The 57,313-nt window shown below is 63.8% G+C and carries 48 protein-coding genes, 1 tRNA gene and 1 pseudogene (1 of these 50 cut by a window edge); 21 read left to right on the top strand and 29 right to left on the bottom strand.

Annotated features, from left to right (window positions below):
* Window positions 1–169, top strand: the final stretch of a protein-coding gene (locus JW897_RS13460) for a MarR family winged helix-turn-helix transcriptional regulator (RefSeq protein WP_048412820.1). 254 nt of this gene lie to the left of the window's left edge; 169 of the gene's 423 nt are visible here — the last part of the coding sequence; its start codon lies off the left edge, out of view; the stop codon is at window positions 167–169.
* 25 nt (window positions 170–194) lie between these two features.
* Here the strand turns inward: JW897_RS13460 and JW897_RS13455 are convergent, their stop codons facing one another.
* Window positions 195–962, bottom strand: coding sequence for a substrate-binding periplasmic protein (locus JW897_RS13455; protein ID WP_048412819.1), 768 nt, complete (start codon window positions 960–962; stop codon window positions 195–197).
* Window positions 963–1,079: 117 nt separating this feature from the next.
* Between JW897_RS13455 and metH the strand changes: the two genes are divergently transcribed.
* On the top strand, window positions 1,080–4,793 hold the full coding sequence (gene metH / locus JW897_RS13450) for a methionine synthase (RefSeq protein ID WP_205466513.1): 3,714 nt from the start codon (window positions 1,080–1,082) through the stop codon (window positions 4,791–4,793).
* Window positions 4,783–5,301, top strand: coding sequence for a DUF2878 domain-containing protein (locus JW897_RS13445; protein ID WP_205466511.1), 519 nt, complete (start codon window positions 4,783–4,785; stop codon window positions 5,299–5,301). The genes metH and JW897_RS13445 overlap by 11 nt, the downstream gene beginning before the upstream one ends.
* Window positions 5,302–5,411: 110 nt before the next feature.
* On the opposite strand, the gene JW897_RS13440 is transcribed toward JW897_RS13445, so the two are convergent.
* Complete coding sequence (locus JW897_RS13440) at window positions 5,412–5,786, bottom strand: hypothetical protein (protein WP_205466510.1); 375 nt, start codon at window positions 5,784–5,786, stop codon at window positions 5,412–5,414.
* Between the two features lie 241 nt (window positions 5,787–6,027).
* Between JW897_RS13440 and JW897_RS13435 the strand changes: the two genes are divergently transcribed.
* The 7 genes and pseudogenes from JW897_RS13435 to JW897_RS13410 all read left to right on the top strand — a co-directional run bounded on the left by JW897_RS13435 (window position 6,028) and on the right by JW897_RS13410 (window position 13,747).
* Window positions 6,028–7,209, top strand: a complete 1,182-nt coding sequence (locus tag JW897_RS13435) for an Lcl C-terminal domain-containing protein (RefSeq protein WP_205466508.1) — start codon at window positions 6,028–6,030, stop codon at window positions 7,207–7,209.
* Between the two features lie 202 nt (window positions 7,210–7,411).
* Window positions 7,412–10,069, top strand: a complete 2,658-nt coding sequence (locus tag JW897_RS13430) for a cytochrome c peroxidase (protein WP_205466507.1) — start codon at window positions 7,412–7,414, stop codon at window positions 10,067–10,069.
* A gap of 160 nt (window positions 10,070–10,229) precedes the next feature.
* The gene (locus tag JW897_RS13425; RefSeq protein WP_205466505.1) at window positions 10,230–10,853 is read left to right on the top strand and encodes a hypothetical protein; all 624 of its coding nucleotides are present in this window, start codon (window positions 10,230–10,232) and stop codon (window positions 10,851–10,853) included.
* A 117-nt stretch (window positions 10,854–10,970) separates the two neighbouring features.
* Window positions 10,971–11,258: pseudogene (locus tag JW897_RS24670) on the top strand (type III secretion system effector BopA family protein); the annotation flags it as partial.
* Between the two features lie 132 nt (window positions 11,259–11,390).
* A complete protein-coding gene (locus JW897_RS13420; RefSeq protein WP_240352199.1) occupies window positions 11,391–12,521 on the top strand; it encodes a hypothetical protein in 1,131 nt (376 codons plus the stop codon).
* Window positions 12,522–12,561: 40 nt separating this feature from the next.
* The gene (gene sicP / locus JW897_RS13415) at window positions 12,562–12,981 is read left to right on the top strand and encodes a chaperone SicP (RefSeq protein ID WP_205466502.1); all 420 of its coding nucleotides are present in this window, start codon (window positions 12,562–12,564) and stop codon (window positions 12,979–12,981) included.
* A gap of 337 nt (window positions 12,982–13,318) precedes the next feature.
* The gene (locus JW897_RS13410) at window positions 13,319–13,747 is read left to right on the top strand and encodes a hypothetical protein (RefSeq protein WP_205466500.1); all 429 of its coding nucleotides are present in this window, start codon (window positions 13,319–13,321) and stop codon (window positions 13,745–13,747) included.
* Window positions 13,748–13,830: 83 nt separating this feature from the next.
* Here JW897_RS13410 and JW897_RS13405 read toward each other — a convergent pair whose 3' ends face one another.
* The 3 genes from JW897_RS13405 to JW897_RS13395 are packed head-to-tail and all read right to left on the bottom strand — an operon-like array spanning window position 13,831 to window position 16,183.
* Window positions 13,831–14,004: a hypothetical protein gene (locus JW897_RS13405; RefSeq protein WP_205466499.1), complete on the bottom strand. Its 174-nt coding sequence runs from the start codon at window positions 14,002–14,004 to the stop codon at window positions 13,831–13,833.
* Window positions 13,997–15,532 (bottom strand): anti-phage dCTP deaminase, encoded by a 1,536-nt coding sequence (locus JW897_RS13400; RefSeq protein ID WP_240352198.1) that lies wholly within the window; start codon window positions 15,530–15,532, stop codon window positions 13,997–13,999. Before JW897_RS13400 ends, JW897_RS13405 begins: the two co-directional genes overlap by 8 nt.
* A 24-nt stretch (window positions 15,533–15,556) precedes the next feature.
* Window positions 15,557–16,183 (bottom strand): glutathione S-transferase family protein, encoded by a 627-nt coding sequence (locus JW897_RS13395; RefSeq protein ID WP_205466497.1) that lies wholly within the window; start codon window positions 16,181–16,183, stop codon window positions 15,557–15,559.
* Between the two features lie 168 nt (window positions 16,184–16,351).
* On the opposite strand from JW897_RS13395, the gene JW897_RS13390 reads away from it, so the two are divergent.
* Window positions 16,352–16,427, top strand: a tRNA-Ala gene (locus JW897_RS13390).
* A 428-nt stretch (window positions 16,428–16,855) separates the two neighbouring features.
* Here the strand turns inward: JW897_RS13390 and JW897_RS13385 are convergent.
* Window positions 16,856–18,562: an amidase gene (locus tag JW897_RS13385; RefSeq protein WP_205466495.1), complete on the bottom strand. Its 1,707-nt coding sequence runs from the start codon at window positions 18,560–18,562 to the stop codon at window positions 16,856–16,858.
* Window positions 18,563–18,734: 172 nt separating this feature from the next.
* Entirely contained in the window at window positions 18,735–19,754 is a 1,020-nt protein-coding gene (locus tag JW897_RS13380) for a LysR family transcriptional regulator (protein WP_205466493.1), read from the bottom strand.
* 165 nt (window positions 19,755–19,919) lie between these two features.
* Between JW897_RS13380 and aguA the strand changes: the two genes are divergently transcribed.
* Window positions 19,920–21,059, top strand: a complete 1,140-nt coding sequence (gene aguA, locus JW897_RS13375) for an agmatine deiminase (RefSeq protein WP_240352197.1) — start codon at window positions 19,920–19,922, stop codon at window positions 21,057–21,059.
* A gap of 135 nt (window positions 21,060–21,194) precedes the next feature.
* Here the strand turns inward: aguA and JW897_RS13370 are convergent, their stop codons facing one another.
* Entirely contained in the window at window positions 21,195–22,019 is an 825-nt protein-coding gene (locus tag JW897_RS13370) for an AraC family transcriptional regulator (protein ID WP_205466492.1), read from the bottom strand.
* A gap of 136 nt (window positions 22,020–22,155) precedes the next feature.
* On the opposite strand from JW897_RS13370, the gene JW897_RS13365 reads away from it, so the two are divergent.
* Window positions 22,156–23,358, top strand: coding sequence for an FAD-dependent oxidoreductase (locus JW897_RS13365; RefSeq protein ID WP_205466742.1), 1,203 nt, complete (start codon window positions 22,156–22,158; stop codon window positions 23,356–23,358).
* A 51-nt stretch (window positions 23,359–23,409) separates the two neighbouring features.
* Here the strand turns inward: JW897_RS13365 and JW897_RS13360 are convergent, their stop codons facing one another.
* From JW897_RS13360 to JW897_RS13345, 4 genes are all read right to left on the bottom strand, one after another.
* Window positions 23,410–25,017, bottom strand: a complete 1,608-nt coding sequence (locus JW897_RS13360; RefSeq protein ID WP_205466490.1) for a GMC oxidoreductase — start codon at window positions 25,015–25,017, stop codon at window positions 23,410–23,412.
* A gap of 409 nt (window positions 25,018–25,426) precedes the next feature.
* On the bottom strand, window positions 25,427–25,933 hold the full coding sequence (locus tag JW897_RS13355) for a GNAT family N-acetyltransferase (RefSeq protein ID WP_048415386.1): 507 nt from the start codon (window positions 25,931–25,933) through the stop codon (window positions 25,427–25,429).
* A gap of 68 nt (window positions 25,934–26,001) precedes the next feature.
* A complete protein-coding gene (locus JW897_RS13350) occupies window positions 26,002–26,259 on the bottom strand; it encodes a YjhX family toxin (RefSeq protein WP_205466488.1) in 258 nt (85 codons plus the stop codon).
* 205 nt (window positions 26,260–26,464) lie between these two features.
* On the bottom strand, window positions 26,465–27,034 hold the full coding sequence (locus JW897_RS13345) for a GNAT family N-acetyltransferase (RefSeq protein ID WP_205466486.1): 570 nt from the start codon (window positions 27,032–27,034) through the stop codon (window positions 26,465–26,467).
* Between the two features lie 456 nt (window positions 27,035–27,490).
* Here JW897_RS13345 and JW897_RS13340 point away from each other — a divergent pair, with 456 nt between their 5' ends.
* Window positions 27,491–29,152, top strand: coding sequence for a YadA family autotransporter adhesin (locus JW897_RS13340; RefSeq protein ID WP_156187945.1), 1,662 nt, complete (start codon window positions 27,491–27,493; stop codon window positions 29,150–29,152).
* 41 nt (window positions 29,153–29,193) lie between these two features.
* Window positions 29,194–29,631, top strand: coding sequence for an outer membrane protein assembly factor BamE (locus tag JW897_RS13335; protein WP_082159122.1), 438 nt, complete (start codon window positions 29,194–29,196; stop codon window positions 29,629–29,631).
* 130 nt (window positions 29,632–29,761) lie between these two features.
* Here the strand turns inward: JW897_RS13335 and katG are convergent, their stop codons facing one another.
* The 5 genes from katG to JW897_RS13310 all read right to left on the bottom strand — a co-directional run bounded on the left by katG (window position 29,762) and on the right by JW897_RS13310 (window position 34,642).
* Entirely contained in the window at window positions 29,762–31,972 is a 2,211-nt protein-coding gene (gene katG / locus JW897_RS13330; RefSeq protein WP_205466484.1) for a catalase/peroxidase HPI, read from the bottom strand.
* Between the two features lie 222 nt (window positions 31,973–32,194).
* The gene (locus JW897_RS13325) at window positions 32,195–32,776 is read right to left on the bottom strand and encodes a methylated-DNA--[protein]-cysteine S-methyltransferase (RefSeq protein ID WP_205466482.1); all 582 of its coding nucleotides are present in this window, start codon (window positions 32,774–32,776) and stop codon (window positions 32,195–32,197) included.
* A gap of 12 nt (window positions 32,777–32,788) precedes the next feature.
* Window positions 32,789–33,022, bottom strand: coding sequence for a helix-turn-helix domain-containing protein (locus JW897_RS13320; protein WP_205466481.1), 234 nt, complete (start codon window positions 33,020–33,022; stop codon window positions 32,789–32,791).
* A gap of 9 nt (window positions 33,023–33,031) precedes the next feature.
* Entirely contained in the window at window positions 33,032–33,592 is a 561-nt protein-coding gene (locus tag JW897_RS13315) for a DUF2975 domain-containing protein (protein ID WP_205466479.1), read from the bottom strand.
* Window positions 33,593–34,216: 624 nt separating this feature from the next.
* Window positions 34,217–34,642 (bottom strand): Lrp/AsnC family transcriptional regulator, encoded by a 426-nt coding sequence (locus JW897_RS13310; protein WP_205466477.1) that lies wholly within the window; start codon window positions 34,640–34,642, stop codon window positions 34,217–34,219.
* A 149-nt stretch (window positions 34,643–34,791) separates the two neighbouring features.
* On the opposite strand from JW897_RS13310, the gene JW897_RS13305 reads away from it, so the two are divergent.
* Entirely contained in the window at window positions 34,792–36,393 is a 1,602-nt protein-coding gene (locus JW897_RS13305) for a phytoene desaturase family protein (RefSeq protein ID WP_205466475.1), read from the top strand.
* Window positions 36,394–36,489: 96 nt separating this feature from the next.
* Here the strand turns inward: JW897_RS13305 and JW897_RS13300 are convergent, their stop codons facing one another.
* Complete coding sequence (locus JW897_RS13300; RefSeq protein WP_205466473.1) at window positions 36,490–38,532, bottom strand: TonB-dependent receptor; 2,043 nt, start codon at window positions 38,530–38,532, stop codon at window positions 36,490–36,492.
* Window positions 38,533–38,772: 240 nt separating this feature from the next.
* Here JW897_RS13300 and fes point away from each other — a divergent pair, with 240 nt between their 5' ends.
* Window positions 38,773–40,110, top strand: coding sequence for an enterochelin esterase (gene fes, locus JW897_RS13295; protein WP_240352196.1), 1,338 nt, complete (start codon window positions 38,773–38,775; stop codon window positions 40,108–40,110).
* Window positions 40,111–40,493: 383 nt separating this feature from the next.
* Here fes and JW897_RS13290 read toward each other — a convergent pair whose 3' ends face one another.
* The 3 genes from JW897_RS13290 to fepD are packed head-to-tail and all read right to left on the bottom strand — an operon-like array spanning window position 40,494 to window position 43,398.
* Window positions 40,494–41,324 carry an ABC transporter ATP-binding protein gene (locus JW897_RS13290; protein ID WP_338030570.1) on the bottom strand — a complete coding sequence of 277 codons (831 nt, stop codon included), beginning with the start codon at window positions 41,322–41,324 and terminating at the stop codon, window positions 40,494–40,496.
* Window positions 41,321–42,364: an iron-enterobactin ABC transporter permease gene (gene fepG, locus JW897_RS13285; RefSeq protein ID WP_205466471.1), complete on the bottom strand. Its 1,044-nt coding sequence runs from the start codon at window positions 42,362–42,364 to the stop codon at window positions 41,321–41,323. Before fepG ends, JW897_RS13290 begins: the two co-directional genes overlap by 4 nt.
* Complete coding sequence (gene fepD, locus JW897_RS13280) at window positions 42,361–43,398, bottom strand: Fe(3+)-siderophore ABC transporter permease (protein ID WP_048415400.1); 1,038 nt, start codon at window positions 43,396–43,398, stop codon at window positions 42,361–42,363. Before fepD ends, fepG begins: the two co-directional genes overlap by 4 nt.
* Window positions 43,399–43,562: 164 nt before the next feature.
* Here fepD and entS point away from each other — a divergent pair, with 164 nt between their 5' ends.
* Both entS and JW897_RS13270 read left to right on the top strand, forming a co-directional pair.
* The gene (gene entS / locus JW897_RS13275; protein ID WP_205466469.1) at window positions 43,563–44,843 is read left to right on the top strand and encodes an enterobactin transporter EntS; all 1,281 of its coding nucleotides are present in this window, start codon (window positions 43,563–43,565) and stop codon (window positions 44,841–44,843) included.
* An 873-nt stretch (window positions 44,844–45,716) separates the two neighbouring features.
* Window positions 45,717–46,166 (top strand): hypothetical protein, encoded by a 450-nt coding sequence (locus JW897_RS13270; RefSeq protein WP_205466468.1) that lies wholly within the window; start codon window positions 45,717–45,719, stop codon window positions 46,164–46,166.
* 737 nt (window positions 46,167–46,903) lie between these two features.
* Here the strand turns inward: JW897_RS13270 and JW897_RS13265 are convergent.
* The 7 genes from JW897_RS13265 to JW897_RS13235 form a co-directional block, all read right to left on the bottom strand.
* Window positions 46,904–48,340 (bottom strand): methyl-accepting chemotaxis protein, encoded by a 1,437-nt coding sequence (locus JW897_RS13265; protein ID WP_205466466.1) that lies wholly within the window; start codon window positions 48,338–48,340, stop codon window positions 46,904–46,906.
* On the bottom strand, window positions 48,337–48,894 hold the full coding sequence (locus JW897_RS13260; protein ID WP_019102317.1) for a PAS domain-containing protein: 558 nt from the start codon (window positions 48,892–48,894) through the stop codon (window positions 48,337–48,339). Before JW897_RS13260 ends, JW897_RS13265 begins: the two co-directional genes overlap by 4 nt.
* A 219-nt stretch (window positions 48,895–49,113) precedes the next feature.
* Window positions 49,114–50,955, bottom strand: a complete 1,842-nt coding sequence (locus JW897_RS13255; protein WP_205466464.1) for a DUF3857 domain-containing transglutaminase family protein — start codon at window positions 50,953–50,955, stop codon at window positions 49,114–49,116.
* Between the two features lie 264 nt (window positions 50,956–51,219).
* The gene (locus JW897_RS13250) at window positions 51,220–51,630 is read right to left on the bottom strand and encodes an ExbD/TolR family protein (protein WP_205466462.1); all 411 of its coding nucleotides are present in this window, start codon (window positions 51,628–51,630) and stop codon (window positions 51,220–51,222) included.
* Entirely contained in the window at window positions 51,617–52,294 is a 678-nt protein-coding gene (locus tag JW897_RS13245; protein ID WP_048415368.1) for a MotA/TolQ/ExbB proton channel family protein, read from the bottom strand. Before JW897_RS13245 ends, JW897_RS13250 begins: the two co-directional genes overlap by 14 nt.
* On the bottom strand, window positions 52,291–52,731 hold the full coding sequence (locus tag JW897_RS13240) for an energy transducer TonB (protein ID WP_205466460.1): 441 nt from the start codon (window positions 52,729–52,731) through the stop codon (window positions 52,291–52,293). Before JW897_RS13240 ends, JW897_RS13245 begins: the two co-directional genes overlap by 4 nt.
* On the bottom strand, window positions 52,728–53,435 hold the full coding sequence (locus JW897_RS13235; protein WP_205466459.1) for an energy transducer TonB: 708 nt from the start codon (window positions 53,433–53,435) through the stop codon (window positions 52,728–52,730). The genes JW897_RS13240 and JW897_RS13235 overlap by 4 nt, the downstream gene beginning before the upstream one ends.
* A 225-nt stretch (window positions 53,436–53,660) precedes the next feature.
* On the opposite strand from JW897_RS13235, the gene hslV reads away from it, so the two are divergent.
* Complete coding sequence (gene hslV / locus JW897_RS13230) at window positions 53,661–54,221, top strand: ATP-dependent protease subunit HslV (RefSeq protein ID WP_205466458.1); 561 nt, start codon at window positions 53,661–53,663, stop codon at window positions 54,219–54,221.
* Between the two features lie 56 nt (window positions 54,222–54,277).
* A complete protein-coding gene (gene hslU / locus JW897_RS13225; RefSeq protein WP_048415365.1) occupies window positions 54,278–55,621 on the top strand; it encodes an ATP-dependent protease ATPase subunit HslU in 1,344 nt (447 codons plus the stop codon).
* 61 nt (window positions 55,622–55,682) lie between these two features.
* Here hslU and JW897_RS13220 read toward each other — a convergent pair whose 3' ends face one another.
* Complete coding sequence (locus JW897_RS13220; RefSeq protein ID WP_205466456.1) at window positions 55,683–57,002, bottom strand: MFS transporter; 1,320 nt, start codon at window positions 57,000–57,002, stop codon at window positions 55,683–55,685.
* Between the last annotated feature and the right edge of the window lie 311 nt (window positions 57,003–57,313).

The raw sequence follows: 57,313 nt of genomic DNA, 5'->3' as shown, positions 1-57,313 counted from the left end.
CCAGACCCTGGTGACGCTGGCGCCGGCCGGACAGACGCTGATAGACGCGGTGCAGCCCAAGCGCGAGGCTTTTTTCCAGCGCGCGCTGGCGGACATTCCCGCCAGCCAGGTGGAAACCACGCTGGCGGTGCTGCATAAGCTGGAGCAGCGCTTCCGCGGTCAGGATTAGCCGCGGTTCCGCCGGCCGCCTGCCGTCATTCCTGCGGCTGCCACTGATAGGTCTTCAGCACCGCCTTGATGCGGCCGCTCTTCTGCAGGCGGTCTATCGCCTGGTTCAGCTGCGCCACCTTGATGTCGGAATGCGGCGCCACCGCGCACATGGTGGGCATGAAGGTGACCACCAGCGGGTGCAATTTGAACTGGGCCGCTTCCTGCGGCCAGTTGCGCGCCCAGGCGGCGAACTCCAGTTCCGAGACGATGGCGACGTCGCTCAGCCGCTTCTGCACCGATTTGATCAGCAGTTCCATCCGCGCCTCCTCGTTGTGGGAGGCCGGGTTGCCGCGCCAGAAGCGCTCCAGCGTCGGATAGTTGTAGCCGCGGATGGTGACGATGCGCTTGCCGGCGAGATCGCCCACCTGGCGCAGCTCCGCCGGCTGCTTCAGCGTCAGCGGCCGCTCCAATTGCGGGTAGATTTCATGGGTCCAGCCCAGCCGCGCGGCGTTGCCGAACCAGTCCGGATTGGCGTTGCAGACGATGTCCACCCGGCCGGACTCGATGGAGGCCTCCACCCGCTTGCGGGCGATCAGAATGAATTCCGGACGCAGGCTCAGCTCGGCGGCCAGCATCTCGCCGATATCCTTGGACAGGCCGCCGCGCAGGTGCTCGCCGTCCGGCGACAGCATCACCACCGGCGCCGCGTCGGTATCCGCCACGCCTATCCGTAAACCGCCCGCCGCCCACGCCTCCCCGCACCATGCCGCCGCCAGCCCCGCGAGCAGCCACAGCTTATTCGTAATGGCCATATGGATGTTCTCTCTTTATTCTTAAGCAAGCGCCCGGACAGTTGATTGCGAGTGTTAAGATGAGCTTTTGAGTCCGTTGCGCTTGTTATCGTTGTAGACAAAAAAAGTTCAGCCGCCATGACAAAAACATCCTCGCATCCCCTCCGGCAACACCTGTCCCGACGCATCCTGATCCTGGACGGCGGCATGGGCACCATGATCCAGCGCCATCAGTTGGAGGAGGCCGATTACCGGGGCGAGCGCTTTGCCGACTGGCCCAGCGACGTCAAGGGCAACAACGATTTGCTGGCGCTGACGCGGCCGGACGTGATCGGCGGCATTCACCAGGCCTATCTGGACGCCGGCGCGGACATCATCGAAACCAACACCTTCAACGCCACCTCCATCGCCATGGCGGATTACGCGATGGAAAGCCTGGTGTGGGAAATCAATCATGCCGCCGCCAGGCTGGTCAAGGAACTGTGCGAAAAGGCCAGCGCCGCCAATCCGGCCAAGCCGCGCTATTGCGCCGGCGTGCTCGGTCCCACCAACCGCACCTGTAGCATCAGTCCGGACGTCAACGACCCGGGCTACCGCAACGTCAGCTTCGACGAACTGGTGACGTCCTACACCGAGGCGATAGACGGCCTGGTGCAAGGCGGCGCGGACCTGCTGCTGGTGGAAACCATCTTCGACACCCTGAACGCCAAGGCGGCGGTGTTCGCCATCCACAAATACTTCGACGAGCGCCCGGACGCGCCGCGGCTGCCCATCATGATCTCGGGCACCATCACCGACCAGTCCGGCCGCACCCTGACCGGTCAGACCACCGAAGCCTTCTACAACTCGCTGTCCCACGCCGACGCGGTCAGCTACGGCCTCAACTGCGCGCTGGGCCCGGACCTGCTGCGGCCCTATGTCGAGGAGATGGCGCGGGTGTCCGCCGCTTATGTGTCGGTGCACGCCAACGCCGGCCTGCCCAACGCCTTCGGCGGCTACGACCTGGAGCCGGAAGCGATGGGCGTCTACGTCCGCGAGTGGGCGGAGTCCGGCCTGATCAACATCGTGGGCGGCTGCTGTGGCACCACGCCGGAACACATCGCCGCCATCGCCCGCGCGGTGGACGGCGTCGCGCCGCGGCCGCTGCCGGCGATAGAAGCCAAGTGCCGGCTGTCCGGCCTGGAGCCGTTCAACATCGGCGACGGTGACCTGTTCGTCAACGTCGGCGAGCGCACCAACGTCACCGGCAGCCGCGCCTTCGCCAAACTGATTCTCAACGGCGACTACGCCACCGCGCTGGACGTGGCGCGCCAGCAAGTGGAAAACGGCGCCCAGGTCATCGACATCAATATGGACGAGGGCATGCTGGACGCCCACGCCGCCATGGTGCGCTTCCTCAACCTGATCGCCTCCGAGCCGGACATCGCCCGCGTGCCCATCATGATCGACTCCTCCAAGTGGGACGTGATCGAGGCCGGCCTCAAATGCATACAGGGCAAGGGCATCGTCAACTCGATCTCGATGAAGGAAGGCAAGGACAAGTTCGTCGAGCAGGCGCGGCTGATTCGCCGCTACGGCGCCGCGGTCATCGTGATGGCCTTCGACGAGGCCGGCCAGGCCGACACCTACGCGCGCAAGATAGAAATCTGCGGCAACAGTTACCGCATCCTGGTGGACGAAGTGGGCTTCCCGCCGGAAGACATCATCTTCGACCCCAATATCTTCGCCGTCGCCACCGGCATCGAGGAACACGCGCGTTACGGCCTGGACTTCATCGAAGCCACCGGCTGGATCAAGCAGCAGCTGCCGCACGCCAAGATTTCCGGCGGCGTGTCCAACGTCTCCTTCTCCTTCCGCGGCAACAACAAGGTGCGCGAGGCCATCCACGCCGTCTTCCTCTACCACGCCATCCTGCGCGGCATGACCATGGGCATCGTCAACGCCGGCGCGCTGGAAGTCTACGACGAAGTGGATCCGGAACTGCGCGAACGCATCGAGGACGTGGTGCTGATGCGCGCGCCCAAGGACGGCGGCGACGCCACCGAACACCTGATCGCGCTGGCGGAAAAATACAAGGGCGAAGCCGCCGGCGAGAAAAAGGCGGAAGACCTGGCCTGGCGCGCGCTGCCGGTGGAAAAGCGGCTGGAACACGCCTTGGTCAAGGGCATCACCACCTTCATCGTCGAAGACACCGAGGAAGTGAGGCAGAAATCCGCGCGGCCCATCCACGTGATCGAAGGCCCGTTGATGGACGGCATGAACGTGGTGGGCGACCTGTTCGGCGCCGGCAAGATGTTCCTGCCGCAGGTGGTCAAATCCGCGCGGGTGATGAAGGCCGCCGTCGCCCACCTGGAACCCTTCATCGAAGAGGAAAAGATCCGTCTGGGCCTGGCCGACGCGCCGGCCAAGGGCGTGATCATCATGGCCACGGTCAAGGGCGACGTCCACGACATCGGCAAGAACATCGTCGGCGTGGTGCTGCGCTGCAATAACTACCAGGTGATCGACCTGGGCGTGATGGTGCCCTGCCAGAAAATCCTGGACGCCGCCATCGAGCACAAGGCCGACATCATCGGCTTGTCCGGCCTGATCACCCCCAGCCTGGAAGAAATGAGCCATGTGGCCAAGGAAATGCAGCGCCAGGGCTTCACCATCCCGCTGTTGATCGGCGGCGCCACCACATCCAAGGTCCACACCGCGGTCAAGATCGCCCCGCATTACCAGCATCCGGTGATCTACGTGCCGGACGCTAGCCGCGCCGTCGGCGTCTGTTCCAACCTGCTGTCCGACACGCTGCGCGACGGCTTCGTCGCGGACAACCAGGCCGAGCAGGACCGCGCCCGCGAAGGCCACGCCAACAAGGCGAACCGCAAGGTGGTCGGCCTGGAGCAGGCGCGCGCCAACAAGGAGGCGATAGACTGGACGGCCTACCAGCCGCCCAAGCCGCAATGGCTGGGCGTGCGCCGCTTTGAGCGCTATCCGCTGGCCGAGATCGCCGCCTACATCGACTGGACCCCGTTCTTCCAGAGCTGGGAGCTGGCCGGCCGCTTCCCGCGCATCCTGAACGACGAGATCGTCGGCGAATCCGCGCGCGCCTTGTACGAGGACGCGCAAGTGATGCTCAAGCAGATCATTGCCGAGAACTGGCTCTCCGCCAACGCGGTGATCGGCCTGTTCCCGGCCGCCAGCGTCAACCACGACGACATCGAAATCCGCGATCCGGACAACCGCGCCAGCCTGATGAGCTGGGTGGGCCTGCGCCAGCAACTGCCCAAGATGGACGGCAAGGCCAACTGGGCGCTGGCCGACTACATCGCGCCGCGGGACAGCGGCGCGCAGGACTATATCGGCGCCTTCGCCGTCACCGCCGGCATCGGCATCGATCCGCACGTCAAACGCTTCGAAGACGCCGGCGACGACTACTCCTCCATCCTGCTCAAGGCGCTGGCGGACCGGCTGGCCGAAGCCTTCGCCGAACTGATGCACGCCCGCGTGCGCCGCGAGTTCTGGGGCTACGCCGCCGCCGAGCAACTGGACAACGAAGCGCTGATCGACGAAAAGTATCAGGGCATCCGCCCCGCTCCCGGCTATCCGGCCTGCCCGGACCACACCGTCAAGACCGCGCTGTTCGAACTCTTGGACGCGCCGGCCATAGGCATGACGCTGACCGAAGGCTACGCCATGCTGCCCACCGCCGCCGTGTCCGGCTTCTACCTCAGCCACCCGGCCGCGCGCTACTTCGGCGTCGGCAAAATCGAACGCGACCAGGTGGCCAGCTACGCCGAACGCCGCGGCGTCAGCGTGGAACAGGCCGAACGCGACCTGGCCCCCAATCTGGGCTATGACGCCTGAGGCGGGCAAGCGCTGGCCCAGGCTGCTGCTGGGCGGGCTGCTCTTTGGCGCCGGGGCCTGGCTATTGCTCAGCTTCCGCGACCGCTACGTGGTGCTGTTGCTGGCCGGCGCGCTGCTGGCCTGGCAAGGACTGCCGGCCGGCCTCAAAGCCCGCGCGCTGTGGCTGACCGCGACGGGCTGCCTGCTGGACTTCGCCATCGCCGGCCTGGGGCTGTACCGCTTCGTCGGCGTCGGCACCCTGCCCTTGTGGAGAGTCACCTTGTGGCTGAGCTTCAGCTGTTGGTGGCTGCGCCTGCTGGACGCCTGGCGGCCGTCGCCGCGTTTGCTGGCGCTCATCGGCGCGCTGGCGGGGCCGTTGGCCTATTGGGGCGGCGCGCAACTGCGCGGTCTGCAAGCCGGCGCGCCGCTATGGCTGACGCTGCTGGTCTTGGTCCCGCTATGGGCGGCCTTGCTGGCCTGGACGCCGCGTTTGCTGCCGATGGACCAAGGATCGGTGGCGCAGGCGTGATTGTGGATAAGATGGGAATTTTTGCCGGTCTGTGGATAAGTTGAAACAGCGCGCCCCAAAACAAGAAAGCAGCCGATGGGCTGCTTTTTTTACGTCGGAGCCGTAGCCGCTCAGAGCACTTCGATATCGGACAAATGGTAGCTGCCGGTGCGGTTTTCCTGGCAGAACACCTTGGCGCGCACCTGGATGCGCTTACCCTGGTAGCGCGCCATATCGCCCTGATTCAGCGGCAGGCTGCGCAGTTCCTGTTCGCCGCAAGAGCCGCCGTCGTCAAAGCGCAGCGCTTGCGCCAGCTTCAAATGGAAGGCCTTGAAAAAAGTGCCGTCGACCTTGCTGCCGGACTGCACCGGCCCCACCACCGTGCCGCTCAGCACGATGCGGGTTTCGCCGTCTTCGCCAACCTCTATCGGCTTGGCGGCCCAAGCGGCGTGGCAGAACGCGAACATCGCGATGGCCAGCAGGCTGGCCTGTTTCAAGTGTTTCATGGGATGCCTCATTGATCACAAAACCATGGTCCCGGCGCCGTGAGCCGGAACAAGGTGTCATGCGATTGTAGCAATAGACGTCGATTTGGCTCATCGATATGGGCCAAGCGGCGCGGAACACCGCCGCAGCCTGAAGCGGCCAAGGCGCGACCCCGGCTTGCTTATCTCCGACATGATTCTTGTACATACATATCTACATATGCATAATCCAGCACTCAAAAAATGACTATCCACTATAAAAATGCACTCGCGCTTAGCATTCCCCTTCATCCTGGCGGGCAGCCTGGCAGTGACCGCCTGTTCCGGCGGCCCAGCCGCCCAGCCGATTCGTACCGGCGTTTTCGTCGATAGCCCGGTAGCGGGACTCGACTACGACAGCGGCAGCCATGCCGGCAAAACCACCGCCAGCGGCGAATTCCACTACTTGGACGGTGAAACCGTGGTCTTCCGCATCGGCCAACTGGAACTGGGCCGCAGCCTGGGCGCGGCCCAGATCACTCCGCTGCAATTGGCAGGCAGCCAGAACCCCGCGGATCCGAAAGTGCTGCGCCAGGTGCAACTGCTGTTGACGCTGGATCAGGACGGTAACCCCGACAACGGCATCCAGATTGCGGCGGAGACCTCTGCCCGCTTTGACCACAGCCAAAGCCTGGAACAGGCCGGCGATCTGCAAACTCTGCTCAACCAGCTTGGCATTGTGCGCAGTCTGGTCAGCGCCCAGCACGCCGCCAGCCATTTTCAGCGCAGTCTTGCCGCCTTGCACGCTCAGCCGCCCAGCCCGCGCTTCGTCCCCCTGGCTGAAGCCGACGGTGCGCCGTTGAGCGGATCCGCAGAACGTGCCGGCTGCGTGAAGGACAAACAAACAGGCCTCACTTGGGAGGTGAAGGCCGAGCGGGGTCTGCGCAGCCAGTCCCATCGCTACTACGCTAGCGCCAGTGTTAACCAGCAACAATCAGCCCACTGCGGGGCGAAGCAGACGGACTGCCAGCTTGCCATCTATGTCCAGGAGGTCAGACAGCAGAAGCTTTGCGGCTTCGATGATCAGACGGCAGGCGGAGATCGCGGTTGGAGGCTACCCACCGAGAGAGAACTGAAGACGTTGTTGGACTGGAGCCAGCGGGATAAAGCGCTTGGTCTGCCGGCCTTGGATCGCTACGCCTTCCCGGATGCGACAGCTACCTTTTATTGGAGCAGCACCAGCTACTCGGAGGACAGGATGGTGGTGGTTGCATTCGATGACACTCACCGCAGTCTGGCCAGCATTAGCCTGGGCTCGGACCAGGCGGCAAGGGTGCGCCTGGTGCGAGGCCCCAGGCTGGCCGACGAGCCGTTGCTGCATGGCATGGCCAAATCCTTGCCGGCCGACGTCTCGGTTCAGTCCGACAAGCCGTCCACCCTCCGCGTCACGGGCCGCCCGCTCTAATATTTGATAGCCCCATCCCTTGGATGCCGCGCCGGGAAAGGCGCGGCTCTCAACTTTCCCAACTGGAATCGCAAAGCCGTCCCATCATCGGCGTACTTGAGCAAGGCACGACCCCCGTTTGCCAATTTCCGACATGATTCTTGTACGAACAACTCTACAAACGCATAATCTGCCGTTTTGAAAATGATTCTTAATAACAGTGATGCACTCGCGCTTAGCATTCCCCTTCATCCTGGCGGGCAGCCTGGCTGTGGCCGCCTGCTCCGGCGGCCCCGCCGCCCAGCCGGTACGCACCGGCGTCTTTGTTGACAGCCCGGTAGCGGGCCTGGACTACGACAGCGGCAGCCATGCCGGCAAAACCACCGCCAACGGCGAATTCCGCTATCTGGACGGCGAAACCGTGGTCTTCCGCATCGGCCAGCTGGAACTGGGCCGCAGTCTGGGCGCGGCCCAGATCACCCCGCTGCAACTGGCCGGCAGCCAGAACCCGGCGGATCCCAAAGTGCTGCGCCAGGTGCAGCTCTTGCTGACACTGGACGAAGACGACAATCCCAACAACGGCATCCAGATCAGCGCCGACACCGCCGCCCGCTTCAGCCGCAGCCAAAGCCTGGCCCAGGCCGGCGATCTGCAAACCCTGCTGGACAGCGCCGGCATCGCCCGCAGCGTGGTGGCCGCCGACTACGCGGCCAGCCACTTCCGTCTGAGTCTGGCCGCGCTGCGCGAACAGCCGCCCGGCCCGCGCTTCACCCCGCTGGCCGAAGCGGACGGCGCGCCCTTGAGCGACGCCGGCGAACGCGCCGGCTGCGTGAAAGACAAGCAGACCGGCTTGATCTGGGAAGTGAAGTCCGTGCAAGGCCTGCGCAGCCAGTTCCACAGTTATTACGCCAGCGCCAGCCGCAATCCGGAACGCCCGGCCCAATGCGAACCCGGCCAGGAAGACTGCTTGGCCGTCACCTACACCGAAGCCGTGATCAAGCAAAAACTCTGCGGCTTCGAAGACAGCGAAGAAGACATCGCCGCGGAACGCGGCTGGCGGCTGCCCACCGAGCGCGAACTGAAAACCCTGCTGGACTGGAGCCAGTACGACCGCTCGCGCGGTCTGCCGGCGATGGACCGCCATGTCTTCCCGGACGCCGAAGCCGCCTTCTACTGGACCGCCACCAGCCGCCGCGGCGAAGGCGCGGTGGCGGTGGCTTTCGACGACACCCACCGCACCCTGCCCAGCGTCAGCCTTAGCCTGGGGCAGCCGGCGCGGCTGCGCCTGGTGCGCGGCCCCAAGCTGGCGGACGATCCCAACCCGGAAGACAATCCGCCGCCGCAACCAGCCTACATCCCGGTCAGCGCCGACGGCCAACTGACCACGCCGGCCCAGGCCGCCTGCGTCGACGACAACCAGCACCCGGACAGCTGGCGCGACATCATCCTGTGGCAGGCCAGGCCACGACCAGCCGGCGCGGCCAGCCTTAATCCGGCGTTGGCCGCGCTGCAACAGCAGCGGCTGTGCCAGCAGGACAACTGGCGGCTGCCCACGGTGGCCGAGGCCATCCGCTGGCTGCAATTGCAACAGGACCAGGACTATCCCGCCGCCAGCGCCGCCGCCCGAGTATGGGCGCGAGACGCCGGCGGCGAACTCTACGGCCTGGACCGCGACGGCGGGAAACAGAGCGCGGCCCAACTTGCCGGCCTGGCCGAGCAACCGCTGCTGGTCGCCCTCTCCATCCGCCCGGCCAAGCCGCCGCTGCCGGACAGCGACGGCGAGGAGCCGGACGCCGGCCAGCTGACGCAATGGCGGACCCGCTACAGCCAATACCAGCCTGGCGCGGAGCGCCAAACAGCCTGGCCCGCTCCCACGCTGGACGCGGCGGCGCAAGCCGGCTTCCGCGATCTGGGCCTGCTGCCGGCGGTGCCGTTTCCGGCCGACAACCCCTATAGCGCCGCCAAGGCGGCGCTGGGCGACAAACTGTTCCGCGATCCCCGGCTGTCCCGCAACAACCGCGTCGCCTGTATCAGCTGCCACGCGCCGGAACACGGCTGGAGCGATCCGCGCCCGGTGTCCCAAGGCCATATCGGCCAATTGGGCGGCCGCAACGCGATGACCCTGCTCAACACCGCCTATGTCGGCGCGCTGTTCTGGGACGGCCGCGCCGCCAGCCTGGAAGAACAAGCCAAGGGCCCGGTGGTCAACCCGCTGGAAATGCATCAGCCGCTGGGCCAGGCCGTGGCCAAGATCGCCGCCGCGCCGGAATATGCGCCGCTGTTCGCCGCCGCCTACGGCGACAGCCGCGTGGACCTGGAGCGCATGGCCAAGGCCATCGCCACCTTCGAGCGCACCCTGATCAGCCAGGACAGCGCCTTCGACCGCTTCCTCAAGGGCGAGCGCGCCGCGTTGAACGACCAAGCGCTGTGGGGTCTGCATCTGTTCCGCACCAAGGCGCGCTGCATCAATTGCCACAACAGCCCGCTGCTGTCTGACAACCAGTTCCACAACACCGGCCTCAACTTCATCGGCCGCGACAAGGAAGACCTGGGTCGCGGCGGTGTCACCGGCCTGCGCGCCGATCTGGGCAAATTCCGCACTCCCACGCTGCGCGACCTGCTCTACACCGGCGATTACATGCACACCGGCGACATGCCCTTGGATGAGGACGGCGCCGGCGTGATCGAGTTCTACAACAACGGCGGCAATTTGGTGGCAGCGGCGGGCGTGGAAAAATACACCCTGCCCAAGCCCTCGCCGCTGCTCAAACCGCTGGGCCTCAGCGCCGCGGAAAAGCAGGCGCTGCACGCTTTCCTGCAAGCGCTGTCCGGCCCGCCGCGGCTGCAGCCGGCCAGCGAAACCGAGCTGTTCCGGCGTTGAGAAACGCTCATGATCAGCCACGGCCCGGCATCGCCGTCGGGCCGTGTCCGCGTTGGAATTCACTGGCGTAAACGCCGTTTACGGTTTATCCCAAAATATCGCGCCATGACAGGCGCGTGTTTTTGCCAACCTGAAGCCGTGGACAACAAGGGGGGACGCGATGGCGTGGTCGTTGCGGAGAGCTTTCAATAATGCGGGAAACGGCGCCAACGCCGCCGGAGTGTGCGAGGCCGCGGTCTGCCTGTGGCTCAAGCACATCCAGGACCGCGTGGGGAAATTCAATATGGGCAGCAGCGCCGGCGACTACCTGCCCACCACCGCGCAGGCGGACGCGCTCTACCAGCAGTTCGACAACGGGACTTACCTGTTCCGCTTCGCCTCCTATCTGGAACAGCAGGTCTACCCCTCGGTGGCCGCCAACAACCGGGTGGGAGACGCCAGCCACGCGGAAACCTTCGGCCTCGCCTTCTGCCATTACTGCAATAACGCCCACGGCGCCAGCGCCCAAGCCTGGCAAAACATCATCGAAAATCTCATGGTGCGCGGCGACGCGCTGTTCCTCAACCTGATGCGCAATGGCGGCTCCTCGGGCCACGCCGTCGGCGTCTACAAGGGCAGCGACTATCTCTGGGTGTTCGATCCCAATAGCGGGCTCTACCGTGGCAATGTCAGCGCCGGTTGCTGCAGCGCGGCGGACCTGTTCCGCGCGGCGCAATACCTGGCTGGCCTTACCACCGGTTATTGGAACCAGACGGTTTACTATGGGCTGCATATGCGAGCCTGAGCCGAGCGCTGCGTAAGACCGCAAGGTGCGGGCGAGTGAGCGAAATTTGATAGCAGGGGAGCCAGTGTTTACTCACTATCGAAACCATTCGCTTCATCATCCCGCTCGTTTCCGCCCATGACCACACTCAATCTCAATACCTTCGTCCAGGCGGCTAGGCTTGGCGGCAGAGTCGTCATCAATGAAAAGACGCCTGAACCCACGGTGACTGTCGCCAGCCAAGGCTTCAAGGGTCGGCTCTATGCCTGCCTGTCCCAACTACCGCTGCTGAAAAACCTGGAAGCCGTCAAAAGCTATAGCCAGCGCGTACAGGCAGAAAACCAAACCGCTCTGGGCGTTTTCATCAACACGCTGTCGCACCGTTATGGCCAGGAAAGCGCCCAAGCGGCGTTGGACAGCATGGGCCGGCTTCAGGGCGCGCCGCTCAAGCAGCGAGTGGTGGAGCAACTGATTAGCGTGGCCGAACGCTTTCATGGCCAGGGGGACGCCAAGCCCTTGGCGCGGCAAGTCGTATTCCGCTCTTGGGAATGCAAGGGCATGGATCATCCCGGCCACGCCTCCGTCACCATCAAGAACAAAATCGATGTGAACGCCAATAAGCATGTGCAGGAGCACATAAGCTGGTGGCCGTTCAGCGACGCCCAGGGCGGGCAGATTGGCCGTCTGTTCGGCCAGCGGCAGGGAGGTTCCCTGAGCAGCTACCGGGAGGATAAGCAAGAAGAAGTCTCCAGCCGCACCGCGCAGAAACTCAGCGATGGCGAAGACGCGCGTCAGCAACTGGGTACCGCGGGTTATAAAGCCGCCAGCCAGGACCTGATGGCCAAAGCCCAGTACTACCCCCGCGCTGAACAAAAACGCACGCGGGACGGCGGCTGGGGCGTCAGCGCCCGCAAAGTCTATCTGCCGATGATGGGGCGCAATAAAGAAGTCGCCGCCAGCGGCAAAACCGCCAAATTCGTATTGTTCGGCCTCAATGAAAAAGCCATCCTCCACGAGGCCCATCACGTCAAGCAAGAAGCCGCCGAAGGCCGGATTGGATATACCCTGGCCAGCACTGAGGAAAACTGCGCTTCCATGGCGCTGCGCATGCTGCGCGCCGGCGGCGCGGAAAACTTCGTGCCGTTCAGCGCCAGTTGGGTAACCGAAGACCCCAACAAGGCCCATGCCTATGCCGAGCGCCTGCAAGCCAGGATGGACAGCCTCAACCGCCAGGTCGCCGACATCGGCGAGCGTTGCAGCGGCATGCTGCAACAGCCCGGCGTCAAAACGGAATGGGACGCTTTCCTCAATCAGGGCCGCATGGGCGAACTCAAGAGAGAAATCAGTCAGCTCAAGCAACAAATCAACAAGGAAAGAAGACCGGAAGCCCAAGCCGTGCAACGCCAAGCGCTGAAGGAGCGTAATGCCCAGCAAGTCTTTCGCATCGGCGCCCACTTCGAGCAACTGGCCGTCGGCAGAGCGGATGCCCTGGCGCTGGCCAAGGCCATGCGGGAAGGCGCCCCCAGTATTGACGACGACGCGGCCGTCCTCACCCGTAAAACCGCCGGACTGGTGGAGGCATTGCACCACTATCAGGAGGGCCATCCCCAAGGCGCGGAGCAACTGAGCCTTGCCGCCCACGCCATGATCAAACGCAGCGAAGAGCTGATGGGCCTCGCCATTCAATAAGCGTTGTGGACCCTTGCCGGTTTGCTCACAAGGTATCTCTATGGAAAAAAATGCAGAACTTCTAGACAGCCTGGGCCGCGCCATCGGCATGGAACTTACGCTGGACCCGCATGGCCAGTGTTTCCTGCTGCTGGATCAGCGCTTGATGCTTTCTATTCGCAGCCTGCCCGGCAGTCTCATTGTGTACGGCATGCTGGGTGAATTCAGCGCCAACGGCAGTGCCGGTTTCTGGCAACAAATGCTGGCTGTCAACCTGACGCTGGCCGAGGCCGGCGAGGGCAGCTTGGCGTTTGACGACAGCACCGGAGCCGTCATGCTGGTCAAACACTTGTCCAGCGACACGCTATCGTCCCATGACTTCATCGAAGCCGTGGACCGTTTCGCCGCCCGCTTGGAGCAACTGATCGCCTCTCTGGGAGAGATGGAAAGCTTCGATGCGCCGGCTGGTTTGCGTTGCTGATTGCGGACGGCTAGCCCAGGCGTCCACCCGCTCTTGACCTAGCCCACGGCAAGTGGCAACAATCCGTCTTGTGCCGCGCAATGGCGGCACCGGGAGTGCAAACCTGAATAGTAAGGAACACGCGTTGCAAACCGCGCGCGTGCCAACCATCGCGCCGTGCTGAGCGGCCATGATGGTGACGGCTGCACGCCAATCCCTTACGTTCTGGTCTGTCCCCATCGCTATGGGTTCAGAGAACTGCATGGGTAAATGAAATCAGACTCGCCTTTTCATTTTCATGTGGTCTTGGCGCTGAACCGCGCAGGTTCAGCGACAGGCTTTGCTCAGGAGCTTGTGCATGAATCCATTTTTCCCTCCGCGCCGCCGTTACAAAGGTGCATCAAGAGAAGCCGTCGAAACCCTGTTGCCCTTCGTCAGCTTCATCCCCGGCCGCACTTATCCCCATTACTGGCAAATCGAGCCCAGTTACGACTCTTATCCACAGGCCTGCGCCGACGGCCGTGAATACGCCGCCCATCTGCTGCAATGGCTGAAGGACAATCCGTTGCTGGTCGGTTCCGGCCTGCTTGGCCGCATCGCTCGCGACATCGATTTCGCCAATGCTCAGCAGCGCGGCGTATGGGTGGCCTTCTTCAACCACCTGGAACGCGTGCTGGCGCTGGGCTTGCGTCGCCTGGACGTGTTCGCCCATGTCGATGGCCAGCATGACTACCACCACGCGGTGGAGGCGAGTTTTGAGCTGGAGGGGAAGGTGAGGAAGGCTTAAGTCAGCCTGAGAAGTGAGAAGCCCGGCGGTGCCGGGCTTTTAAGTAGAGTTATGTGACTGCTGCGTAATGACTACAGCAAATGCTACTTTTCCCGCTTTTGGCATGAGTATGCAGCAGAAGGAGCAAAGCGACTAACACTAGATGTAGTGCTGTCTTGATTTTTTTTTGCTAAATCTTGTTTCCAAGAAGGCCATTGCTCAATATTTTGACTTGCCGCTTTCAAGACATCCTGAGCTGACTTTACTGGTTTATTCATGAGACCCTCCAGAAGAAAACTTGACAAGTATACTTGCAAAGTGGGCAACAAAAATAGTTTCTTTTTCCAGGTAGTTTAGTGGATACATCTGCATACGCAAGGGCGGAAGGGACTGTCCTGGCCATGGGAAGACTTTTCCACTACTGTTTTTGCGTTTTATCGGAAAGCCATCGCTCATCTGCATCGAGAATAGATCAAAGAATCGTCTTGGGCCAACTCCAACAAAAGGCTCAAATATTACTTTTGTTTTGTAGTCATCTTTTACCGAAGAAATAGAGTCGTCATGAAAACACATTGCTTTTGATTTTGGATAGGGCTCGATGTAAACAACCCTTTCAATCCCGGATGCAATGACATGCTTTGCACAGTTATGGCATGGAAATGTTGTGCAGTATAAACTTGTAGAAGAAGTAGATATGCCATTGCGAGCACAGTTTAAAATGGCATCCATTTCAGCATGAACGACCCGGCCATACTCTGTTATATCTTTTATTTTTGATCCATAAAGAACTTTTTTTATTCGATTTAATAATTTCTTACGGGCTATTTTCTTTTTTATATGGCGTGATGTTATCTGATTTTCTATTTTTTTAATAATACTATTTATTATTTCTTGTTTTTCTATAGAGTTAGAGTCTACTCCTCTTTTGTAATCCCTACCTCTTGTATCGTCGACAACTTCACCTGTTGCTGTGATACTTGGCCAATAGACCCCTCCTTTGAATTTAGGAACATCATTAGATCCAGTTGAAATAATGGTTTGGTCTTTAGCTATAACTGCTCCTACTTGACGGGATAAGTCAGCAGATCTTAAAGCTGACGAAAATGCCATAAACATGGCAAACTCATCAAACGTGGGTGTTTTAAATGGATCACCAAAAATTATATCAATAATTCTGTGAATGCTATTTGTTACAATATCCTCATTTCCATCGTAGCTAACAAAAAAATCTGAAAGATGGAATGCATCCCTAGTTTTTTGACCATAAGAATCTGGGTCTTCCTCATCTCGGCGAATAAGAGCTTCAGCTTGCTCTTCAGTCATAACCATGTCTATAAGAGTTTTTTTTCTCCTTTTTTCTTCTGAGTAAACTGATATTGCATAGAATCCAGTTTGATATATTTCTCGGAGACGTATGATTTCTTCAGGTGTTTTGATAGAGTTAATGATGAATGCTGTGTTTTTTAAAGGGCCAGGTTGTTCTGCAGCGTCTTGCTCTTTTTTTCTAGCCTCATTAATGATAAGAGAAATTCCTCCAGCTAAAATTCCATTGTCGTTCGCTAATTTCCTAATTTCATTGCCCTTGTCCATGTAATATGAGATGTGTTCAAATTTTTTTGGTAAGTTATCTTGATTTGGGTATATAAAATCAATAACTTGCTTAGAAACTCTTATGTCATGAGTGGTGTAATTGTAAGACTTTAGCTTATTTTTGATTGGTTCTATAATTTTCTTTAAATCAGTACCAATTGCTCCCACAAGAGCAATGACAATTTCAGATTCATTGAAATTTATAATATCAGACATATGATTCCCTCTGAATTCTGATTATTAAGCCACCCCCACGCTCCCATGCGTCACAAACCCCGGCCGTTGAATCAGGCGCTGATAATAGGCGTGCGCATGCGGCAGCTCCGGCTTGTCGAAAGGCGTCAGCTGCCAGCGATGGATGGACAGGCCGAGCACGATGTCGGCCAGGGTGAAATCGTCGCCGCAGATATAGGGCGTATCCTGCGAAGCCAGTTGCCGATCCAGGATGGCCATATAGTGGCCCCATTGCTGGATGCTGGCCTGGATTCGTGCCGGGTCCTGGTGTTCCGGGCTGTGGCGGCTGAGGCCGTGGAAGGCGTAGCCCCAGGAGCCGTTTAGCTCGGTGGCCTGCCAGTCCATCCACTTTTCCACCTGGGCGCGGCTGCGCGGATCGGTGGGCAGCAAGTGGCTGGCCCGGCGCGAGTCGGCCAGGTAGCGGCAGATGGTGTTGGATTCCCACAGCACCAGGCCGTCGTCCACCACCGCCGGAATCAGCGCATTGGGGTTGAGCGCCAGGAATTCCGGGCTGCTGGCCGGCTGGAAGCCGCGGCCCCAGTCTTCGCGTTGGTAGTCGATGCCGATTTCATGACAGGTCCACAGCACTTTGCGGACATTGATGGAACTGGTGCGGCCCAGGATGCGCAGCATGGAAATCTCCGGCGATGATGTTGGGATGGACCGGAGCAGTGTAGTCCTGCAGAGTGGGGGCATGCCATTGAAATGGCGAGTTGTGGCGAGGATGCGCCAGCTTGGCCGGGAGCCGAGGGGTCGGGCTTGGCAAGTGCAAGGCCCTTGTCATATGATGGCTGTCGATTTGGGCCGATAGCTCAGCTGGGAGAGCGCTGCGTTCGCAATGCAGAGGTCGGGAGTTCGATCCTCCTTCGGTCCACCAATTCCCCTTCTTGTTTTTCCTGCGTGCACAGGCGCGAGAGAGTTCGTAAGCATCGACATAAGGTCCGTGCCTATAACACTGAACTGCGTATCGCTATCCATGCAAACCCGCCGAACGGCGGGTTTGTCGTTGCTATGGCGTGCTTATTCTGAAGTCGTCGTCCAGCGCCACTCTCTAAGAATGTGTTTACGATCTCGCGAGCTAAGGCGAGACAAGGCGAAAACGAGCGAAAAAGCGGAATGTACTCGTGGTACATGAGCATTTTGAGCTCGGTTTCAACGCCGTATCGCCGACGCGCAGCAGATCGTAAACAGGTTCTAATGGACGAAGGTTCGGCCAGGGCGGTCATCCCCTTCAAGGAAAGCAATGATAGCTTCCAAGCCACTGCTACTGGCTGAACACCCGTCCTGGTCCGCCCTAGCGGGTGCTCATTGACCTAGCGGCGGTGTGCGCGGCGGGATCATGCGCTTGTTGCCAGTGGCTTCAAAGGCGCCAGCGAAGCGCAGCAGCGTGTTGTCATCATAGGCGCGCCCCGCAAAAGTCAGCCCCACCGGCATGCCGATATCAGCCATCACCCCCATCGGTACGGTAACAGTCGGAACGCCAAGATGGCGGATGGCCAAGTTGCCATTGGCTACCCACACGCCGTTGCTCCAGGCGATGTCGGCGGAGCTCGGATTGACGTCTGCATCTGCCGGGCCAACGTCGGCCACGGTGGGGAACAGCACCGCGTCCAGCTTCAGCTGATCCATCCAGTCTTCCAGATCCAGCTTGCGGGTTTTTTCAAGACCACGCAGACCATCCGGCACGCTTTCAATCCGGTCATAGGACTTGAGGCCCCGCTTGGCCATGTTGACGTACTCGTGCATGCCGGCGGCCAGGTCTCCTTCGCGGTTTGGCAAGGTGCCCGGATCGTGCGGGAAGATCTTCGGACCATCCACGTCGGCCAGTTTGTTGAGCTTGGGGTCGCCGTTGGCGCGCAGGAACTCATCGAAGGCCCAACCGGACAGCTCCCACAGCTCGTCATTGAGGAACTCGGCTGAGACGATGCCGCGGTTGAATACGGAGGGAGCGCCGGGACGATCGCCTTCACAGTTGGAAACCAGCGGAAAATCCACTTCGATGACTTCTGCTCCGGCGGCTTCCAGTGCCTGACGGGCCGCTTCCCAGAGATCGATCACAGACGCACGGGTATGGATGCGCTGTCCGGTGGGGCCGCCGATGCCAGGCGCCTCGCTGGTGCCGGCCAGTTCGTCCTTGTTGATGTACATGCGTGGTATGCCAAAGCGCTTGCCTTTGAGTATCTCGGGCTGAGCCAGCAGGTCGGAATAGGAATCTGGCCGGACCTCCGAGGCTTTGGGAATCTCCACCCAGGGCTGCAGGCGCCATAGGTCGCCACGGCTAATCGGGTCGTCTGCAACGATGACATCGAGCACTTCGAGCAAGTCTGCCATGGTGCGGGCGTACGGCACGACAACGTCCATGGTCGGTGTCAACGGCCAGTTGCCGCGTACCGAGATGACCCCGCGCGACGGTGTATAGGCGCACAGGCCATTGTTCGAGGCCGGGCCGCGGCCACTCGACCAGGTCTCCTCGGCCATGCCGAAGGCGGCGAAGCTGGCGGCCGTAGCGGTGCCGGCGCCATTGGAAGAGCCGGAGGCAAACGGCGCGGTCAGGTAGTTGGCGTTGTAGGGGCTTTCGGCGCGGCCGTAGCAGCCGCGCTGCATGCCGCCATTGGCCATGGGCGGCATATTGGTCTTGCCTAGGCAGATGGCGCCGGCTGCGCGCAGGCGCGCGATGGTGAAGGCATCGTGTTGGGCGACCAGATCCTTGAACGCCGGGCTGCCTGAAGCGGCGGTCAGCCCCTTCACCAGATAGCTGTCCTTGGCGGTATAGGGGATGCCGTCCAGCGGGCTCAGCGTTTCACCACGGGCGCGACGGGCATCGGACGCCTCGGCCTCCTTGATCGCATCCGGATTACGCACCACCACCGCATTGAGCCTAGTCTCCGTCGCGGGGCCATCGTAGGCCTCTATCCGCGCCAGATAGGCCTTGACCAGTTCAACCGCTGTCGAACGCCCGGATTCGAGCGCTGCACGCAGCTCGGCAATGGATAGCTCGGTCACCTCGATCATGCTACTACCTCCACTATTAAGACGGATTTCACCCCCATCGGGGTGACCGTTTCCTGCATGCACAGGCGGGTCATGCCGCACGGTAGCCGGCGCACGCATGGGTTGTTCTGCAATATGGCGGCTAATCTACAAGAGATAGCGTCATGCGGGAAAATGATTCATTTTGATGTACTTATTCATGCGGCGAATACCGGGGCGGCGTCATGTTGTGCGCCGCATCATCGGATTCAATGAGCTTGCGCATCAAATCGCGCAGCCAGTGCAGCGCAGGATTACTATCCTGTACTGGGTGCCAGATGCAGTTAAGGTGATAGCCTGGCAGTTCTTCCGGCAGCGCAACCATTTTCAACGGCCAGTAGCCCGCTATCATCGCCGCTACTTTCTTAGGCAGGATAAACAAATGATCGGTGTTGCTGACAATGGCGGCTGCAGCCATATAGCTTTGGCTGTGCACCGAAATCTTGCGCTGCAAGCCGCGCTCGGCAAGAAAATCATCCATTGGCGACTCCTGATTGCCCAGCGGCGCGTGGAAGACATGCGGCAAGGCAATCAGATCCGGTAGTGTCAGCCTATCGCTCTGGAGAGGGTGGTCATGGCGCAAGATGCCGATCAGCGGCTCCTTCAGCCAGGTTTCCCGGCACAGATAGCTGGGGATGGACATGTATTCGTCAAAACCCAGCAGGAAGTCGATTTCACCGTCGGCAAGCGCCAGTTCCGGAATGTCTTCCCGCAGGATGGTGATGTCGATATGAACGTTAGGCGCGGCCTCCGCCAGTTTTTTCACCAGGGGCGGAATCAGCACGCACTCTACATAATCCGTGGTGCACAGGGTGAAGCGACGCACCGATGTTGCCGGGTCAAAGGCCTCCGGCTGGCTGAAATGGCTTTGCAGCAGGCTGAGCGCCTGATGGACGCCCTGTTGCAGATAGAGCGCTTTTTGTGTCGGCAGCATGCCATGCGGCGAGCGCACCAGCAGCGGGTCGTCGAAGAATGTCCGCAAGCGATTGAGCGAGTGGCTCATCGCAGGCTGGCTGACAAACAGCTTCTCTGCCGCCCGTGTGACACTGCGCAGACTGATCAGGGCATCCAGTGCCAGCAGCAGGTTCAGATCCAGTTGATGCAGTTTCACACTATTCACCGTATTTATGAAAGTATTCGTATTGTTCATTTGCTGAATAGTTTGGCTCTCCATAGACTGCGTCTGTCAATCACTTCGTCGTTCATGGCAGAGGAAATCTGCCGTTCGAGAAGGCTGATCCGCCCGGCGAATGTGCATTGGTCGAGCTTCCATATCGCGCAGATCGGGAGACGTGCCGAGTCTGTCATCCGCAACTGCACGATCTATTGAATACTTCTGATGGCATTTATCAAGTCGATGGTGATCAAAATGAACAGTAAAACGCACAATAACAGTCTACCTGCCGCCGATGGTTTTCACATGCCGGCCGAGTGGGCAGAGCATCAGGCGGTATGGATGATCTGGCCGCAGCGCCCGGATAACTGGCGTCATGCCGGACGCGAGGCGCAACAGACCTTTGCCGCCATCGCCAAAGCCATTTCGGCGGCCACGCCTGTGTTCATGGCCGTGCCGGAACCGTTCATGTCACAGGCGCGCGCCGTCATGCCGTCCGAAGTCTCCCTGGTGGCAATGAATAGCGATGACTGCTGGATGCGCGACAGCGGACCGACCATGGTGATCGATCAGGCGGGCCATCTGCGTGGCGTGGACTGGAAGTTCAATGCCTGGGGCGGCTTCAATGGCGGGCTGTACCATCCTTGGGATCAGGATAGTGAAGTTGCGAGCCAGGTGTTGGCCCACCATGGCTTTGATCGCTACCTGGCCCCGCTGGTGCTGGAAGGCGGCTCGATTCATGTCGATGGTGAAGGTACGCTGCTCACCACCGAGGAATGCCTGCTCAATCCCAATCGCAATCCGGATTTGTCCAAAACCCAGATTGAGGCCTTGCTTTCCGAGTATCTGAATGTGACGCACTTCATCTGGCTGCCGGAAGGCGTGTTCATGGATGAAACCGACGGTCACATCGACAATATGTGTTGCTTTGCCCGTCCAGGGGAGGTTGTGCTGCACTGGGTCGACGATGAGCAGGATCCGCAGTATCCGCGTTCGCAGGCCGCCTACGAAGCGCTGTCCAAAGCGCGCGACGCCAAGGGCCGCCAGCTCAAGATCCACAAGATGCTGGCTCCGGGCCCCTTGTTCTATGAGCAGGATGAAACGGCTGGCGTGGTGGCTAGCGGGCAGGCCGTGCCGCGTGAGGTTGGCGAGCGCATGGCCGCTTCTTATGTCAATTTCCTGATCAGCAACGGACAGATTATTTTCCCGCTGCTTGATGAGCGTACCGATGCCGCGGCAGCCAGCCGGCTGCAGGAGATCTTCCCTGAGTACCGAATTGTCGGCGTCCCTGCACGCGAGGTACTACTTGGCGGCGGCAATATTCACTGCATAACCCAGCAGATTCCGGCAGGCAAGGCTAGCTGAGGCGCTATCGTACACGGCGGGTGAATTCCCGCCGTTTCTGTTTGCCATGAGCCGAGCTTGCGCAGAATTTTGCGTGCGGTCGGCTTATGGTTCCCAAGCGCAGGCAGCATGGGGTGCCGGTCGCATATCTCCCCATTAGGCCAGCCCCTGGCGCGCGAAAAAGTGCGCCGGCGAGTCGCCGAAGGCGCGCCGGAACATCGCGATGAAGTTGCTGGGCGAGGCATAGCCCAAGTCGTCGGCCACCTCGGCCACGGCGACGCCGCGCGCCAGCATTTCCATGCCGCGTATCAACAGCGCCTGCTGCCGCCATTGTCCAAAACTCATGCCGGTATGCGCCTGGATGTGGCGACGCAGGGTGCGCGGCGACATCGCCGTCGCGTCCGCGCAGTCGGCCAGCGCGTGTTGGCCGGCCGGCCCGGTCAGCAGGCGATGGGCCAGCTCCGCGATGCGCGGATGCTCCGGTATCGGCAAGCAGAGCGCCTGATGCGGCGCTTGCCGCAACTCGTCCAGCAGCACCGCGGCGATGCGTTCCTGCTCCGGCCGCCATTGCGCATAATCCGTCCACGTCACCGCGCGGCGCACCGCGGCGCGCATCAGTTCGGTGATCGCCACCACCTGCGGCTGCGGACTCAGCGTCCGGCTCCAGTCCGGGCTCAACAGCAGGCTCCAGCCGGTCAGCGCCCCGCTGACGCGCACCCGGTGCGGCACGCCGGGCGGAATCCAGCCGGCGCGGTGCGGCGGCAGAGCCCAGGCGCCGCGCGGGGTGCGGATCTGGATCAGGCCGCTTTCCACGCACAGCAGTTGCCCGCGCGCATGGCTGTGCCACGCGTATTCGCGGCTGCCCAGCCGGTAGTCGCTGTCTTCCTGGTCGTTGCCGGGCACGGCGATCAGCGGCGGGCCGCCGATCCATTCGCTGAGGTCCGGCGCGTCTTCCGGCAGTGTGACGTCAATGTTGGCCATTTTTCACCATTTATTGGCAAAACAGCGTTATAGCAGCTTTGACGGCGGCGCGCACAATCGTCGGCAAGGGCTGGGACCGGCCGCCGGCGCGGCGGCGGTCCAGCCGGATTTTCCAATGACGAATAAAGGACAAGCTATGTCATCTCTACGCATTGGCATTGTCGGCGCCGGCCTGGGCGGGCTGTGCCTGGCCCAGGGCTTGGCGCGCGCCGGCGTCGCCGCCACGCTGTTTGAACGCGACCAGGCGGCGGACAGCCGCTGGCAGGGTTATCGCTTGCGCATCGACGGCGACGGCCAGCAGGCGCTGCGGCAGGCCTTGCCGCCGCGCCAGTTCGAGTTGTTCCGGCAAAGCTGCTCGCTGGGCGGCGACGATTGTTTCGTCGATCCGCAGCTGCGCGCCTGGTCGGAACGCAAGCCGGCGCATTGGCGGCCGTCGGCGCTGGACGAGGACGCGGCCGAGCGCGACCTCAGCGCCAACCGGCAGACCTTGCGGGAAATCCTGGCCAGCGGTCTGGAAGACCGGATTTGTTGGGGCCACGCGCTGCGCGGCTTCAGGGAAACGCCTGGCGGCTTGTTGCTGGATTTCGAGGATCAGCCCGAACGGGAGGTGGATGTGCTGATCGCCGCGGACGGGGTGGCGTCGACGGTGCGCCGACAACTGGTCCCAGGCGGGGAGCCGGCGGACGAGGGCGCCGTGGTGCTTTACGGCGTCACGCCGCGGGACGCCTTGCCGGCCGAGGCGTTGACGTCGGAGCTGGGCCAGGGCGTGTGCGTGGTGTTCGGCGACGGCCTGACGGCGGTGATCGAAGCGATGCGCTTTCGCGCGCCCTTGCCCGAGCTGGCGCGGCGGTTGGCGCCGGAGGTGGCGCTGAGCCCGATGCAGGATTACTGGTATTGGGCCTGCGTGGCGCGGGCCGAGGACTTGGGCGGCGTCTTGCCGGCCGAACGCCTGAGCGGCGCCGAACTGCGGGCGCGGGTGCTGCAAGCGACGCGCGGCTGGCATCCGCGTTTGCAGGCGGTTTTCGCGCAGAGCGATCCCCAGTGCCTGGGCGCGCGCCCGATCCGGATGGCCGCCGAGGTGCCGGTCTGGCGCGGCGAGAGGGTGGCCTTGCTGGGGGACGCGGCGCATGCGATGAGCCCGGCCGGCGGGCTGGGCGCCAACACCGCGCTCTGCGACGGCGCGGAACTGGCGCGGGCTTTGGCTGGAGCGGGCACGGCCGCCGAGGCGGCGGCGGCCCTGCGCGTTTGGGAGCGGGATATGCGGCGGCGCGCCGAACGCGCCTTGCGGGCATCGCGCCAAGGCAGCGCGCGTTTGCTGCAAAGGACGAGCCTGGCGTGAGACGTGTCCGACGCGGCGTCGCCATGGTTGGCGGCGCCGCGTCGGGAGGCCTTATTTGCCGTTTTTAATGATGTGCTCGATATTGCGCTCGGCCAGCGCGGAGATGGTCAGCGAGGGGTTGGCCGCGCCGGCGCTGCCGGGGAGCAGCGCGCCGTCCATCACGTACAGGCCGGGATGGCCGATGACGCGGCCCCAGGCGTCGGTGGCCTTGCCGATCACCGCGCCGCCGAGCGGATGCGCGGTCCAGTTCAGCCCGGTGACGCCGGCGATGATGCCCGGGAAGCCGGGAATGGAGCCGGTGGCGGCGGCTATCCTGTCGTTCACCGTCTTGGCGGCGGCCACGCTGTCGCGGTTGCCGTTCTGCGCCCAGTTCAGCACGACTTTGTCGGTGGCCGGGTTATAGCTGAAATGTCCGCGATTGCTTTGGTCGAAGGCGATGCCCAGCGAACCGATCACCGTGGTCAGGTCCAGCGGCAGGCCCGGCACATACCAGTTTTCCAGGGTAAACGGCAGTCCGCTGTTCGGGTCGTGGATGCGGGAAGCGCTGGGAGTGCCCTGGGTGGCCAGCGACAGCGTGCTCATGCTGCGTGAGACGATGGTGCTGCCATTGCTGCCCCAACCTTGGCCTATGTGTTCGTTGAGATTGCGCAAAGTGCCTTGCGCCCGCGCCTTGACCAGCAATTCCGAGCTGCCGATGGAGCCGGCGGCGAGAAAGAGCCGGTCGCAGTTGAGCCGGTAGCGGTCCAGTTGCCGGCCGTCGGGCGCGCGTTTGATCACGTCGACCTCGTAGCGGCTGCCGTCCCAGGCGATGCCGAGCACTTCATGGCCGGGATAGATGGCGGCGCGGCCGGTGGCTTGCGCCTGGGCCAGGTAGTTTTGGTTGAGATCGAACTTGGCGCCGTTGGAGTTGCCGTGATTGGACAAGCCCACGGTGGCGGAGGGCGTGGATTGCCAGCGCAGCTCCTGGCGGATCACGTCCCAGTTGAAAATGGAGTCGTTGGTCGTGGTGACGTAGCCTGCCTTGCGAACATGCTCGTCCCAGACGCGGGAATGATGGAAGGGCTTGCTGTTGTAGATGTCCGCCGGCATGGCGTCCAGGCGCAGCATTTGCCGGACTCTGGGATAGTAGGTCTGGTTCATTTCCGCATAGCTGACCTGCTTGCCGAACAAGGCTTCGAAATAGCGCTGCTCCGGCTGAATCATCACCCCGGTGAACACCACCGATCCGCCGCCGACGCAGGCGCCGCGCCAGACATTCATATTCGGGTAGTTGGTTGAGTCCAGCACGCCGCCGAAGGAATCGAAATAGGTGGTTGCGCCTATCAGCATCTTGGCCTGGCGGCGGTGCCAGAACGCGCGCCCGTCCGGCAGGGTGTCGTTGGAGAAGATGTCGCGCCGCGGCGCATTGGGCCAGCGGTGGCCGCGCTCCAGCACCGTGACCTGCTGACCGGCCTGGGCCAGGCGCAGCGCGGAGATGGCGCCGCCGAAACCGGAGCCTATCACCAGGTTGGGGGTGTAGGCGGGCGGCCGCGGCACGGCCTGGAACAGTTCCGGAATCAGCAGCTGGTATTTGGCCAGCTGGAGGGCGTCCGAACCGATGAAGGCGGAGGCGGACGCCGGCAGCATCAGGCCGGCGGCGCCGGCACCCGCGCCCAGCAAGAGCTGACGGCGGTTCAGCTGAGCGGTGAGCGGAGAAGCTTGGTCATTGTCGGGGGGGGTAAGCCATGGGATCGCCCTTTCATGTTTAAGAGCCCGTGCAAGGTCTGTTGCGCTTTGGCGGCATGCGTTGACACTGGCTTTGGCAGGCGGGCGCGCCGCAGGCACGCTCCGCAGCTTCGGACAGGCTCTGGGGAAGCCGTTGCGGCCAAAAAGTTTGCTTATTAAGTAAGCGGGGTAGATTCTTGTCCGGCCGTCTTGGGGCGATACTGTCATTTATGACAGATATTTAATTGACATTAAATACTTTATAAAATATTTGCGCGAGGCTGACGCTGCCAGTTCTGGCGTCTTTTCCGATTTCGGGCCATGACAACGGGCCGGCTTGCCAAGCCGCGCCCGCCGTCAGGATTTAGGCGGTGGCTTCGAACGCCGGGTGGTAGCTGACTATGCCGCTTGGCAGCGGCGCGCCGAAGCTTTGCGCCATGAAGTATTCAGCCGGCACGCCCGGCAAAATCAGGCCCGGTTGCGGCTGGAAGCCGAAGCGCGCGTAGTAGCCGGGATCGCCCAGCACCACGCAGCCTTGTGAGCCCAGTTCGCGCAGCGCGGTCAGCGCCTGTTTCATCAGCAGGCTGCCTATGCCCTGGCCCTGCCGTTCCGGGTGCACGGACACCGGTCCGATGCCGTGCCAACCGGCCGCGCCGGTGGAGATGAGCACAGGGGAGGCGGCGATGTGGCCCACCAGCCGTTCGCCGTCCCGCGCCACGATGGACAGCGTGAGCTGGCGGCTGCGGCGCAGCGCGTTGACGATGAACTGTTCAGTATGGCTGGAATGTTCCTCGGCGAGGAAGGCGGCCCGGGTCAGTTCGAAGATGGCGTCGATGTCGTGGTCTTGTTCGTTTCTCAGCATGAGTGTCATAGCGTTTTCCTTGGAATGGAGCGCGCCAGCGCCGCCGCCTTGCGCGTTCGGCGGCGCGGCGGCGGGGTTCATTGGTTGTCGAGTTGGCCGCGCACGGCGCGCAGGCCGGCCTTGTTGATCTGGTAAGGCTGGCCGTTCTTGGAACTGATCAGGCGTTTGGCTCTGAGTTTCTGGAACACGAGCAGGGTGCAGTCGGACAGCAGATACCCTTCGCGGGTATAGCATTCAACGGTGGCGATACGGCCCGCGTCGTCGCGCAGGTGCGCGATGCGGCCGCCTTTGGCCAGGACGTGCAAAGTCCTTTGCTCCGGTTTGGAGATATTCATATTGGATGATCATTCGGCAATCAAATGCGAAAACGGGCAGCCGCCGCGATGCGGGCGCTACCAGCTAAGGGGCATTTTGACAACGGCCAGCCGGAAAACCGGGCGGCGTTATCGGATTGCTGCAATCTCCAACATGCAAAGCCTTGTGCGAGGAAAAATAAGAACGCCCATGCAAGATGGGCAGGACGAAATTCTAAGCGGATAGCTAAATAAAATCAACAGCCTGCGCGGTCAGCGCCAGCTCCAGCTGACAGTCGAAAGGCTCCAGCGCCAGTTGCGGCGCGTGCAGCCAGCGGGCGGGAGCGCAGCCGCAGGCTTCGTAGAAGGCGACGGTTTCCACGGCGGAGTGCGAGGAGATGTAGAGCGCGTCCGCGCCCAGTTCGCGGCCGGCGGCGGCGCTGGCCGTCAGCAGCGCGCGGCCCAAGCCCTGGCCGCGCCAGCGGCGGTCCACTTGCAGTTCCTTCAGTTGCCGGTAGCCGCCGCGCGGGCCTAGCGCTTGCGAGTCTATGGCGGCGAAGCCGGCCAGGTGGCCGTCGATTTCCAGCGCCAGCACCGCGCCGGCGGCGGCGATGCGCGCCAGCTCCCGCGCCAGTTCGCGCCGTTCCGTCGGCGACCAGTCGTCGATGAAGGGCTCGGCCACGCATTGCCGGCCATCGGGCCCGGTGCGATAGACCAGGCGGACCTCCTGACGACGCTGGAAGGCGTCCAGCCAGCGGACGGGGATGTCGTGCGGGCTCAGCCGGCGGATGGACAGAGAAGATGGATGGTTGCTCATGGCGCGGATGACGGATGCAAGAACGGAATTATCTCAGAACGTAGCGGCACGCGGCCGGCGGATATTCTGTTTGAATTTTATTATCGATCAAGCAGATTGATAGCTAAAACGAATTAATCAATTCGTTTATTTCAATTTTCACAAATATTAACAGAATGTTAGGATTGATAAAAATCAAAGGCATAGCGTGATCCTGGCCGCGCCGAAAAAGGACGTTCAAGTACTTGTCCTTTTCGAGCGCGGCTTGTCGTGAGCGGAGTGCCTGGCTGCAGAAACAAGCCGACGCTGTTGGCGGAGCCGTGTCGCGTCCCTGGACCGAACCGCGACCGGCCATGGGTTCCAAGCCTGGAGCCACGGCGCGCTTGCCTGCGGAGACAAGACTTGCCTTAGGCGAATTCCATCAATCTGAAGAATGTGGTCTGTGAAATGAGCAACAAAGTATCTGTAGCAAAGCGCTTGCCCGCGCCCTCCCTGGCGTTGAGCGTATTGAGCCTGGCGCTAGCCTGTTCCTGGTCCCCGCTGGCCAAGGCCGACACCATCTCCGGCGTTGGCAGCAATAATGTCTACGGCGCGGGTTCGGTGGACCCGGCAGTGGCGACCAATAGCAATAACTCCATTTACGGCGTGGGCGCCGGCAGTAATATGACCGGCACCAACAACTCGGCGTTTGGCGCCGCCGCCGGCGTGAATGTGAACGGGAGCTATAACACCTCGATCGGTCAGAATGCCGGTACCAATGTGCAGGGCAACAACAACGCCTTCATGGGCAACGACTCCGGCTACAACGTGACCGGCGACGCCAACGTAGGCACCGGCATCAACACCATCCGCAATGTCACCGGCACCGGCAACACTGGCAGCGGCGCCAATTCGGCCCAGAATATCCAGGGCGATTTCAACTCCGGCCTGGGCAACAACTCCAACAACAATGTGACCGGCAGCTACAACACCAGCAGCGGCACGTTCTCCGGCTGGGACATCAAGGGCAGCAACAATACCGCCAACGGCGCGAACGCCGGCAGAAATGTCACGGGCGACAACAATACCGCGGTGGGCACCTCCGCCGGCGGCGGCGTGACCGGCAACGGCAACTTCGCCGCTGGCAGCCAGGCCGGCCAGAACGTGTCCGGCAGCAATAATGTGGCCATCGGCAGCAATGCCGGCTCCAACATCAACGCCAGCAATGCGGTCGCGGTGGGCAGCAACGCCGCCGCCGCCGCTAACAATGCGCTGGCGATAGGCAGCAATGCCCAGGCCAACAATGCCAACGATGTCGCCTTGGGCGCCAATAGCCGGACCGCGGCGGCCAACCCCACCGCCAGCGGCGTGGTGGACGGCGTGACTTACAGCTACGCCGGCGCGGCGCCCTCCAGCGTGGTGAGCGTGGGCAGCGCGGGCAATGAGCGTCAAATCAGCAATGTCGCCGCCGGTCGGGTGAGCGGGAGCAGCACCGACGCGGTGAACGGCAGCCAGCTGAACGCGACCAATCAGGCGGTGCAGCGTGTGAGCGCCAAGGTGGACAACGCCGGTGCCGGCGCCGCCGCGGCCTTGGGCGGCGGCGCGTCCTACAACGCGCAGACCGGCGCGGTGAGCGGCCCGAACTACACCGTGTACGGCAACACCGTGAACAATGTCGGCGATGCGATAGACCGTCTGCAGAAAAGCGGCCCAGTGCAGTATTCCGACCCCAGCGGGCGGACGACGACGACCGTCGGCAACGACGTCACCCTGGTGGGCGGGGATGGCGGCAGGCCGGTGACCATCCACAACGTGGCCACGGGCGTGCGGGGCACGGACGCGGTGAACGTGGACCAGTTGAACGCGGCCAACTTCAACAATCAGCAGCAATTCAAGCAGCTCCGATCCGATCTGTCCGATACGCGCCGCGACGCGCTGGGCGCGGCGGCCGGCGCGATGGCCATGGCCGGCCTGCCGCAGGCCTTCCTGCCCGGCAAGAACATGCTGGCCGTGGCCACGGCGACCACCGGCGGCGAATCCGCCATCGCGGTGGGGCTGTCCTCGCTGTCCGACAACGGCCGCTGGGTGGTGAAATTCTCCGGTTCCACCAACACCCGCGGTCAGGGCGGCGCCAGCCTGGGCGCGGGCTTCCAGTGGTAAGCGGCAAGCAAGATCAATCAGCTGATAGTGAATTGAGATAGATGATGAAAAAAACGGTACTTGGCGGCTCTTTCCGCTACCTGTTGCTGGCGGCGGCCGGCGTGGCCTTGATGGGGTGCGGCACCAGCCGCCTGAGCACGATCACCGATGAAGGCCATCTGGCCGAGCAGGCCAGCCCGGTCTGGCCCAGCGTTGAGCACAACCGCTGGCAGCCGGAAGGCAGCGTTCCCAATCTGGCCAATCTGGCCAAGGTGCAGCCGGGCCTGAGCAAGGAGCAGGTTTACGGCTTGATCGGCCGTCCGCATTTCGCGGAAGGCATGATCGACGTGCGCGAGTGGGATTACGTGCTGAAGCTGAGCCCCAAGGCAGGCGAGCCTGCCCGGGCTTGCCAGTACAAGCTGCTGTTCGACAAGCGGATGAAGCTGGCTTCGGTGATCTGGCGGCAGGAAGCCTGCGCCGAGATCGCCTCCGCGGGCTGATCCGGCTCCGGGGTCATGCAAAAACGAACCGCCTTGACCGGCGGTTCGTTTTTTTCATGCGCGCGCCGCAACGGCGCAAAAAAGCGCGGTCCAGATGGACCGCGCTTTGCTTGCCGGAGGCGAACCGCGCTTATTTCAGATCGAAGCGGTCCAGGTTCATCACCTTGTTCCAGGCGGCGACGAAGTCGCGGACAAACTTAGGCTGCGCGTCGCTTTGCGCGTAGATCTCGGCCAGCGCCCGCAGCTGCGAGTTGGAGCCGAACACCAGATCCACGCGGCTGCCGGTCCATTTGAGCTGTCCGCTCTTGCGATCGCGGCCTTCGTACAGCTCGTTGGCGGCGGAGGCCGGCTGCCAGGCCACGCCCATGTCCAGCAGGTTGACGAAGAAGTCGTTGCTCAAGACGCCCGGACGGGCGGTGAACACGCCGTGCGGCGCATTGTCGACATTGGCGCCCAGCACGCGCAGGCCGCCCACCAGCACGGTCATTTCCGGCGCGCTCAGCGTCAGCAACTGCGCCTTGTCCACCAGCAAGGCCTCCGCCGGCAAGGAGTAGGCCTGCTTCTGGTAGTTGCGGAAACCGTCCGCCTGCGGCTCCAGCACGCTGAAGGACTCCACATCGGTCTGTTCCTGGCTGGCGTCGGCGCGGCCAGGCGCAAACGGCACGCTGACGCTGTGGCCGCCGGCCTTGGCGGCGGCTTCCACCGCCGCGCCGCCGGCCAGCACGATCAGGTCGGCCAGCGACACTTGCTTGCCGCCGCTCTGCGCCGCGTTGAAGTCCTGGCGGATGGTTTCCAGCGCTTTCAGCACGCGGGCCAGTTGCGCCGGCTGGTTCACCGCCCAGTCTTTCTGCGGAGCCAGACGGATGCGGGCGCCGTTGGCGCCGCCGCGCTTGTCCGAACCGCGGAAGCTGGAGGCGGAGGCCCAGGCGGTGGCCACCAGCTCGCTGACGGACAGGCCGGAGGCCAGCACCTTGGACTTGAGCGCGGCGATGTCCGCGTCGTTGATCCGCGGTTGACAGGCGGCCGGCACCGGGTCTTGCCAGATCAGATCCTCGGCCGGCACTTCCGGCCCCAGGTAACGGGTCTTGGGCCCCATGTCGCGGTGGGTCAGCTTGAACCAGGCGCGGGCGAAGGCGTCGGCGAAAGCGGCCGGGTTTTGATGGAAGCGGCGGGCGATCGGCTCGTAGATCGGGTCGAAGCGCAGCGACAAGTCGGCGGTGGTCATCATCGGCGGGTGTTTCTTCGCCGGGTTGTGGGCGTCCGGGATCATATGTTCCGGCTTGACGTTCTTGGCCACCCATTGATGAGCGCCGGCCGGGCTCTTGGTCAGCTCCCAGTCGTAGCCGAACAAGGTGTCGAAATAGCCGTTGTCCCATTGCGTCGGGTTGGGTTTCCACGCGCCCTCGATGCCGCTGGTGGTGGTGTATTCGCCCTTGCCGTCGCCAAAGCGGTTGATCCAGCCCAGGCCCTGCGCTTCCAGCGGCGCGGCTTCCGGCTCCGGGCCCACCAGGGCGGGATCGCCGGCGCCGTGGGCTTTGCCGAAGGTGTGGCCGCCGGCCACCAGGGCCACGGTTTCTTCATCGTTCATCGCCATGCGGGCGAAGGTTTCGCGCACGTCGCGGCCGGAAGCCAGCGGATCCGGATTGCCGTCCGGGCCTTCCGGGTTCACGTAGATCAGGCCCATCTGCACCGCGGCCAGCGGATTGTCCAGCTGGCGGTCGCCGGAGTAGCGGCTGTTGGCCTCGGCGCTGGTGGCCAGCCACTTGGTTTCCGCGCCCCAGTAGACGTCTTCTTCCGGTTGCCAGATGTCCTGACGGCCGCCGCCGAAGCCGAAGGTCTTGAAGCCCATGGATTCCAGCGCCACGTTGCCGGCCAGGATCATCAGGTCGGCCCAGGAGATGCGGTCGCCGTATTTCTGCTTGATCGGCCACAGCAGGCGGCGCGCCTTGTCCAGGTTGCCGTTGTCAGGCCAGCTGTTGAGCGGAGCGAAGCGCTGGTTGCCGGTGCCGGCGCCGCCGCGGCCGTCGGCGGTGCGGTAGGTGCCGGCGTCGTGCCAGGCCATGCGGATGAACAGGCCGCCGTAATGGCCCCAGTCCGCCGGCCACCAGTCCTGGGAGGTGGTCATCAGCGCCTTGAGGTCGTTTTTCAGCGCGGGATAGTCCAGTTGCTGGAAGGCGGCGGGGTAATCGAAGTCCGGGTCCAGCGGGCTGGAGGCCGGCGCGTGCTGATGCAGGATGTTGAGGTTGAGCTGGTTGGGCCACCAGTCGCGGTTGGACTGGGCGTTCACCACGGCCGGATTGCCGGCGGCGTGATGGAACGGGCACTTGGACGCGCTACTCATGACAGACTCCTTAGGTCAAGGTGTTCAATGACTTGCTGGGATCAGCTTAGTGAAGCTTGCCGTTGGAAGCCATTGAGCAATTTCAATCAGCTCTATGGCTTCCGTCAATCAATCATGCTTTGGCGATAGTTAGTTCATTAGGCGCGCCGCATAGTTCCTGGCTTTGGCAATAAGATGCCGTTCAAGACTGAAGCGGCGGGGCGGATTCTGAAAGGCGGCGCTCTACAAGGCGCGGCGGATTGCGGGCGTCTCCGGCTGGGGAACGTGCTCGCGCTCATGCGCCAGAAGCCAGGCCTTGCGCTCCAGCCCGCCGCCGTAGCCGGTGAGCGCGCCGTCTTTGCCCAGCACGCGGTGGCAGGGAACGATGACGGAGAGGCGGTTGGCGCCGTTGGCGGCGGCCACGGCGCGGACGGACTGCGGACGGCCCAGTCTCGCCGCCTGTTCCTGGTAGCTGCGGGTGAGGCCGTAGGGCACGCTCAGCAGCAATTGCCAGACCGCCTGCTGGAAGGCGGTGCCGGGCAGGTGCAGCGCCACTTCGAAGCCGCGGCGCGAGCCGGCGAAGTATTCGCCGATCTCGCGCTCGGCCTGCTGCAACAGCGGGCTGTCGCCGTCGGCGATTTCGGCGGACAGCAGGCGGCGCAGCGCCGCCAGCTCCGCGTTCAGGATGGGCCGGTCGCCGAACTCCAGCAGGCACAGGCCCTGTTCGCTGGCGCAGGCGATCATCGCGCCGAGCGGGGTGTCGAAGCGGCGCAAACGCAGCGGCCCGGCCTGGCGGGCGGCGTGAGTGTGAACGGTTTGGGGCATGGCTAAGCCGGCTTACTCGCCGTCGCTGTCCGCGTCCGGCTCGGCCGGCACCCATTGCAGCAAGTCGCCCGGCTGGCAGTCCAGATACAGGCAGATCGCCTCCAGAGTGGAGAGCCGGAAGCCCTTGACCTTGCCTTGCTTCAGCAGCGACAGGTTTTGTTCGGTGATGCCGATGGCCTGGGCCAGGTCCTTGGATTTGACCTTGCGCTGGACGAGCAGCATGTCCAGATGGATTTTGATGGGCATGTGTCGCTTTCAGATGAATTGCTTATTTTCGCACGCCAGCGCAATGCCTTCTCGTTGAATGCGCGCAATGATCATGACCACGGCGGCGATGAACAGGCTTTCCAGGTTTTCGGTGTGGAAGCTGACCGAGATCAGCCGCTGTCCCTCTGGCCGCATCATGGTCAGCCAGACGCTGATCAGCGGCTGGGAGACGAGGTCCGCCAATACCCAGAGCGCGACTCTGGAACCCACTTTGGACAATAAGGACGCGGAGCGATCCGTGAAGTATTCCCTCGTGGCGTAGAGCTTGAACAGGCGACGCAGGGCGTTCAGGCCTTGGGCCAGGATCAGCAAGGGGATGCAGGACAAAACCGCGCCGCCGACGCGCTGCCACAGCGGCAAGCTTGGGAGATTGAATTCGCTTGAGCCGTAAAAGCCTCTGACGGTGTCCACGGTGACGGTCAGGCCGGAGTCGAGAATGGCTTTGGGAAACAGCCAGAACAGGATGTCGAGCAGCAGCATGGCGCCTATGCCCAAGACGGTGACGTAGGCCATGGCGGCGCAATAGCGGCTTAATCGCGTGGAGTTCATGAGGGTTCCTTGTAGCGGTTTGGAAAGATAAGTAGAAACGATGTCAGCGGAAGTATCGCAAAACAATTATTTTTTATTGTAAAACGATAATTTTTTATTGCGCAAGTTTGATTTTAACTCCGTTGCGGCAAGCACACACCTTGGCCATGCCGCTGGCGGCGGCGGCGCCAGCCGCCGGGCCAGACGGGGCGCGGCTCTTAGACGGATTGAAGAGGCATTGTGCAGGGATTAGATAATTTACGATGATTTATTATCGTTTAACAATAATTAATTTATGTACTACAGTCATCGATTTCACGCGCAGGAGGGCTTGCCCTCACGTGCTCTCCGTAATGCCCGGCGTGTTTGCGCGCCGGATGGACGCAAGGGGATTGATGATGAGCGATGCAAATCAAGCAAACGGCGCGCCGAAGAGCCTGCCTGGGCGGCTCGCGCGGCGGCGGGGCGTGTCGCTGCGGCCATGCGCCGGTGTTTAAGACACAGGACCGAGGCCGGAGCGCGCGCATATTGTGCGTCGTGCTGGCGTGGGGGTTGGCGGCGTGCAAGGGAGACGGCGCCGGCTTGAGAACGGCGATGTCGCGGCCGTTTCAGGCCTTGGCCGCGCTGGCGCGCGGACCGGCGGTCTCAGCGGTCTATGCGCGTGGTCATCAGGATGGCGGTGCTGGTGCGCTCCACGCCGTCCAGCGCGCCGATGCGGTCCACCAACCGGTCCAGCTCGGCCACGCCGGCGGCTTCCACGCCGGCGATGAAGTCATGGACGCCGTTGACCGAATGCAGGGTGCGCACCTGGGGCAGCCGGCGCAAGGCGCTTTCTATCGATGGGCTCAGCCGCGGCGCGGCGGCGATCATCACCAAGGCGCGCACCTGGGCGGCGTCGTGGGCGGCGCCGGTGCGCACGCTGTAGCCCAGGATCACGCCGCCGCGCTCCAGCCTTTCGATGCGGCTTTGCACCGTGGTGCGGGACAGGCCCAGCCGGCGCGCCAGTTCCGCGGTGGGCGCGCGGGCGTTTTCGCGCAGCAGCGCGAGCAATTGCTGATCGGTGGCGTCCATGGCTGCTCCGTGCGGGGGTGGCGGTGTGGCGCTGTGCCGGACTTTTCGTCAATGCGATCAATAATATCCGACAGTTCGTCGCTCTGCGCGCTGCAATTTGCCGAACTTGACCCGAGAATGAGGCTTCCCCTGAGACGAGGAGCGGAACGATGCGGGATGCGATCATCGTGGGCGGCGGCCACAACGGCCTGGTGTGCGCCCACTACCTGGCGAAGGCCGGGCTGAAGGTGACGGTGTTGGAACGGCGCGGCGTGGTGGGCGGCGCGGCGGTGACCGAGGAGTTCCATCCCGGCTTCCGCAACTCGGTGGCCGCCTACACGGTGTCGCTGCTCAACCCCAAGGTGAGCCGCGACATGGAGCTGGCGCGCCACGGCCTGAAAGTGGTGGAGCGGCCCTTGTCCAACTTCCTGCCGCTGGACGACGGCGGCTATCTGAAAGTGGGACCGGGCCGCACCGCCGCCGAGGTGGCGCGCTTCTCGCGCCGCGACGCCGACAGGCTGGACGATTACGCGCGGCATCTGGACGCCGCCGCCGAGCTGCTGCGCGAGCTGGTGTTGCAAACGCCGCCCAACGCGGTGGCGGGCGGCTGGCTGAACGCCTTGCCGGAGCTGCTCAAGGCCGGCCGGCTGGGGCGGCGGTTGGGCAAGCTGGAGCTGGCGCAGCAGCGCGAATTGCTGGACCTGTTCACCAAGTCCGCCGGCGATTATCTGGACGGCTGGTTCGACAGCGACCCGATCAAGGCGGCCTACGGCTTCGACAGCGTGGTGGGCAACTACGCCAGCCCCTATGCGCCGGGCTCGGCCTATGTGCTGCTGCACCACGTGTTCGGCGAGGTCAACGGCCGCAAGGGCGCATGGGGCCACGCGCTGGGCGGCATGGGCGCCATCACCCAGGCCATGGCCCGCTCGGCGCGCGAGCGCGGCGCGGAGATCCGCACCGACAGCGCGGTGCGCGAGGTGCTGCTGGACAAGGGCCGGGCGGTGGGCGTGGTGACCGAGCGCGGCGAGCGGCTGGACGCGCGGGTGGTGGTGTCCAATCTCAATCCGCGGCTGCTCTACACCCAATTGCTGGACCCGGCGGCGCTGCCGGCGGATTTTCTGCGCCGGATGCAGGGCTGGCGCTGCGGCTCCGGCACCTTCCGCATGAACGTGGCCCTGTCCGAGCTGCCGGACTTCAGCTGCCTGCCGGGCAAGGCGCAGGCGGAGCACCACGGCAGCGGCATCATCATCGCGCCCAGCCTGGCCTATATGGAGCGCGCCTATCACGACGCGCGCGAGAGCGGCTGGTCCAGGCTGCCCATCGTGGAAGTGCTGATCCCGTCGACGCTGGATCCGTCCTTGGCGCCGCCGGGCCAGCATGTGGCCAGCCTGTTCTGCCAGCACGTGGCGCCGCAACTGCCGGACGGCGCCAGCTGGGACGATCACCGCGAGGAGGTGGCGGACCTGATGATAGACACCGTCAACCGCTACGCGCCCAACTTCAAGGCCGCGGTGCTGGGGCGGCAGATCATGAGCCCGCTGGATCTGGAGCGCACCTTCGGCCTGGTGGGCGGCGACATCTTCCACGGCGCGCTGGGCCTGGACCAGTTGTTTTCGGCGCGGCCGATGCTGGGCCACGCCGACTACCGCGGCCCCATTGCCGGCTTGTACACCTGCGGCGCCGGCGCCCATCCCGGCGGCGGCGTCACCGGCGCGCCCGGCCACAACGCGGCGCGCGAAGTGCTGCGCGACCTGGGGCGCCGCATGGCTTGAGCCGTCGGTTCAACATCTTGCAGGACGCGGCGCGCGCGCCGGGCGAAAAAAAGCCCGCGGCGCGAGCCGACGGGCCAAAGGGCTATCAAGAGGGAATCAGTAGAAGCGGTAATCCACGGTCAGGCCGACGGTGCGCGGCGCGCCGACCACGCCCAGATTGTTGCCGCGCGCCGGCAGCTGCGCGTACAGCACGCCCTGGTTGCCCAGATTGTTGACGTAGCCGCGCACCGTCCAGGCGGCGCTTTCGTAGCCGGCGTTGAGATTGGCCACGGTGTAGTCGCCGGCGGCGCGGCTGCGTTCGTTGTTGATGTCGGAGTAGTAAGAACCCACCCGGTTCAGGCTGCCGCCGACGAACAGGCCGTGATCCAGCCGCTGCTTGAAGCCCAGGTTCACCGTCAGATGCGGCGCGTAGTTGAATTGATTGCCCTGGATGCCGGGGTTGGCGGCGTCGCTCCGGGTCACCTTGGTGTTCAGCAGGCCCAGGCCGGCGCTCAGCGTCAGCCGCGGCGTGGCCCGCGCCTTGGTTTCCAACTCCAGGCCGTAGCTTTCGCCCTTGGGGATATTGGTGAAGCGCGAACCCAGGATGGCCTGGTAGCCGGTGTACTGGTTGAAGAAGGCGTTGACGTTGAGGCTGAGACGCTGCTCCAGGAAGCTGGAGCGGCTGCTGGCCTCGTAGGCGGTGACTTCTTCCTTGTTGTAGGTGTAGTACTCGTTGTTGTTGTCCAGGCCGGAGCCGCCGGCGTTGTAGCCTTTGCGCACCGAGACGCCCAGCGTGGTGTCCGGGCTGTATTTGTAGCTGAGGCCGAGCTTGGGCAGGAACAGGGTTTCGCCGATGTCGAAATCGGCGCGGGCCTGCTTGGGCATGCCCGGCTGCAGCGTGGTGTTGCGGCGTTGCGTCTCGCGCTCCACGCGGCTGCCCAGGTTGAGGCTCCAGCGCTCGTTCAGCGCCAGCGTGGCCTCGCCGTAGACGGCCTGGGTTTTCAGCTTGTCCTTGGCTGCCACGCGCGGCGCGGCGTTCATGTCCTGATCCCTATCGTAGTAATACACCCCCAGCACGCCGCTGAGCGCGCCGTGTTGCGGCGCGTAGCTCAGCCGCGCCTCGGCGGTATTGCTCTTCTCGTCCAGCCGCATGCGGAAATCGCTGCTGTCCACGAAGGCGCTGACGTTGTCGGCGTGGCCCAGCAACAACTGGACGCTCCAGGCGTCGTTGAACTGGTATTGCAGATCGGTGCTGACGGTGTTGTTGAAGGAGTCCTGATAGCGCGCCTCGGTGGACAGGCGGTGGTATTGGTAATCGAAGTAATTGCCGTCCACGTAGTTCAGGTACTCGCCCTTGTTCTTGCGGTGCGACACCGTCAGCTTGGCGCTGAAGCCGGGCAGGGCGCCGGGCTTCCACAGCAGCTTGCCGCGCGCGCTGCTGTGCTTGAGGTCGGACGGGTCCCAGGAGGTGTTGGCGCCCGGATAATTGACGTAGCTGTGGCCGTTCAGGCCTTCGGCGGCGATGCGGAAGGCCAGCTCGTCGGTGATAGGGCCGGACACCATGCCGGCCAGCGTGGCCTTGCCATTCTTGTTCTCGTAACCGGCGCGCAGCGCGCCCTCCCAATCGAAGCTGGGGTCCTTGGTGTTGATCACCACGGCGCCGGCCAGGGTGTTGCGGCCCTGAGTGGTGGATTGCGGGCCGCGCAGCACTTCTATCTGTTCCACGTCCCAGGGGCTGGCGTCCACGTAGCGCTGGCCGTTCCAGCTTTCCGGCATGCCGTCCACCGTGGTGCTGACCCGCGGGCGGGAGCCGGACACCAGAGTGTTGTAACCGGTGCCGGGGCCGGTGCCTTCAACGCCGCGGATATTGACGATGCCGGCGCCGTTGCTGCTGGCGTTGGGCGTGGCGGCCACGCTGTCGTACACCGATTTGTCGCCGCCGTGATCCATGTCGCGGATCACCGTCACCGCGGTGCTGGTGTCCTTCAGCGAGCGTTTGAGCTTTTCGCCGGTGACGGTGACCGTGGGCAGCGCGGCCGGCTGGTCCTGCGCGTCGGCCTTGGCGGCCAGCGCCGCGTGCGAAAGGGTCAGACCGCCGATGCCGGCCAGCGTCAGCCGGGCGGCCTGGGCAAGGGCTTGGCGTTTCAGATTGCGTTCCATCGTTCTGCGATTCCTGTTTTTTTTGTGCGTGACTCAAGATCGGCGCGTTTCTGAAGTTCGGCGGCGTCGTCTGGCTGACGAGGAATCGTTGGCTACTGCGGCGAGGGGAACGAGGAGCGCGGCCGGCCCGGTGCGGGTCGTTGCGATCACCAAGGTCAAATGATAGTATTTCTCATTCGCATTATGCAAATAAGGTGCAGAAATTCTTGCAAAGCATCGCGGGAAACGCCAGGAAACAAGATGCAGACAATGGAAGAAACGGCGTGGAATCAACAGGCTGCGCGCAGTGCGGCTTGCCTGCAACACCCCGAGGCGGGCCAGCCGGCCTGGTGGGAGCGGCTGGCCACCGTGGGCGCGCCGCTGACTGAGCGGCTGCCGGACGGCGGCGTATGCGTGACCTTCCTCTGGCGGGATCCCCACGGCTCCGCCGCCCGTTCTCCGCTGGCCCGCGTCTACGTGGACGTCAATTCCGTCACCGATCACCATCGCGCCCAGCCGCAGTCGCTGAGCCGGCTGGGCGACACCGACGTCTGGTGGTGGCAGACCGAGCTGCCGGCCAACTGGCGCGGCAGCTACGCCTATATTCCGGTTACCGCCGAGCAGGCCCCGCCGGCGCCGGACGCCGACGCGCGCGCCAGCCGGCTGCGCCACCGCCAATGGTGGCTGGACATCATGAGCCGGGCGGCGGCGGACCCGCTCAACCCCCGCGCCGGCTATGTCAGCAGCTGGGGCGCGCCCTTGTCCGCGCTGCACCTGGACGCGGCGCCGGACCAGCATGCCTGGCAAGCCTGGGACCTGCGCCGCCAGGGCGCGGACCCGGCGCGGCTGAGCTTGATCCATTGGGACAGCGCGCGGCTGGGCAAGTCGCGCCGGGTCTGGATCTACCACACCGGCGCGTTGCCGGCCAAGGAGCGAGGCGAGCGGCCGCTGGCCATTCTGCTGGACGGCCAGCACTGGGCCGAACGCATGCCGGTGTTCGCCGCGCTGGACGCGGACACCCGGCGCGGCCGGCTGCCGCCGGCGGTTTACCTGTTGGTGGACGTCATCGACAACCGGCATCGGGAGCAGGACCTGCCCTGCAACGCCGATTTCTGGCTGGCGCTGCAACAGGAGCTGCTGCCGCAGGCGGAGCGCGTCGCGCCGTTCAGCGCGCGGCCGGCGCGCACCGCGGTGGCGGGGCAGAGCTACGGCGGCCTGGCGGCGATGTTCGCCGGCCTGCGCTGGCCGGAGCGCTTCGGCTGCGTGCTCAGCCAGTCCGGCTCCTTCTGGTGGCCCTATGTGGAACTGCATGAACGCGCGCGCGCCGTCAGCGAACGACGGCTGCCCGGCAGCCGCGGCCGGCTGACCGAGCAACTGGAGGCCGGCGAATTGCCGCCGGGGCGGCTGCGGGTCTATCAGGAAGTGGGCAGCCGCGAAGAAGTGATGCTGGACGTCAACGCCAGCCAGCGCGCGGCCTTGGAGCGCGCCGGCCACAGCGTGCGCTACCAGGAGTTCGAAGGCGGCCACGACTGGCTGTGCTGGCGCGGCGGCCTGCTGGACGGGCTGGCCTGGCTGTGGCGGGAGCCGGCGGAGGATTGAGTTTGCTTGGCGGCAGGGCTTGGGGCTGTTGGCGATAATTTCAGGCAACAGCCATTACCCAAGTTGAATCCGCTGCGCGGATGATGATTAAGGGCCGGTTCCGCCCGGCAAACGGAAAGGGAGATTTGCGCGGCCAAATCTCCCTTTACCCTAAAGGCCGCCCTGCAAGCCTGGCCTGCGGCTTCCCGCCGGGTCCCGTCAGGCCCGAGGCGCGGCTGAACTCGCAGCGCGCTAACGTCGCGCTGCTCGAACAGGCAGCCGCTTAAAACCTCGGGCCTGCCACCCGACGGCAGGCTTGAAGGGAGTTAGGGCACGTCGGATACGTGGTTTCTTGAGTGCCTAACAATGTTTCGACACATGGGCAAAAGCGCGTGAACAGGCGCTCAGCCCCCGCGCGGAATCACCATCGGCGTATGGCTGACCGGATCGTCGATGATCAGGCAGCTCAGACCGAACACCTGCTCAATCAAATCCGAGGTGACGATGTCGCGCGGCGCGCCCTCGGCCACGATGCGGCCGTCGCGCATCGCGATCAGATGGCTGGCGTAACGGCAAGCGTGGTTGATGTCGTGCAGCACCGCCACCAGCGTGCGGCCGCCGTCGCGGTTCAAGCGGCGGAACAGCTCCAGCAGCTCGATCTGATGCGCGATGTCCAGATAAGTGGTCGGCTCGTCCAGCAACAGCAGCGGCGTCTGCTGCGCCAGCGCCATCGCCACCCACACCCGCTGGCGCTGGCCGCCGGACAGCTCGTCCACCAGCCTGTCCGCCAGCGCGTCGGTGCCGGTGGCCGCCAGCGCCTGGCTCACCGCCTCCTCGTCCTCCCGGCTCCATTGCCGCAACAGGCTCTGATGCGGATAGCGGCCGCGCGCCACCAGGTCCGCCACGGCGATGCCGTCCGGCGCCACCGCGCTTTGCGGCAGCAGGCCCAGCTGCCGCGCCACCGCCTTGGCCGGGAAGCTGTGAATGTCGCGGCCGTCCAGGCACACCTGGCCGGCCAGCGGCTTCAACAGCCGGCTCAGGCTGCGCAACAGCGTGGACTTGCCGCAGCCGTTGGGGCCGATGATCACGCTGAAGGAACCATCGGGAATCCGCACGTCCAGCTGTTCGCAAATCGTGCGCTGGCGGTAGCCCAGCCGCAGGCCCTCGCCGCGCAGCCGCGGCGGCTGCGCGCCGGCCGCCGGCGCGGCGTCCAGTTTCAAATTCAGGGAAGTCACGGTTTTCGGGCTCCGGTTTGACGCAGCAACAGCCACAGCAGATACAGGCCGCCGATGCAGATGGTGACCACGCCCACCGGCAGCTGGCGAGGATAGAACAGCTGCTGGGCGCCGTAGTCCGCGGCCAGCAACAGTAAGGCGCCGGTCCAGGCCGCGGTCAGCGGGCTGGTGGCCTGGGTGCGCTGCAGCCGCTGCGCGATCTGCGGCGCGGCCAGCGCGATAAAGGAAATCGGCCCGGCCGCGGCGGTGGCGGAGGCGATCAGCGCCACCCCCAGGCCCATCAGCCACAGCCGGGTGCGCTCCGCCGGCACGCCCAGCGCGCTGGCGCAGTCGTCGCCCATCTCCAGCAGCCGCATGCGCCGCTGCAGCGTCAGCGCCGCCGCCATCGCCAGCAGGCAGCACAGCGCGGACGGCAGGCCCTTGCTCCAGGTCATGCCGTTGAGCGTGCCCGCGCCCCAGGTGGCCGCGCTCATCGCCGCCTCCAGGCTGGCGTTGATCAGCAGCCAGTGATTGAGCGCGCTCAACATGGCGCTGACGGCGATGCCGACGATGATCAGGCGGAAGCCGTGCGCGCCTTGCCGCCAGGCCAGCAGATAGACCAGGGTGGCGGACAGCAGGCCGCCGGCCAGCGCGCCGCCGGCGATCTGGAAATGGCCGCCGTTGAACAGGGTGATCACCACCAGCGCGCCGGTATAGGCGCCGGTGTTGAAGCCCACCACGTCCGGGCTGCCCAGCGGGTTGCGGATCAAGGACTGGAAAATCGCCCCGCTCATGCCCAAGGCCGCGCCCACCACCAAGGCCATCAGCACCCGCGGCAGCCGCCATTGCTGCACCACCGCCACCTCCAGCCGGCCGCCCTGGCCCTGCAAGGCCTGCCACACTTGTTCCAGGCTCATGGGCAAGGCGCCGGCGCGCAAACTCATCGCCGCCAGCGCCGCGCAGGCGGCGGCCAGCAGCAAACAGGTCCACAGCCCGCTCAGCGCCAGCCGGCCGTTGCAGCGGCCGTCCGGGCTGCCCCAGCGCAACACCGCCGGCTTCACGAGCGGCCTCCGGGCGCGGCGTGGCGGCGGGCCAGCCAGATCAGGGCCGGCGCGCCGATGAAGGCGGTGACGATGGAGACCCGCAGCTCGCCCGGCGTCAGCAGCCGGCCGACGATGTCCGAGCTCAGCAACAGGATGGGGGCCAGCAGCAGGGTGAAAGGCAGGGTCCAGCGCAGATCGGCGCCGCCCAGCCAACGGGCCAGATGGGGAATCATCAGGCCGATGAAGGCGATGGGGCCGGCCACGGCGGTGCTGGCGCCGCACAGCAGGGTGATGGCCAGCACCGCGCCGGCCTGGATCAGCAGCGGACGTCCGCCCAGGCTCACCGCCAGATCGCTGCCCATGCCCAGGGTGTTCAGAGGCCGCGCCAGCAGCAGCGCCAGCAGGCCGCCGGCGGCGATCACCGGGGCCACCAGCGCCACCGGCGTCATGCTGCGCACGTCCAGCGTGCCGGCGTTCCAGTAGCGCAGCTGGTTGAAGGCCAGCGGGTCCAGCAGGGTGATGGCGGTGGACAAGCCCATCAGCACCGCGCTGACGGCCACGCCGGCCAGCACGAAGCGCAGCGGGTCCATGCGCCGGCCGCGCGCGCCCACCGCGTACACCAGCAAGGTGGCGCCCAGCGCCCCGGCGGCGGCGCAGCCCAGGTAACCCAGCTGGCTGTCCACGCCCCAGGCCGCCACGCCCAGCACCATGGCGAAGCTGGCGCCGGCGTTGACGCCCAGCACGCCGGGGTCCGCCAGCGGGTTGCGCGACAGCGCCTGGATCAGCGCGCCGGACAGGCCCAGCGCCGCGCCGGCCAGCAGGCCCAGCAAGGTGCGCGGCAAGCGGCCTTGCAGCACGATCACGCTGTCCGGATCGCCGCCGCCGTGCAACAGGCTGCGCCAGACGACGGCGGCCGGAATTGGTTTCGCGCCCAGCATCAGGCTCAACAAGGCAATGGCCGCCAGCGCGGCCAGGCAGCACAGCAACAGGGTCAGGCGGCGGCTTGGCGGCGCCTTGGGCGCGGGCAGGGCCGAGGCGGGGCTGATTGACATGATCAAATGCAAATGATTCCTAATACAGACTGCTGATGTTACCATGCGGCATCCATAACGGAACACCATCTTGCCGGGCGTGCGCGGGCAGCAAACCGCGCCGTCCGCCGGGCGCGCCGGCGCATGCCAAGCGGCCTCCACCCCTGTCGAGATAAAACTTTGTCATGAAAAAGTCGCCTATCTTCGTTGATTTCAGCCTGCTCAGGCTCAACCCGCATTTCCGCTCCATCTTCATCGCCCGTATGATCTCGGTGTTCGCCTTCGGCATCCTGATGGTGGCGGTGCCGGTGCAAATCCATCAGCTCACCGGCTCCACGCTGCAAGTGGGCGCCGCGATGGCGCTGGACGGCGTCGGCATGTTCGCCGGCCTGATGTGCGGCGGCGTGCTGGCGGACCGCATGGACCGCCGCCGGCTGATTCTGCTGGGCCGCTCGCTGTGCGGCCTGGGCTTTCTGGCGCTGGCGCTCAACGGCTTCATGACCAACCCCTCGGTGCTGGCGCTGTACGTGGTGTCGGCCTGGGACGGCTTTTTCAGCGGCATCGGCATCACCTCGCTGATGGCGTCGATCCCGGTGATCGTCGGCCGTGAAAACCTGCCGGCCGCCGGCGCGCTGAGCATGCTGACCATGCGCATCGGCGGCGTGCTGTCGCCCCTGCTGGGCGGCATGATCATCGCCGCGGCCGGGGTGAACTGGAACTACCTGCTGGCCGGCGTCGGCACCCTGGCCACCTTGATCCCGCTGACGCGTTTGCCGTCCTTGAAGCCGCAGGGCGGGGAGCCGGCGCATCCGCTGCGTTCCTTGCTGGAGGGCTTCGAGTTCCTGTGGCGCAACAAGGTGGTGGGCGCGGTGGTGGCGGTGGGCACGCTGCAAACCCTGCTCAGCGCGGTGCGAGTGTTGTATCCGTCGCTGGCGGAGGACGGCTACGGCGGCGGCGCTTTCGAGGTGGGCCTGATGTATTCGGCGGTGCCGCTGGGCGCGATGATAGGCGCCTTCACCAGCGGCTGGGTGGGTGGTTTGAGCCGTCCCGGCGCGGTGATGTTGAGCTGCGTGCTGGCTTCGTCGCTGAGCATCGCTTCTTTGGGCCTGGTCCATCATCTGGCTTACGGCCTGCTGGCCTTGTCCTTGCTGGGCTATTTCGGTTCGATCGCGTCCTTGTTGCAGTTCACGCTGGTGCAGGGCAATACGCCGGACCACTTGCTGGGCCGGGTGAACAGCCTGTGGACGGCGCAAGACGTGGTGGGCGACGGCCTGGGCGCCCTGGGCCTGGGCGCGCTGGCGCGGGCCTTGGCGCCGTTGACGGCGGTGGGTTGGTTCGGCGCGGCCGCGGCTGCGGCCAGCCTGGCGATGTGCGCGGGGTTTGGGTCTTTGCGGCGTTTGGCCGGCGGCGCGGCCGCCGAGGCGGAGGCGGCCGGGGAGCCGGCGCGGCAGGGCGCGGGGTCCTAGCGCCAAGGGTTTGTTGGAACGGATGTTGTCGCAGGGCGGAAACCTCGGTTGGGGTTTTCGCCTTTTTGCATTTGTTGTGGGGGGGAGGTTTAGGTGTCGCATTCTGCCCCGGATAGGAAGTGTTGCCTGGTGTGAGGGAATTTGAATCCGCTGCGCGGATGATGTTTTTGGTGCCGCTTTCCGCGCGGCGAACGGGGAGGGGGCGGGCCGCCGCCCCCTTCCATCCCCTCTCGTCCCCCAGGACGCGAAACCCCGAAGAAAAAGAGGCCTGCAAGGCGCGGCTGAACTCGCGATTTGCTAGCGTCAAATCGCTCAAACAAAGCAGCCGCTTAAAACCTTGCAGCCCCCTTTTTCTCCGGCGCGTCCCGAGGGGACACCTGGGCGCTACACGAGGTGGTCTTTTTTGAATAAGAGGGTGGTTTCGCGGAGTGGGTCATTTCTGTGGGTAACTTAGCTCCACAGCTCTTTTCTGTGGATATCTAAAGAAAACCAAGAATAAGCCACGAATACGATGCGCCCCTGGTCCCTTCTTGGTTATCTAGCGGAATCGGTCCTAAATCATCATCCGCGCAGCGGATACAAAACCCACACACCAAGCAACACCAACCACTCCACCTTGACCCAAAACCCACCCTCGGCAACAATCCTCAGGTTGCCGCCCACATGCGGCACACGGGATTGGCGTCTCGTTAACAAACTCAAATATAAGCCTCCGCGCATATATTCGTCATTTCTCCATGGCCACGCTATTCGGTAGGTGCATGGTGGGCTTTGAGCCTGCACTGTTAACGATTTGATTTGTTTAGACGCCAATCCTGCTCCCTCCGACTTGGGATCAGGTGCTTCATCTTGTGTCATTACAGGAGAAACACCATGCACCATCCTCAAAACTTTCCCCGTCGCCGCCGTTACAAACTGCACTCGCTGGAGCAACAGGAAGCCTTGCTTCCCTTTGTTCGCTTCTGCCCCGGCCGTACCTATCGGCATTACTGGCAGATGCCCGCGCCCAGCAAGGACTACCCCGCCGACAACGCCTACGGCCGCGAATGCGCGGCTCACCTGCTGCAATGGCTGAAGGACAATCGGGAATACGTCGGCAAAGGCCTGCTCAGCCGTGTGGCGCGCGACATCGATTTTGACCACCGCGATGGACGCGGCCAGTGGATGGGTTTCTTCAACTATCTGGAAATCATCATGCTGCTGGGCGCGGACCGGGTCCGGGTTTACCGCCATGTCGATAGCCAACACCAGATCTACCTGGCGCTGGGGCAGCGGTTCAATCTGGAAGCGCGCTTCCGCCGCATCCGCCTGCGCAATCGCTGACCTCGGCTGGTGGGTATCGCTGCGCTCCACCCACCCTACGTGAGGGGGACTTGTAGGGTGGGAGGAGCCGATAGGCGATACCCACCAAACCCCCGCCATCGGAACCCAAGGATGGATTCCACCGCATGTTCGCGTGGGTATCGCTACGCTCCACCCACCCTACGTGAGGCGGATTGGTAGGGTGGGAGGAGCCGACAGGCGATACCCACCAAACCCCGTCATCGAAACCCAAGGATGGATTCCACCGCATGTTCGCGCGGGTATCGCTACGCTCCACCCACCCTACGGCAGGCGGATTGGTAGGGTGGGTGGAGCCATCGGCGATACCCACCAATCCCCGCCACCAAAACCCAAGGATGAAGCCCGCCACATGTCCGCGTGGGCATCGCTACGCTCCACCCACCCTACGTGAGGCGTATTGGTAGGGTGGGTGGAGCCGCAGGCGATACCCACCAAACCCCGCCATCGAAACCCAAAGCTCAATCCCGCCGCCTTTCCGCGTGGGTATCGCTATGCTCGACCCACCCTACGGCAGGCGGATTGGTAGGGTGGGAGGAGCCGACAGGCGATACCCACCAAACCCCGCCATCGAATAGGCGATACCCACCAGCGCCGCTTCTGAGCGCGGCGCATACGCAAAAAAGCGGGGCCGCTGAAAGCTGCCCCGCTTGATTCCTGCCCGGCCACGCCTCCGCCGGCGCTCCAACGCCGATGCGCGGCGGGTGTTGAACCCTGGCTTACTGGCCGTGCTTCTCCTCGCCCAGTTTGTCCAGATAGCGCAGGATGCGGCCGCTGTCCTGCTCCAGCTTCTGCATCCGCTCGACGATTTCCTGCTCGTCCAGCGGCCCTTCCTGGCCAAACACCGCCAGCGCGGCGCCGATGTGCTGGCTGGCCTGCTGCTCGGTGGCCGCCAGCTCGCTCCAGGAACGGGTCTGGCCGAAGGACTGCTGGCCTTGCAGCTGCAACCAGCCTTGCAGCTCGCTGCCCTGTTCCAGCGGCTTGGCTTCTTCTATCGAGTGGTAGGCGGTCTGCTTGAAGATCACATGCCCCACTTTTTGCAGGCTGAGCTGGGATTTGTCGTGCACGCGGTTCACCTGCGCCATCACCTGCTGCGATTGTTCCACCTGGCTGCTGAAGCGTTGGCGGAAGGTTTCCACCGAGTCCTTGACCTGGCTGGCCACATTGCCGGCGGCGCTGGCCTGGGTCTGCATATTGCCGATGCGCAGCGACAGGTTCTCCAACACGTCCTGCACATTGTTGGCGGTGCTCTTGCTGCGCTCCGCCAGCTTGCGCACTTCGTCGGCCACCACGGCGAAGCCGCGGCCGGTTTCGCCGGCGCGGGCGGCTTCGATGGCGGCGTTCAGCGCCAGCAGATTGGTTTGGTCGGCGATGGCGGAGATGTCGGCTAGCGAGGTTTCTATGCCCTGCCACTCCTGGGCCAGCGCGGTGCTGGCGGTGTCCATGCTGCTGACGCTGTCGGCGATGGTGTCCAGGTGGCCGGACAGGTGCTGGGCGGTTTCCAGGCTGACGCGCGCGCCGTCGGCGGTGTCCTGGGTGATGGCGGCCACGTCGGCCATGGCCTGGCTGATGTCTTCCAGATCACTCTGGTTGCTGGCCAGGTCCTTGCGCAGATGCGGGTTGTTGAGCGCGGCCAGCTGCGAGGACAGGCGGTTGCGGCGGATGTAGCCGTCGTTGTCGGCCATGGTCTGGATGGCGCGGTTGACGCTGCCCAGCGAGCTGGCCAGGATGCCCGGCAGGCCCTGGCTCAGCGGGCGGCGGCTGTAGTCGCCGGCGCTGATGGCCTTGAAGCAGGTGTTGATTTCCTTGAAGTAGGTTTCGATCAGATCGAGGAAGTCGTTGAGCTGCCAGGCGAGCTTGCCCACTTCGCCCAGGTTGCGGGTGCCGGTGGCGCGGTGGTGCAGTTCGCCGGAGCTGGCGTAGCCCAACTGCTCGTGCAGGGTGTTGAGCAGGCCGAAGATGCGGCCGCTGTGGCGCCACAGCAGCAGGGACAGGGCGATGGAGACGGCGAGCAGCAGCGCGTCCACGATGCGGCCGACGATCTCGGGGAACAGATAGCCGTCCAGCAGCGAGAAGGCCACCAGCAGGTTGAAGCTTATGATGCACCAGCCCAGCTGGGTGCGCAGGAAGGGCGGCTTGTGTTTGAACTGGTTCATGCGGCGACTCCCGGCGCTTGCAGCACCTGGGCGTTGAGGGACAGGATGAAGTCCTGGTAGCTGACGCCTTTGTCCGCCAGCACTTGCTGCAGCCAGGCCACGGAGGCGTCCGGCGCGGTGGCCTTGTTGTGGCTGGCTTCGATCTGGCGCATTTGGGCGTAGACCGGTTCGATGGCGTTGATGGCTTCCTGGCTGGGCGGGCGGCGCACGGAGTAATAGCCTTGCAGCTGGCCGCGCAGGTCGTAGTCCGGGGTGACGTTGGCCAGCACCCAGTAGTAGTCGCCGTTTTTGCTGTGGTTTTTCACCACGGCGAAGAATTCCTGGCCCTGTTGGAGGGTTTTCCACATCAGCCGGTAGGCGCCGCGCGGCATGTCGGGGTGGCGGATCAGATTGTGCGGCTTGCCCAGCAGCTCGTGCTCGGCGTAGCCGGCGATGCGCATGAACACGCGGTTGGCGTAGGTGATGTGGCCGGTGGGGTCGGTCTTGGTGATGATCAGTTCATGAGGAGCGAGCCGGATTTCCTTGCTGGCCGTGCCGGCGGCGGGGTGCGTCATGGTCTGTTTCTCTCTTATTTGTCGATTGCATAACCTCTAAATGTTCATTTTCGGCCACTGGCCCAGTAGGGGCAAGCGTTTATTTATTTGTACTGCCCATGCTTGACGCGGTGCTGCTTAAATTAATTCTTAATAATCTAGTTCTTACAAAAACAAAAAGGATGCCTTTGGCATCCTTCGCGGTTTGGCCGAGATGGGCCTCAGATCGTAAACCGGCGCTCAGAGTTTGACGATCTGGCGGATCTGCGACACGCAGGCGCGGGCGTCGTCTATCAGCTTGGCGAATTCCGGGCTGTTGATCTCGGCGTGGCTGAGCCAGCGCACCTTATTGCTGATCCGGTACTGGACGCGGATGCCGGCCGCGGTCTGCTGCTGCTTGGCGTCCACTTCGTACCAGGGGGAACGCACCTTGCATTCGAAGGCCGGCTGGATGGCCTTGGCGCCCTTGAGCAGCACGTCGGACTGCATGGCGCTGGCGTCGCCCAGATAGACGTCGGCCAGGTTGCCGTTGCGCTTGTAGTTGTCGAAGCTGTCCCACACGCCCTTGAAGTGGGAGTCGTAGAGAAACAGGCCGGAAATCTTCTCCAGCATGCGCGGGTCGCGCACGCTCATGCGCAGCGGATAGCTGGATGGCACCATGAAGGAGGTTTTGTCGCGCTGGACCTTGCAGTCTTCCGGCTGGCCGCTCAGGCGGTTGCACAGGCTCTGGTCGGTGGCGCTGACGCCCTGGTAGCGGTCTTGCAAAATGGTGTCGATCAGCGCGGAGTTGGCCAGTTCGATGTCGGCGCGAACGTCGGCGCTGCCGTCGGCTTTCAGCGCGTTTTCGCGCTTGATGTTCAGATCGGTGCGCGCGGCTTCCATCGGCACCTGGGTCTGGCTGACCACGCCGTCCTTGCCGATGATGAAGGCCCAGCGGTCTTGCAGGTCCGACATGATGCGGCCGGGCTGGAAGAAGGGGTTGGTCGGGTCCAGCCACCAGGTCTGGCCGGCGATGTCGGCGCGGACGATCATGTGGTTGGGCGCGCCGACGCCGGGCAGCAGCAGCGGCGGGGCGAATTTGCCGCGGTAGATCAGCGCCGGCTCGGCGGCGACGCCGGCGCGGCGCAGCATGGCGGTCAGCAGGGTGGAGAGGTCCTTGCAGTCGCCGTAGCCGTGCTTTTCGATTTCCGCCAGCGTGAACGGCACCAGGCCGCGTTCCGCCAGCCGGGTGTCGTTGAGGTAGCGGTAGTTGCGGTTGATGTGCTGCATGAAGGCGGCCGCCTGCTCCGCGGCCGGCTTGCCCTGGTTGGCGGCCACCACGGCGGCGGCGGCTGGTGGCAGCGGCGCGGCCAGGATTTCGTTGTAACGGCGGGCGTGGGCGCCGAAGTGGTCTTGCGGCTGGTCCGAGGTGGCGATCACCAGCTGCGGCCATTCGCGCAGCGCGCTGTTGTTCCACTCGTTGATGTAGTTGAGGTAGCGCGGCCGGCGCAGCGATACCTTGATGCGTTTGCGGTCCGCGCTGGCGTCCACCGCGTAATCGTCCAGCATCATGCCGCGCCAGATCAGCGGGCGGGTGGACTGGAGCTCGAAATTGAAGCTGTCTTCGCGCGCTTTTTGCGGGCCTAGGTCCAGTTGGTAGCGCAGCTGGCGCACCAGCGGCTGCGCCACGCTGTGGGTCTTGATGCGGTAGGACACGGTGCTGCCCACCGACAATTCCGGGAAGGCCATCCAGGTTTGCATGTCGCGGCTGACGCCGGCGTCCGGATTGGGCGCGGCGCGGGTTTCGATCTGGGATTTGCCCAGTTTGATCACTTTGCCGTTGGGCTGGATCACTTCGGCTTGTTCCACCCGCAGCCGGTCTTCGGCCGGGTAGGTGAAATCGATGCGGGACAGCTGTTCGCGGCCGGAGGGGTGGAGGATGGTGAATTGCTTGCTGGTGACGCAGTCCAGGCTGTTGTCTTTATTGTGCTGGCAGCTGACGGCGGTTTTGACCGCCAGCGGCGCTTCGCTGACCGGCTGCAGCGCGGCGGCGCTGAAGCTGCTGTAGAGGCCGGCGGCCAGTCCGAGAGTGAGTGTACGCATATTGGAATCGAAAAGTGTGATGTCGCGGTGATGATTATACGGCGCGAGGATGGTGAAAACGCGCATCCGGCGTCCGCGCCGCCGGATGGGATCAAGCGTTCCATGTTCGCATATTAGCGCTTGCGAATGTGTATGGTTTTTGTGCGGCAGGCCTGTTGTGAGACGCCGGCAGACACATTCAGGTAGGGCTGGGCTGCGCGTTGCGATGGCTGGAGCGGGGGTGACGGTTTGGAGCGGCCGGCGGGCGCCGGCCTGACTCGTCTGTTACGGCGCTTCGGTGGCGAAGCCTATCTTGCTGATGCCCCCTTGCTGGGCGCTGGCCAGGGTCTTGGCCACGCTCTCGTAGCGCACGCTCTTGTCGGCGAACAAGTGCAGCTCCACTTGCGGGTTGTCGCGGGCGGCGGCGGCGAAGCGCGCGTCCAGTTCGCCTTCCGGCACTTTGACGTCGTTCCAGAACACCGCGCCGGCGGCGTCGATAGCCAGCCGGATTTCCTTGGGCTGGCTCTGCTGCGCGGCGGCGCTGGCCTGCGGCAGGTCCAGCTTGACGGTATTGGTCAGCAGCGGGGTGGTGATGATGAACACCACCAGCAGCACCAGCATCACATCCACCAGCGGGGTGGTGTTGATGTCCGCCATCGGGGCGGAGCCGCCTTTGTCGAAACTACCGAACGCCATCGATTTCTCCGGACTGAGTCAGCAGCTGGGCGTGCAGATCGTGGGCGAAGTAGTCCATGTCCTGCGCCATGATGCGCTGCATGCGGGTCAGGGCGTTGTAGGCCAGCACCGCCGGGATGGCGGCGGCCAGGCCGGCGGCGGTGGCCACCAGCGCTTCGCCGATCGGGCCGGCCACCGCGGCGATGGTGACCTGACCGGCCGCGCCGATGTTCACCAGCGCGTGGTAAATGCCCCATACCGTGCCGAACAGGCCGATGAAGGGCGCGGTGGAGCCCACCGAGGCCAGCACGGTCATGCCGGTTTCCTGCTTGCCGTTTTCCTGGGCCAGGCCTTTGCGGATGGCGCGGGTCAGGAACTCGTCCAGATCGCAGCTCTGGCCCAGCGGGCGCTCAGCCTGGCTGCGGTAGTGGCGCAGCGCGGCCAGGCCCTGGCGGGTGAGGTTGGCGAAGGGCGCGCGCGAATCCTGCAGCTGGGTTTCCGCCTGCTTCCAGTTCGGGGCGTCCCACAGCGCGGCTTCGGCCTGCTTGTTGGCGCGGCGGATGTGCCAGGTGCTGACGCCGCGCACCAGGATCAGGTACCAGGTCAGCACCGACATCAGGACCAGGATCATGAACACCGCGACCAGCACGGCGTCCCCTTGTTGGAATACAGTCATTAGATTCATGGTTTTGCAGACTTCAAAGAAAATTCAACGGGAATGAAAAAAGTGTATGGGATGGGCTTGCCGCCGCGTTGGGCAGGAATGAAGCGCCAGCGTTTGGCAGTGTCCAGCGCCACACTGTCCAGTCGGGGAGAACCGCTGCTTTTGGCCAAGCTCACGTCTTGCGGCAGGCCTTGGCTGTTGACATGCACCCGCAGCTGCACAGTGCCGGTTTCGTCTTCTTCAATGGACATCGCCGGGTAGGCCGGTTTGGGGTTGTTCGACTGCCGGTCGCGAAAAGGGGGCGCGCGAGTGGCTGCCGTCGTTTCGGCGGCGGGGTCCAGCGAGCGTTCGGCCTCGACGGGGGCGGCTGTTGCCATGGCGCTGCTGATCAGCGCCAGGACGATGGTCGTTGTCGCCAGTATGGAGCCGTTTTGGCGAAATGCCGCTGGGAGTTTCATGATCTGGCAGACTTCAAAGAAAATTCAACGGGAACGATAAAGGTGTAGGCGATGGCTTCGCTGCCGCGCTTGGCCGGGGTGAAGGTCCAGCGCTTCACCGCCGCCACGGCGGCGCGGTCCAGCCGCGGGAAGCCGCTGCTGTTGGCCAGCGCCACGTCCAGCGGCTGGCCCTGGGCGGACACGTGCACGCGCAGCTGCACGGTGCCGGTTTCGCCTTCTTCAATGGACAGCGCCGGGTAGGCCGGCTTGGGGTTGTTCAGATAGCCGCCCCGGTACATCGGCTCGGTGATCGAGGGTTTGGCGTCGGCGGACTGGCCGCGGGAGCTGCCGCCCTCGGCGGAGTTGGCGGCCGGGCTGGGCTTGCTTTCCGCCGCGGGGGCGGCGGTGGGCACGCTGATGGCCTTGGCGCTGGGCGCGGCCGGGGTGGGCGTGGCCATCACCTTGGGTTTGACCGGAGTCGGTTTCGGCGTCGGGGTGGGCTTGACCTGCGGCGTCGGCTTTTTCTCGGGCTTGGGCTGCTGCTTGGGCGCAGCCGGCGCGGCGGCCTTGCTGGGCGCGGCCAGGCTGATCATTTCCATGCTGGCGACGCGCGGCAGCGTGATCGGTTGCTGCATCGCCACTGCGCCGCCCATCAGCACGAAGACCAGGGCATGCAGGCCCACGGTGCTGGAGAGCGCCGAGTATTGAAGAATTCGCTGGTTCATGACGGTGATGATAATACAAACTATTCTCATTATCCAAGCTGGAAAACGCGTATATCCCTAAGTCATTGACATGGATAAATGAATGACGGGAAAAGGATTTTGCCAAGCGCCGCGCCCGCCGGCGCGCCGGAGCGTTCCGGCGCTTGCAATCCATGGTTTTGCCTGCATATCTTGCAGCATTGGCCACGGCGGAGTGCCGGTGGCGACATTATTGGAATACAAAACATGCAACAGTTCGACGGAACCACCATCGTGTCCATTCGCCGCGGCAATCGCGTGGCGCTGGGCGGGGATGGCCAGGTCACCCTGGGCAACATCGTGATCAAAGCCTCGGCGCGCAAGGTGCGCAAGCTGCACGGCGGCAAGGTGCTGGCGGGCTTTGCCGGCGGCACCGCCGACGCCTTCACCCTGATCGAGCGGTTTGAGGCCAAGCTGCAAAAGCATCAGGGCAATCTGCTGGTATCGGCGGTGGAGTTGGCCAAGGATTGGCGCACCGACCGCATGTTGCGCCGGCTGGAGGCGATGCTGATCGTCGCCGACAAGGATTGCACTCTGATCATCACCGGCAACGGCGACGTGCTGGAGCCGGAAGACGGCATCGCCGCCATCGGTTCGGGCGGCGCCTACGCCCAGTCCGCGGCGCGCGCATTGTTTGATAACACCGATCTGGCGCCGGAAGTGGTGGTGAAGAAATCGCTGGAGATCGCCGGCGACATCTGCATCTACACCAACCACAACCATGTGATCGAGCTGTTGGGCGAAGCCGAAGAGCCGGCAGCCAACTGAGCCGCCCGATTCAAGAATCAAATCGCCGGGAGCGCCGCTTCCGGCTGGAGAAAGTCATGACGCAAATGACCCCGCAGGAAATCGTCCACGAGCTGGACCAACACATCATTGGCCAGAACGCGGCCAAGCGCGCGGTGGCGGTCGCCCTGCGCAACCGCTGGCGCCGTCAGCAGGTGGATGAGCCGCTGCGCAGCGAAATCACTCCCAAGAACATTCTGATGATAGGCCCCACCGGCGTGGGCAAGACCGAGATCGCCCGCCGCCTGGCCAAGCTGTCCGGCGCGCCCTTCATCAAGATAGAGGCCACCAAGTTCACCGAGGTCGGCTATGTCGGCCGCGACGTGGACACCATCATCCGCGATCTGGTGGAAGTGGCGATCAAGGACACCCGCGACACCGCCATCAAGCGCAACCGCCCGCGCGCGGAAGACGCGGCCGAAGACCGCATCCTGGACGTGCTGCTGCCGCGCCCGCGTCAGCAGGCCGGCTTCTTCGGCGGCGAGCCGGAGGCGGAAACCAAGCCGGAAGACGGCGCCACCCGTCAGAAATTCCGCAAGATGTTGCGCGAAGGCGCGCTGGACGATAAAGAGATCGAAATCGAAATCGCCGCGCCGGCGGCGCAGATGAACGTGATGGCCCCGCCGGGGATGGAAGACTTCGCCAGCCAGCTGCAAGGCATGTTCCAGGGCCTGGGCTCCGGCAAGAAGCAGACGGCCAAGATGAAGGTGACGGAGGCGCGCAAGCAGCTGATCGACGAAGAGGCCGCCAAGCTGGTCAACGACGAGGAGCTGCGCGCCGAGGCGCTGAAGAACGTTGAGCAGAACGGCATCGTGTTCCTGGACGAGATCGACAAGGTCACCAGCCGCAGCGAAGGCCAGGGCGGCGCAGACGTCTCTCGCGCCGGCGTGCAGCGCGATCTGCTGCCCCTGGTGGAAGGCACTACCGTGTCCACCAAGTACGGCATGGTCAAGACCGACCACATCCTGTTCATCGCTTCCGGCGCCTTCCAGCTGTCCAAGCCGTCGGATCTGATCCCGGAACTGCAAGGCCGCCTGCCCATCCGCGTCGAACTGTCTTCGCTGACCGTGGACGACTTCAAGGCCATCCTCACCAGCACCAACGCTTGTCTGACCCGCCAGTACCAGGCGCTGATGGCCACCGAGGGCGTGGAACTGGAGTTCGTCGACAGCGGCATCCAGCGTTTGGCCGAGATCGCCTGGCAGGTCAACGAGAAAACCGAGAACATCGGCGCGCGCCGTCTCTACACCGTGATGGAAAAGCTGCTGGAAGAAGTGGCTTTCGACGCCAAGGCCGGCCGCTGCGAGATCGACGCCGGCTATGTGGACAGCAAGCTGGAGCAAGTGGCCGAGCGCGAAGATTTGGCGCGTTACGTGCTCTGATCCACTCCTATATATATAGAAACGCAAACGGCGGCCGATGGCCGCCGTTCTCGCATCCGCGTCAGCGCGCCTCGCATGCCGGCTTGGCGGGAGGGGCGGCCGCCAAATCGCGGAACGCCTCCGGGTGGCGCCGCCAATACCAGTCCTTCACCTCCTCGTGGTCCAGCTCCAGGAAAGCCTTCAGGCCCGGCAGCAGCAGCATAGGCAGCACGGTGGCCAAATGCAGCAGCGCGAAAATCAGGTAGACCTGATCAAGCGGCAGCACATGCAGCATCGCGCCGGCCAGGGCCGGCCCCAGCATCGATCCTATCTTCACCAACATCACATTGATGGCGGAAAAGCGCGCGCGGTAATTTTCAGGCACCGCCAGCGTGCGGTGGGTCTGGCCTATCAGTTGGTTCAGCGCGAACATCAGCCCCATCACCGCGAAACAGGCCAGGATCAACCAGGGATTGGAGCTCAAGGCCACCACCAGCATCAGCACGCCGCAGACCAGCATGCCGAAGGTGCGCGCCTGATAGCGGCTGAAGCGGCGCAGCAGCACATGGGTGAACCAGAGCGAGCCCAGCAGCATGCCGGCGCTGATCGCCGCCTCGCAACCGCCCAGCCAGGCTGCGGACAAACCCAGCGCGTGCAGCTTGACCGGCAGCAAGGTGGTCACCAGCGGCATGAAGGCCACCAGGGTGATGAAAACCGCCAAGGTCCAATAGCGTTCGAGCGGAATGCGCCAGCGCGCGTACAGGCCGCTGCGGATATCTTCCAGCCAGGGGCTGCGGACGGTGCCCGCCGCGCGCGGCGGCACGCGCACATATAAGGAAGCCGCGGCGGCCACCACCAGCAAACAGGCGTAGGCCAGCAGAGTCAGGGTGGGGCTGGTCGCCGCCATCAGGCCGCCGCCCAGCACCGGGCCGATCAGATTGCCCGCCGACTGCGAGCTTTTCTGCAAGGACAGCGCATCGCCCAGCCTGGCCGCCGGCACCATCTCGGCGGCGATGCTGAGCATGGACGGCAGCACAATGGACCAGGCCAGCATCGCCAGCGACTCCACCGCAATCACCCAGCCGATGCGATACCAGCCCTGCGCCGCCATCAGCGCCAGCAGCAAGGCGCTCAACATCGCCAGCAGCATGCCGCCGCCAATCAGGCGGTTTTTCGGCAGGCGGTCGCCCAAGGGCGCGGTCAGCGGCAGCGACAGCAGCATCACCAAGGCGGTGATAGAGCCGAACCAGGCCATATCGCGCGCGCCGCCGGACTGCACCACCCACCAACTGATGGCGACATAACCGGCGCCCATCGCCAAGCCGCTCAGCACATCGCTCAGCATCAAGGCGTAAAACGGCGCGGGCAAGCCCTCCAATCGTTGACGCAAGGTTTGCTGCATGGATGTCTCCTGGGCGGTGGAATGCGTTCAGCTTAACAATTAATGCCTAAGGCATAAAGTCTGCGCCGAATAATTTGCCGGAAAGCGGCTTTTCCGGAAAAAACAGGGAAAACCAACCCGCTTTTGCAGCTTATCTTCCGATGGCAACAAGCTGGGAAGCCCTGTTTTCCGGGCTGTCCAAAAGTTCTTGTAAAATCGCTTAGGCATGATTCTTATTGAAATCATGTGCTTACGTTTCGATATCTGAAAAACCCTATCTTTTTTCGAAATAGGTGTTGACGGAGTCGGGGCTGTAACGTATATTTCACCTC

Source organism: Chromobacterium alkanivorans, assembly GCF_016937655.1.
Lineage (GTDB): Bacteria > Pseudomonadota > Gammaproteobacteria > Burkholderiales > Chromobacteriaceae > Chromobacterium > Chromobacterium alkanivorans.
This window is presented reverse-complemented; position numbering and strand designations above follow the sequence as displayed.

Coding starts and splice junctions, on each gene's coding strand:
- JW897_RS13350 (WP_205466488.1), bottom strand. CDS start 26,259: ATGAATATCTCCAAACCGGAGCAAAGGACTTTGCACGTCCTGGCCAAA.
- JW897_RS13385 (WP_205466495.1), bottom strand. CDS start 18,562: ATGATCGAGGTGACCGAGCTATCCATTGCCGAGCTGCGTGCAGCGCTC.
- JW897_RS13310 (WP_205466477.1), bottom strand. CDS start 34,642: ATGGACGCCACCGATCAGCAATTGCTCGCGCTGCTGCGCGAAAACGCC.
- JW897_RS13260 (WP_019102317.1), bottom strand. CDS start 48,894: ATGACGCACCCCGCCGCCGGCACGGCCAGCAAGGAAATCCGGCTCGCT.
- JW897_RS13425 (WP_205466505.1), top strand. CDS start 10,230: ATGGCGTGGTCGTTGCGGAGAGCTTTCAATAATGCGGGAAACGGCGCC.
- JW897_RS13270 (WP_205466468.1), top strand. CDS start 45,717: ATGCACCATCCTCAAAACTTTCCCCGTCGCCGCCGTTACAAACTGCAC.
- hslU (WP_048415365.1), top strand. CDS start 54,278: ATGACGCAAATGACCCCGCAGGAAATCGTCCACGAGCTGGACCAACAC.
- JW897_RS13240 (WP_205466460.1), bottom strand. CDS start 52,731: ATGAAACTCCCAGCGGCATTTCGCCAAAACGGCTCCATACTGGCGACA.
- JW897_RS13435 (WP_205466508.1), top strand. CDS start 6,028: ATGCACTCGCGCTTAGCATTCCCCTTCATCCTGGCGGGCAGCCTGGCA.
- hslV (WP_205466458.1), top strand. CDS start 53,661: ATGCAACAGTTCGACGGAACCACCATCGTGTCCATTCGCCGCGGCAAT.
- JW897_RS13370 (WP_205466492.1), bottom strand. CDS start 22,019: ATGGCCAACATTGACGTCACACTGCCGGAAGACGCGCCGGACCTCAGC.
- JW897_RS13325 (WP_205466482.1), bottom strand. CDS start 32,776: ATGCCCCAAACCGTTCACACTCACGCCGCCCGCCAGGCCGGGCCGCTG.
- JW897_RS13440 (WP_205466510.1), bottom strand. CDS start 5,786: ATGAAACACTTGAAACAGGCCAGCCTGCTGGCCATCGCGATGTTCGCG.
- JW897_RS13410 (WP_205466500.1), top strand. CDS start 13,319: ATGAATCCATTTTTCCCTCCGCGCCGCCGTTACAAAGGTGCATCAAGA.
- JW897_RS13445 (WP_205466511.1), top strand. CDS start 4,783: ATGACGCCTGAGGCGGGCAAGCGCTGGCCCAGGCTGCTGCTGGGCGGG.
- sicP (WP_205466502.1), top strand. CDS start 12,562: ATGGAAAAAAATGCAGAACTTCTAGACAGCCTGGGCCGCGCCATCGGC.
- JW897_RS13305 (WP_205466475.1), top strand. CDS start 34,792: ATGCGGGATGCGATCATCGTGGGCGGCGGCCACAACGGCCTGGTGTGC.
- metH (WP_205466513.1), top strand. CDS start 1,080: ATGACAAAAACATCCTCGCATCCCCTCCGGCAACACCTGTCCCGACGC.
- JW897_RS13235 (WP_205466459.1), bottom strand. CDS start 53,435: ATGAACCAGCGAATTCTTCAATACTCGGCGCTCTCCAGCACCGTGGGC.
- JW897_RS13255 (WP_205466464.1), bottom strand. CDS start 50,955: ATGCGTACACTCACTCTCGGACTGGCCGCCGGCCTCTACAGCAGCTTC.
- JW897_RS13335 (WP_082159122.1), top strand. CDS start 29,194: ATGATGAAAAAAACGGTACTTGGCGGCTCTTTCCGCTACCTGTTGCTG.
- JW897_RS13315 (WP_205466479.1), bottom strand. CDS start 33,592: ATGAACTCCACGCGATTAAGCCGCTATTGCGCCGCCATGGCCTACGTC.
- entS (WP_205466469.1), top strand. CDS start 43,563: ATGAAAAAGTCGCCTATCTTCGTTGATTTCAGCCTGCTCAGGCTCAAC.
- JW897_RS13355 (WP_048415386.1), bottom strand. CDS start 25,933: ATGACACTCATGCTGAGAAACGAACAAGACCACGACATCGACGCCATC.
- fepD (WP_048415400.1), bottom strand. CDS start 43,398: ATGTCAATCAGCCCCGCCTCGGCCCTGCCCGCGCCCAAGGCGCCGCCA.
- fes (WP_240352196.1), top strand. CDS start 38,773: ATGCAGACAATGGAAGAAACGGCGTGGAATCAACAGGCTGCGCGCAGT.
- katG (WP_205466484.1), bottom strand. CDS start 31,972: ATGAGTAGCGCGTCCAAGTGCCCGTTCCATCACGCCGCCGGCAATCCG.
- JW897_RS13380 (WP_205466493.1), bottom strand. CDS start 19,754: ATGGAGAGCCAAACTATTCAGCAAATGAACAATACGAATACTTTCATA.
- JW897_RS13430 (WP_205466507.1), top strand. CDS start 7,412: ATGCACTCGCGCTTAGCATTCCCCTTCATCCTGGCGGGCAGCCTGGCT.
- JW897_RS13345 (WP_205466486.1), bottom strand. CDS start 27,034: ATGAGCAACCATCCATCTTCTCTGTCCATCCGCCGGCTGAGCCCGCAC.
- JW897_RS13395 (WP_205466497.1), bottom strand. CDS start 16,183: ATGCTGCGCATCCTGGGCCGCACCAGTTCCATCAATGTCCGCAAAGTG.
- JW897_RS13455 (WP_048412819.1), bottom strand. CDS start 962: ATGGCCATTACGAATAAGCTGTGGCTGCTCGCGGGGCTGGCGGCGGCA.
- JW897_RS13420 (WP_240352199.1), top strand. CDS start 11,391: ATGGATCATCCCGGCCACGCCTCCGTCACCATCAAGAACAAAATCGAT.
- JW897_RS13265 (WP_205466466.1), bottom strand. CDS start 48,340: ATGAACCAGTTCAAACACAAGCCGCCCTTCCTGCGCACCCAGCTGGGC.
- JW897_RS13300 (WP_205466473.1), bottom strand. CDS start 38,532: ATGGAACGCAATCTGAAACGCCAAGCCCTTGCCCAGGCCGCCCGGCTG.
- aguA (WP_240352197.1), top strand. CDS start 19,920: ATGGCATTTATCAAGTCGATGGTGATCAAAATGAACAGTAAAACGCAC.
- JW897_RS13405 (WP_205466499.1), bottom strand. CDS start 14,004: ATGAATAAACCAGTAAAGTCAGCTCAGGATGTCTTGAAAGCGGCAAGT.
- JW897_RS13365 (WP_205466742.1), top strand. CDS start 22,156: ATGTCATCTCTACGCATTGGCATTGTCGGCGCCGGCCTGGGCGGGCTG.
- JW897_RS13245 (WP_048415368.1), bottom strand. CDS start 52,294: ATGAATCTAATGACTGTATTCCAACAAGGGGACGCCGTGCTGGTCGCG.
- JW897_RS13220 (WP_205466456.1), bottom strand. CDS start 57,002: ATGCAGCAAACCTTGCGTCAACGATTGGAGGGCTTGCCCGCGCCGTTT.
- JW897_RS13400 (WP_240352198.1), bottom strand. CDS start 15,532: ATGTCTGATATTATAAATTTCAATGAATCTGAAATTGTCATTGCTCTT.
- JW897_RS13250 (WP_205466462.1), bottom strand. CDS start 51,630: ATGGCGTTCGGTAGTTTCGACAAAGGCGGCTCCGCCCCGATGGCGGAC.
- JW897_RS13320 (WP_205466481.1), bottom strand. CDS start 33,022: ATGCCCATCAAAATCCATCTGGACATGCTGCTCGTCCAGCGCAAGGTC.